This is a genomic window from Streptomyces sp. NPDC104096 (assembly GCF_055584385.1).
Genome location: NZ_JBVJMD010000048.1, coordinates 1 through 57,671 on the forward strand (window position 1 = coordinate 1; position 57,671 = coordinate 57,671).

The following is a 57,671-nucleotide window of genomic DNA, read 5'->3' on the forward strand; positions in this document are numbered from 1 at the left end:
GGGGTGACGGTGGCGGGGCGGTTCCCGGGCCGCCCGCGCCCGGGGACTGCGGATTCGGATACGGATACGCGGTCGGCTGTGCCGGTGCCCCTGAGTCGTGCGGGGGCTGCTGCGAAGGCTCCCGTGGCGTGGACATGATGTGAAGATAATGCAGGAGTGACCGGTCAAGTCCCTTGAAGGCAGGGAGCGTTACGGTATGGGGACACCCGGCGTCGACCGCCGGTCCCCGATCCCGGCGCGATCGCCGAGCGGAGGACTCGCGCCGGGACGTGGTCAATTCCAGCCGAACTCCCGATGCGTCCATGACAACTCTGTGGGTTTGCTGTCACGCTCATAGGGGCCTTCACCGACCGTTCACGCCCCTCACACCCCCACACCCACCCTCATTCCACGCGCCGCCCGCTCTCGTGCCGGGCGCCCTCGCGCGTCCCCGTGCCGCGCCCCGCACCCCCCGGCGCGGCGCGTTCCGGGCGGACCGCAAGCCGCGGCCCGCTCCCCCTCGGCCCTCACCGCGGGCCGACCGTCGCACAAGGAGTCGACCTTGTCACGACCTCACCCCGCAGGTCACCGCTCCCGCCCCCTCCGCGGAGGAAACGCGGCCCTCGTCGCGCTCGCGGCCGGGGCCCTGCTCGCCGGCGCGGTCCAGGCCGGACCCGCGTCCGCCGCGCCCCGCGACCCCCGTCCCGTGAAGATCGTCGCCACCCCCCGCGCGGGGGCCGCCCCGGCCGCCCTGTCGCCCGCGCGACACGCGGCACTGGTCGGCCGTGCGCGGGCGGCGGCCGCGGACACGGCGCGAACGCTCGACCTCGGGCCCCGGGAACGGCTCGTCGTGAAGGACGTCGCCCAGGACGCCGACGGCACCACGCACACGCGCTACGAGCGCACCTACGCCGGCCTTCCGGTGCTCGGCGGCGACCTCGTCGCCCATGTCCGCAACGGCCGTACCACCGTCTCCGAGGCGACCGGAGCCGCGCTCGCGGTGCCGACGACCACGCCGGGGGTGCCCGCGTCCGACGCCGCGGCGACGGCCCTCGCGGCCGCGCGGAAGGCCGCCGCGGCCGGGTCGGGGACGCGGGCCGACCGCGCCCGCGGGACCGCCGCCCGCGCCCCGCGGCTCGTCGTCCTGGCCGGCGCGGCCGGGCGGCCGGTGCTGGCCTGGGAGTCGGTCGTCGAGGGCGTCCGCCGGGACGGCACCCCCAGCGAACTGCACGTCGTCTCCGACGCGGCCTCGGGCAAGGTCCTCCAGGAGTACGACGGTGTGGAGACCGGCACGGGAGTCGGCCAGTACAGCGGGGCCGTGCCGCTCGGCACCACGCCGTCCGGATCGACGTACCAGCTCGTGGACGGCGACCGCGCGGGACACCGTACGTACGACCTGAACCAGGGCACGTCCGGGACCGGCGCCCTCTTCACCGACGACAACGATGTCTGGGGCGACGGGACCCAGGGCAACCGGCAGACCGCCGGTGTGGACGTGGCCTTCGGGGCGGCGGCGACCTGGGACTTCTACAAGGACGTCTTCGGCCGCAACGGCATCCGCAACGACGGTGTCGCCGCCTACAGCCGGGCCCACTACGGCAACAGCTACGTCAACGCCTTCTGGTCCGACACCTGCTTCTGCATGACCTACGGCGACGGCTCGGGCAACGCCAAGCCGCTGACCGCGCTGGACGTCGCGGCCCACGAGATGAGCCACGGCGTCACCAGTGCCACCGCCAACCTGACCTACTCGGGCGAGTCCGGCGGCCTCAACGAGGCGACCTCGGACATCTTCGCCGCCGCGGTTGAGTTCCACTCGGATCTGACGGCCGACGTCCCCGACTACCTCGTCGGCGAGAAGATCGACATCCGGGGCAACGGCGCCCCGCTGCGCTACATGGACAAGCCCTCCCGGGACGGTTCCTCCCGCGACTACTGGGACTCCGGCCTGGGCGGCATCGACGTCCACTACTCCTCGGGACCCGCGAACCACTTCTTCTACCTCCTCTCCGAGGGCAGCGGGGCCAAGACCGTCAACGGCGTCGCGTACGACAGCCCGACCTACGACGGCCTGCCCGTGACGGGCATCGGCATCGAGAACGCCCAGCGGATCTGGTACCGGGCGCTGACCACCTACATGACCTCGACGACCGATTACGCCGGTGCCCGGGTCGCCACCCTCCAGGCCGCCGCCGACCTCTTCGGCGCCTACAGCGACACCTACCTCGCGGTCGCGAGCGCCTGGGCCGCGATCCATGTCGGCGACCGGGTGGCGCGGGGCGTCAACGTCGCGCCCGTCGGCGACCAGACCAGCGGTGTCGGCCAGCAGGTCTCGCTGCGGATCGGTGCCTACACCACCAACACGGACGCCACGCTCGGGTACGAGGCGACCGGGCTCCCGGACGGGCTGTCCCTCGGTGCCGACGGACTGATCTCCGGCGTTCCCACCACCACCGGCACCAGCGACGTCTCCGTCACCGTGACCGACAGCACCGGCGCGACCGCGACCGTCGCGTTCCACTGGCGGGTCGCTTACGTCTACGCCAACGGCACCCGGGTCGACATCCCGGACGCGGGCGCGGCGGTCGAATCGCCCGTCACCATCACGGGCCGCCCGGGCAACGCCTCGGCCGCCACGGAGGTCTACGTCAACATCGTCCACACCTACCGAGGTGACCTGACCGTCGACCTGGTGGGCCCCGACGGCACCGTCTACGCACTGCTGAACCGCTCCGGCGGCTCCGCGGACAACGTCGACCAGACCTTCACCGTGGACGCCTCGGCGCAGCCCCTCGAAGGCACCTGGAAGCTGCGGGTGCGTGATCTGGCCTCGATCGACGTGGGCTACATCAAGCAGTGGCAGCTCACCCCCTGACCTGGGGAGAACCACCCGCGCGCAGGCCCGGACCGGCACCCGGTCCGGGCCTGCGCGTCGGTCGGAGCGGGCCGGGGCCCTGTCCGACGTCTTGACGTGTACTTGGCATGATGGCTTTATGGGAGCGCTCCCATGAATCCCGACCACCCCTGCCCATGCCTGAGTTTCTTGGCGCTCACTCCCTGGAGTCGTAGTGAGATCAACAAGAAGCACGACACGAAAGAGGCCCCTGGCCGATCTGCTGACCGGGCTGACCGCGGTCCTCGGCCTCGTCCTGCTCGGCCTGTTCTGCCCGGCCGTCGCGCAGGCCCGGTCGCCCGGGGTCCTCGCCACCGGCCTCCACATCGCCGACGGCCGCCTGGTGGAGGGCAACGGCAACGACTTCGTCATGCGCGGCGTCAACCACGCCCACACCTGGTACCCGAGCCGCACGCAGTCGCTCGCGGACGTCAAGGCGCTGGGCGCCAACACCGTCCGGGTCGTCCTCGCCGACGGCCACCGCTGGAGCGCCAACAGCGCCACGGACGTGGCGAACGTCGTCGCCCAGTGCAAGGCCAACCGGCTCATCTGCGTCCTGGAGGTGCACGACACCACCGGCTACGGCGAGGACAGCGCGGCCGGCACGCTCGACGAGGCCGCCGACTACTGGATCGGCCTGAAGAGCGTGCTCGCCGGCCAGGAGAACTACATCGTCATCAACATCGGCAACGAACCGTGGGGCAACACCGACCCGGCCGGCTGGACCGCCCCGACGATCGCGGCCGTCCAGAAGCTGCGCAACGCCGGATTCCAGCACACGATCATGGTGGACGCGCCCAACTGGGGCCAGGACTGGCAGGGCGTCATGCGCGCCAACGCCCAGTCCGTCTACGCCGCGGACACCACCGGAAACCTGATCTTCTCGATCCACATGTACAGCGTGTTCGACACGGCCCAGGAGATCACCGACTACCTGAACGCCTTCGTCAACGCCAAGCTGCCCATCGTCATCGGTGAGTTCGGGGGGCCGGCCGACCAGTACGGCGACCCCGACGAGGACACCATGATGGCCACCGCCGTACAGCTCAAGCTCGGCTACCTCGCCTGGTCCTGGAGCGGAAACACCGACCCGATCCTCGACCTGGCACTCGACTTCGACCCCGCTCAGCTCAGTTCGTGGGGTCAGCGCATCTTCAACGGCGTCAACGGCATCGCCCGGACCTCCAAGGAGGCCACCGTCTACGGCGGCACCTCCGCCGACACCCAGGCGCCGACCGCCCCCGGCACCCCGGCCGCGTCCGCGGTGACGGCCACCTCGGTGAACCTGTCCTGGACCGCCGCCACCGACAACGTGGGCGTCACCGGCTACGACGTCGTACGGATCAGCGGCGGCGCCGAGACCGACGCCGCCGCCTCCACCACCAACTCCGTCACCGTCACCGGCCTCACCGCGAGCACCGCGTACACCTTCGCCGTCTACGCCCGAGACGCCGCCGGGAACCGCTCCGCGCGGTCCGCCACGGTGAACGTCACCACGAGCAGCGCCCCCACCGGGATCTGTTCCGTGGCCTACCGGATCGTGGGGGAGTGGCCGGGCGGCTTCCAGGGCGGTATCACCCTGCGCAACACCGGTACCGCCGCCGTCAACGGCTGGAAGCTCGTCTTCGCCTTCGCCGACGGTCAGACGGTGAGCAACATGTGGGGCGGGACCGCCGCCCAGAGCGGCGGCACGGTGAGCGTGACCCCGGCCTCCTACACCTCCACCATTCCCGCGGGCGGCTCGGTGGACGTGGGGTTCATCGGCGCCAAGGGCACCACCAACACCGCGCCGACGGCGTTCACCCTCAACGGCAGCGCCTGCACGGTCATCTGATTCGCCCGGCGCACCGACCGGCGGGGACCGGCTGTCCCCTCGCCGGTCGGTGCGCCGCAGCCCATGGGGAGTGCCCCGCGCCTGCCTCCACGGCCGACGCCCAGGTCCGGCACAGGCTCCGCTCAGCGCGCCGGGACAGGGTGTCCGGCATGTATGGCGCTTCCGGTGCCCGCAAGGGCAGGGTCCGTGTGCTGATCGTCGACGACGAACCCGAGCTCACCGAGTTGTTGTCCGTGGCCGTCACCGAGGCGGGATGGCAACCCCTCCGCGCCGCGGACGGGCACAGCGCGCTGCGGATCGCGCGGGTCTGCGCACCGCACGCCGTCGTCCTGGACTGGATGCTGCCGGACGTGGACGGTCTCCAGGTGCTGCGCGGGCTGCGCCGGAAGAACGCCGTACTGCCCGTGCTCATGCTCACCGCCCGCGACACCGTGGAGCACCGGATCGACGACCTCTTCACGGTCCACTCCACGGGGGTGGACACCGCGCCGGTCGTCGCGGCGGCGAACGCCTTCCTCGCCGGGCTCACCGACACCCAGCGGACCGCGACCCGGTTCACCGTCCACTCCACCGAGTGGCGGCTGTGGAGCAACGTCGACTCCTACGACCGTCAGGGCGTCTCGCTCGCGGACCTGAGTGACGATCAGAAAACTCTAGGCACAGCCCTGTTGAAGGCGGCACTGAGCGCCGACGGACTGGAGACCACCGAGAAGATCCGGAGGATCAACCAGGCCGCGGGCGAGGCGATCGGCAACACCGGCTCCTTCAACGAGGACGCCTACTACTGGACCTTGATGGGCACCCCGTCCGCGACCGAGCCCTGGGTCTTCCAGTTCGACGGCCACCACACGGGCGACGACGACGCCTTCTACGTGCGGGTGCACAGCCCCGTCGTATGGGTCGAGGTCGACTGCCTGGCCCCCGGCCCGCTGGCCGGCGCCTACGGCGCCACCCAGGGCGGCGGTCCGACGCAGAAGCACGTCCACTCCGTCATCCGCACCCCCAACGGCAACGACTACGGGAAGGAGCTCCTCAGGCAGCACTATCTGACGTCGCCGCACCACCGCTGAGCCGGCGGAGGCGACCGCCTGTCGACCTGATGTCCTGTCATCGCCCCGGGGGTCGCGCCTTTTCCAGGTGCGGCCCCCGGGGCGTTCGTGGCGCCGCGGGACGCGGGACCGACGCGGAGAACGCCCGGTGCCACCGCTCGAAGGGGGCGGGCAGGACCGGCCCTCCATCGGGGGAAACGCAAGGTGGGTGGCCCGGGTCACATGGCACAACGGCCCCGACGCCGACACCATGGTCCTCGTCACCGGCAGGCTGAAGGGATCCAGGATGTTCCGCAAGGTACTGGTCGCCAACCGTGGTGAGATCGCGATCCGGGCGTTCCGCGCGGGTTATGAACTCGGCGCGCGGACCGTCGCCGTCTTCCCGCACGAGGACCGCAACTCGCTGCACCGGCTGAAGGCGGACGAGGCCTACGAGATCGGCGAGCCCGGTCATCCCGTGCGGGCCTACCTCTCCGTCGACGAGATCGTCCGGGCCGCGCGCCGCGCCGGGGCGGACGCGGTCTACCCGGGCTACGGATTCCTCTCCGAGAACCCCGACCTGGCGCGCGCCTGCGAGGAGGCGGGCATCACCTTCGTCGGACCGAGCGCCCGCACCCTGGAGCTGACGGGCAACAAGGCCAGCGCGGTGGCCGCGGCCCGCGAGGCAGGCGTGCCGGTGCTCGGCTCCAGCGCGCCCTCCACCGACGTGGACGAACTCGTGCGTGCCGCCGAGGAGGTCGGCTTCCCCGTGTTCGTCAAGGCGGTCGCGGGCGGCGGCGGCCGCGGCATGCGCCGCGTCGAGGACCCCGCGCTGCTGCGGGAGTCCATCGAGGCGGCGTCGCGCGAGGCGGCCTCGGCGTTCGGCGACCCCACCGTCTTCCTGGAGAAGGCCGTCGTCGACCCCCGCCACATCGAGGTGCAGATCCTCGCCGACGGCCAGGGCAACGTCATCCATCTCTTCGAGCGCGACTGCTCGTTGCAGCGGCGCCACCAGAAGGTGATCGAGATGGCGCCCGCGCCCAACCTCGACCCGGAGCTGCGCGACCGCATGTGCGCCGACGCGGTGCGCTTCGCCCGGCAGATCGGCTACCGCAACGCGGGCACCGTCGAGTTCCTGCTCGACCCCGAGGGCAACCACGTCTTCATCGAGATGAACCCGCGCATCCAGGTCGAGCACACGGTGACCGAGGAGGTCACCGACGTCGACCTGGTGCAGGCGCAGCTGCGCATCGCGGCCGGTGAGAGCCTGGCCGACCTCGGCCTGTCCCAGGAGACCGTCGCCCTGCACGGGGCCGCCCTCCAGTGCCGTATCACCACCGAGGACCCGGCCAACGGCTTCCGCCCCGACACCGGGCGGATCACCGCCTACCGCTCGCCGGGCGGCTCCGGCATCCGCCTGGACGGCGGAACCACCCACGCGGGCACCGAGATCAGCGCGCACTTCGACTCCATGCTCGTCAAACTGAGCTGCCGGGGAAGGGACTTCAAGTCCGCGATCGGCCGGGCCCGGCGTGCCGTCGCCGAGTTCCGCATCCGCGGTGTGGCCACCAACATCCCCTTCCTCCAGGCCGTGCTGGACGACCCGGACTTCCAGGCCGGGCGGGTGACGACCTCGTTCATCGAACAGCGGCCGCAGCTGCTCACCGCCCGGCACTCCGCCGACCGCGGCACCAAGCTGCTGACGTACCTCGCCGACGTCACGGTGAACAAGCCGCACGGCGAACGGCCCGTGCTGATCGACCCGGTGACCAAGCTGGCGCCGCCGTCCGCCGCCGAGCCGCCCGCGGGCTCCCGGCAGCGGCTCGTCGACCTCGGCCCGGAGGGATTCGCCCGCGCGCTGCGCGAGTCGCCGACCATCGGCGTCACCGACACCACCTTCCGCGACGCCCACCAGTCGCTGCTGGCCACCCGGGTGCGCACCAAGGACCTCCTCGCCGTCGCCCCCACCGTCGCGCGCACCCTGCCCCAGCTGCTGTCCCTGGAGTGCTGGGGCGGCGCCACCTACGACGTCGCCCTGCGCTTCCTCGCCGAGGACCCCTGGGAGCGGCTGGCGGCCCTGCGCGAGGCGGTGCCCAACATCTGCCTCCAGATGCTGCTGCGCGGCCGCAACACCGTGGGCTACACGCCCTATCCGACGGAGGTGACCGACGCCTTCGTGCAGGAGGCCGCGGCCACCGGCATCGACGTCTTCCGCATCTTCGACGCCCTCAACGACGTCTCCCAGATGCGGCCCGCGATCGACGCCGTACGGGAGACGGGCACGGCCGTCGCCGAAGTGGCGCTGTGCTACACCTCCGACCTGTCGAACCCGGCGGAGCGGCTGTACACCCTGGACTACTACCTGCGGCTGGCCGAGCAGATCGTGGCCGCGGGCGCCCACGTCCTGGCGGTCAAGGACATGGCCGGACTGCTGCGCGCGCCGGCCGCCGCGAAGCTGGTGTCGGCGCTGCGCCGGGAGTTCGACCTGCCGGTGCACCTGCACACCCACGACACCGCGGGCGGCCAGCTCGCCACCTACCTGGCCGCGATCCAGGCCGGCGCCGACGCGGTCGACGGAGCGGTGGCCTCGATGGCGGGCACCACCTCGCAGCCGTCGCTGTCGGCGATCGTGGCCGCGACCGACCACTCCGAGCGGCCCACCGGCCTCGACCTCCAGGCCGTCGGCGACCTGGAGCCGTACTGGGAGAGCGTGCGCCGCATCTACGCGCCGTTCGAGGCCGGTCTGGCCTCGCCGACCGGGCGCGTGTACCACCACGAGATCCCCGGCGGGCAGTTGTCCAACCTGCGCACCCAGGCGGTCGCGTTGGGCCTCGGCGACCGTTTCGAGGACATCGAGGCGATGTACGCGGCCGCCGACCGCATCCTGGGCCACCTGGTCAAGGTCACCCCGTCGTCCAAGGTGGTCGGGGACCTCGCCCTGCACCTGGTGGGCGCCGGAGTGTCGCCGGCGGAGTTCGAGGAGACCCCGGACCGGTTCGACATCCCCGACTCCGTGATCGGCTTCCTGCGCGGCGAACTGGGCACCCCGCCCGGCGGCTGGCCGGAGCCGTTCCGCAGCAAGGCGCTGCGCGGCCGCGGCGAGGCCAAGCCCGTGCAGGAGCTGACCGAGGAGGACCGTACGGGCCTGGAGAAGGCTCCGCGCGCGACGCTCAACCGGCTGCTGTTCCCCGGGCCGACGCGCGACTTCGAGACGCACCGCCAGACCTTCGGCGACACGAGCGTGCTGGACAGCAAGGACTTCTTCTACGGTCTGCGGCCGGGGACGGAGTACGTCGTCGACCTGGAGCCCGGCGTCCGTCTCCTGATCGAGCTGGAGGCCGTCGGCGAGGCCGACGAGCGCGGCATGCGCACCGTGATGTCGACGCTCAACGGTCAACTGCGCCCGATCCAGGTGCGCGACACCGCGGCGGCCGCCGACGTGCCGGTGACCGAGAAGGCGGACCGGGCCAAGCCGGGCCATGTGGCGGCACCGTTCGCGGGTGTGGTGACGCTCGTCGTCGACGAGGACGACGAGGTCGAGGCGGGTGCCACGGTGGCCACCATCGAGGCGATGAAGATGGAGGCCACGATCACCGCCCCGAAGGCCGGGAAGGTGACCAGGCTGGCGATCAACCGGATCCAGCAGGTGGAGGGCGGCGACCTGCTCGTCGAGATCGGCTGACCCGGGTCCGGCGCACCGGCCCATCGGTGCACCGGGCACGGCGGACCCAGGGGCGGGCGACGGGAGTTGCCCGCCCCCTGGCACGCACCGGGTGCCGACGGCCGACAGCGGTCGCAGCGCCCCCTCCGACGACGATCCGGGGGGCCGGGGAGTGCGCTGTGAGCCGAGAGGCCACAGGGGCGGCAGTGCGGGCTGGGACCCGTCCCACCAGGGAATTCACCCTCTTTGCCCGATGGCATGTTCCGGTCAAATCTGTCAGGCTTTCGGGAGCCGTCCCCCGACCCCAGGGGGCACGGCGGGAATCTCACGTCAGCGATCGCGCGAGCGACGCTCATCCCCGGCCGCCCCGGCGCACCCCAGCCGGTCCGGCGGCCACCGCGCACGCCGGAAACCCGGCCGCCGAAAAGGAGTCACGTGTGAGACCGACCCCCCACAAGGCCCTCGCCGCGAGTGTGCTCGTCCTCGCCGCGTCGGCCGCAGCCCTGTTCCCCGCCACCCCGGCCGCGGCCGCCGCCCCGCCGGACGCCGTGCCCGCGGCAGCCCCGGCCGCCGCCTGCACCCCGGCCCAGGTGGTGGGCAACGGCGGCTTCGAGAGCGGCACTTCGTCCTGGACCCAGTCCTCGACCACCGTGATCACCAGCCGCACCGGCCAGAGCGCCCACGGCGGCACCACCTTCGCCTGGCTGGACGGCACCGGCGGCACCCGCACCGACACGCTCTCGCAGAGCGTCACCATCCCGTCCGGGTGCAGCAGCGCCAGCCTCACGTTCTGGCTGCACATCGACACGGCGGAGACGACCTCGTCGACGGCCTACGACAAGCTGACGGCGAAGATCGGCAGCACGACCCTGGCCACGTACTCGAACCTCAACAAGGCGTCCGGGTACGCCCAGAAGACGTTCGACGTCTCGGCGTTCGCGGGCCAGACCGTCACGCTCGCCTTCACCGGCACGGAGGACTCCAGCCTCCAGACCAGCTTCGTCCTCGACGACATCGCCCTCGACACCTCCGGTGACACGAGTCCACCGGCCGACTCCACCCGCACCCCCGCCGCCCCCGCCTACACGGTCAGCCTGACCAGCAACACCAGCGGCACCAACTGGACCGGCCACGAGAGCGTGACCTTCACCAACGCCTCCTCCACCGCGCTCGGCGAGGTGTACCTGAGGCTGTGGGACAACTACCACGGCACCTGCTCCGCGATGCCCATCGTCGTGAGCAACGTCAGCGGTGGCACCGCCGGTTCGCTCTCGGTCGCCTGCACGGCCCTCCGGATCAGCCTGTCGTCGCCCGTGGCGCAGGGCCAGAGCGCGACGATCGGCTTCGACCTGGCCATCACCGTGCCCAGCGGCGCCGACCGCTTCGGCTACGACGGCGCCTTCGTCAACATCGGCAACGCGCTGCCCGTACTGGCGGTCAAGGACGGGGCCGGCTGGCACCTGGACCCGTACACCAACAACGGCGAGTCGTTCTACTCGCTGGCCGCCGACTTCAAGGTGACCCTGGACCACCCGACGAGCCTCCTCGTCCCGGCCACCGGCACCTCGGTCGACGCCGCCGGGTCGAGCGGCCGTACGGTCACCACCGCCACGGCCTCCAAGGTCCGCGACTTCGCCTGGGCCGCCGGGCCGTTCACCAAGATCTCCGGCACCTCCACGGCCGGCACCGCGATCAACATCTACTCCGTGACGGGCATCAGCTCCTCCAGCGCGCAGTCGATGCTCACCACCGCCAAGTCCGCCGTGGACGCCCACGCGGCGCGCTTCGGCGCGTACCCGTACGGCGAGCTGGACGCGGTGATCGACAACAACTACTGGTTCGGCGGCATGGAGTACCCCGGGTTCGTCCTCGACCTGGTCAGCACCACCGCGCTCACCCACGAGATCGGTCACCAGTGGTTCTACGGGATCGTCGGCGACGACGAGTACAACAGCCCCTGGCTCGACGAGGCGTTCACCGACTACGCCACCGACCTGGCGCAGGGCAAGACCGGTACCGGCTGCTGGAGCAGCGTCTCCTGGGCCTCCTCGGCCGAGAAGATCACCAACTCGATGGCCTACTGGGACGCCCACTCCTCCCGGTACTCCACCGTCGTCTACGGCTACGGCAAGTGCGCCCTGCACGACCTGCGCCGTCAGCTCGGTGACACCGTGATGGCCAACCTGCTCAAGAGCTACGCCACTTCGCACTGGTACGGCGTCTCGACCACGGCCGAGTTCAAGGCGGCCGCGCAGGCGGTCACCACCACGGACCTGACCTCCTTCTGGAGCACGCACCGCATCGACGGCTGACCGGTCGCCGGCCGCCGGGCATCGACCCGGCGGCCATCGACCCCATCGACCCCATCGGCCCATCGGCCGTCGGGATCAGGCCGCCGCCCCGGGCGCCCCGGGCGCGGCGGCCGTACGGGTCGACCCGCCGGTGCCCGTGCCCGCGTCGAAGGCGCTGATGACGAAGGTGACGCTGATCAGCAGCGCCCAGGACGCCCACTTGGACACCGAGACGGGCTCCCAGCCGTGCGCCTGGTACGGGTACGTCCAGGCCCCGAGATAGGTGGCGATGTTCTCGGCGAGCCACAGGAAGAACCCGATCAGGGTGAAGGCCAGCCCCAGCGGCATCCGGTACCCGCGCTCGCCGATCGCGAAGTGCACCCACACCCCCGCGGTCACGGCGAGCAGCAGGCCGCCGAGCGGCCAGCGCAGGTCCGGCAGCCAGTGATGGCTGAGGAAGTTGCCGTACAGGCCGACGGCGAGCACGGCCGTGGCGCGGGCCCGGTAACCGGTCATCCTCAGGCGCATCAACCGCCAGGAGCGACAGACGTAGCTGCCGACGGCCGCGTACATGAACCCGCCGTACAGCGGCACCCCGGCCACCTTGGTCAGGGCCGGTTCGGGATAACTCCAGGCCCCCACATGCACCTTGACCAGTTCGAAGGCCAGCCCCAGCAGATGGCAGACCGCCACGACCGCCAACTCCCGCCTGGTCTCCCACCCCAGCAGCAGGCCCGCCCCGGTCAGCAGCACCCCGTACACCAGGAGCAGGTCGTAGCGTGCCACCGGCAGCGGCGGCAGGAGGGTCGAGGCCGCCATCCCGCCCAGCAGCGCGGCGGCGAACACGCAGCAGCGTGTCTGCAACCAGGCGAACCGCAGCAACTGCCCCACGACCACCCCGGCACTCTCCATGAACCCGCGCATGTTCCTCTAGACAGCCGCGGCGGCACGGGAGTTGCCGCAGAGGCGGCAATAAGTTCGGGTGTCACCCGGCGGGCCGAGGACCGTTGTTCGACATACCACCCGATCCATTGAAAAATCCGGCTTCATCGCACGCCGTCCCCGAGCGGGGCATTTCCTTGATCGGATATGCCTCAACTGAGAACGGAGACGTCCGGTGCGAATGACCGACATCCAGCGCTGCGAGGTCCGGCCCGGACGGCTCGTCGAGTGGACGCTCAGCCCCGCCACCGTCGAGGCGGCGGCGGACCTGCCGTACGACACCCGGCCCCCGGCGTACATCCAGGAGTCGCACATCAGGACGGCCCGGACCGTACGGGAGGACGGCCTGTTCGTGCCGACCTGGCTGGGCACGGTCTTCGACGTCCCGGGGCAGGTCGACCTCGACGTGCTCCAGGAGGCACTGCGCACCTGGACGGTGCGGCACGAGACGCTGCGCAGCGGATTCCGCTGGGACGGCGACGAGATGCGCCGGTTCACGCTGGACGCCGACGCCGTGTCCCTGCGGCGCGCGGTCGTCGGCGACTTCCCCGACGCGGCGGAACTCGTCCAGCACCTCCAGGACCGCTTCGACGTCGCCGCCGACGCCCTCGGCTGGCCCAACTTCCTGTACACGGCGATCGTCCGGGACGACGGCGCGACCGTGCACATGGTCTTCGACCACAGCAACGTCGACGGCTACTCCCTGCAACGCATCCCCGCCGAGATCCACGAGCTGTACGCGGCGGGGGCGCAGGGTCGTGCCGTCGAGGAGACGCCGGTCAGCAGCTACGTCGACTTCTGCGAGATCGAGCGGGCGGACGCCGACCGGATCGACGACACCCACGCCATCGTCGTGCGCTGGCGGGAGTTCATCGACCGCTGCGACGGGAAGCTGCCGGACTTCCCCGTCGACCTCGGTCTCGAACCCGGCGGCGCACTGCCCACCCAGAAGCTGATGCGCGAGAAGCTCGTGGACGCGGACGCCGCCGCCGCGTTCGAGGCGTACTGCCGCCCCTACGGCGGAAGCCTGGTCGGCGTCCTGGCCGCCACCAGCCTTCTTGTGCGCGAGATCGGCGGACAGTCCGTCTACCGCACCGTCGTGCCCTTCCACACCCGGGTGAAGTCCCAGTGGTCCGACTCCGTCGGCTGGTACGTCGGCGGCGCGCCCATCGAGGTCTCCCTCGCGCAGGCCCCGGACTTCGCGGGCGCGCTGCGGACCGTGCGCGCCGAACTCCAGGCCAACAGGTCACTGGCGCGCATCCCGCTCGCCCGCGTACTGCGTCTGCTCGGAGCCGACTTCCGCCCGACGTCGCCCGACCTGTACTCGATCGTCTCCTACCTCGACGCCCGCGGTATCCCCGGAGCCGCCCGCTGGGCCGAACTGAACGCGTACGCGCTGCTGCGGGTGTCCTACGGCGACCAGGTGTGCGTCTGGGTCAACCGGATGCACGAGGGACTGTGGCTCGCGAGCCGCTACCCGGACACCGACATCGCGTCGAAGAACATGCGGCTGTACGTCGAGCGGCTGCGGGACGTGATCCTGTCGGTCGCCCGCGGCATCCCCGTGCCCCGGGCCGGAGGGAGCGCCGAGGGGCCGACGGTCCGGTCCGGCGCTCCCGTCCGCCCGAGGGAAAAGGAGCTGACGGGCGGCGGCGAGGGACGCTAGGGTCCACGTGATGATGACCGACACTCCGCACAGATCGGGGGTCCCGTCCGCGCAAGGTGAGTGCTGATGCTCACTCGAAGCGTGTACGGGGACACCCGCCTCTCCCTCTGGCAGCGCGTGCGCGAGTTCGCCGTGCCGCCGTCGATGATCGAGACCGCCACCGCCCGCCGTCGTACCGGCGACTGGGCGGGCGCCTGCGCCGCCGCGCGTGTCGACGTCGACCTCGACCTGCGCCGTGCCGCACGGACGTACGGCCGGGAGCCGGCGGCCCGGCTCCGGGCCGACCTGCGTCGGCTGGCTCCCGACCTGCTGCGCTGGCACATGCCGAGGATCGCCCCCGACGGACTGCTGCGACCGGGCCTGACCATCGCCCTGGCCAGGTACGCCACCGACGGACACGACGGCGAACGCCCGGTGTTCCTGGTGGCCAGGACACCACCCGCCTGGGCGGACGCCGGCCAGCGGATCGGCCTCGCCCTGTGGGACGGCTCCCCGGACGACGCAGACGCCCGCCGCCATCCGCACCCCCGCCCCGACCGGCGGTTCCGGCTCGACCTGCACCGCCATCTGTGGGACGCGCGCCGGGCCGACGAACTGCGCACCCGCTCGGGAGCGGACCGGCCCCCTCACGACGGCGGCCCCGGGGTGGAACCGGATCCATGGGAGTACGTGCCGCCGGGGTACGGCTGCGCCGTCGACCGATGGGCGGCCGAGGCGCGTGTGCTGCTCGCCGCCGAGGGACGGGACGGTGGTGACGTCACCGTCCGGCTGGGCGCCCGGCACCGGCTGGACCTGCACCTCCCGGCGGACCAGGACGGCCCCGGACCGCGGGCCGTGCGGATCACGGCGGCCACCCCGGGCGGCGGCGCCCGGGCCCTGCCGGTGCTTCCCGACGCGGCGACCTGGGTCCTGCCCGACCTGGAACTGCTGCGCACCGGCCGCATCACGGCCGACCGGCTGCACCCGCTGGTCGCCTCGGCGCTGACGGCCGGTCACCCGACGGCCCCGGCCCGCGTCCCCGACCGGACGGGGCGGTCCCGCCTGGTGGAATGCCGGGGAGCCCGGCACCGTATCGGCCTGGTCGACGGCGTGCTGACCGCGCTCGACCACGACCCCGCCGAGGTCCGCCGGGAGGAGCTCCTGGCCGAGCTCACCGGCACCCCGCTGCCCTGTCTCCGGGCTATCGACGAGGCGCACCGCCGTCCGGAGTGCCTCGCCGACGTCCGCGAACGCATCGACCACGGCGACATCGCGGGTGCGCTGGCCGTCGTCGAGGGGCTGCTCGGCCCGGCCGCACTGCTGCGCGACGGGGCACTGCGGGACGAACTCGAGGCGGCCGCGCGGCGGCGGATCGTCCACGGCCTGTTCCGGACGGGCCTGATCGGCCCCGGCCCCGACCGCCTCCGCCCGGGCCCACGCCGCCCCGCCACCCACCGTTCCCACCCACGGCACACGACCGGCCGCTGACCCGTACGCCGACGCGCCTGTACGGGCGTTCGTCCGTGCGTCGGCACGTCCGTGCGTCCGCACCTCCGTGCGGGCAAGCGGTTGCCCACCGACCCGCGGGACCTCCCGCGCCCTCGCACCCATCCCGTGCCTCACGAACCCGAAGGTGACCCGCCATGCCCCTGTACGACGAGACCCAAGACATCCACGAGACCCAAGGCATCCACGAGACCCAGGAGACCGGCGAGACCGGGGCCCTGCGCGACCTCGACCGCGCCTCCCCGCTCGACGTCGCGGGCGAGCTGCTGGCCCTGCTGCGTGACACCGCCACCGAACCGCGCCCCGACGACCAACTGGAGGCCCTCGCCCTGGCGGTGGCCGCCGACCTGCCCGTGCTGCTGTGGGGAGAGCCGGGGATCGGCAAGACCGCCGCCCTCACCCAGCTCGCCGAGTCCCTGGACCTGCCGCTGACCACGGTGATCGCCAGCGTGCACGAGCCGTCCGACTTCTCCGGGCTGCCCGTGGTCGGAGACGACCCCGCCCGGCACGGTGTCCCGATGGCTCCACCGGACTGGGCGGTGCGACTGGTACGGGCCGGACGCGGGCTGCTGTTCCTGGACGAGCTGTCCACCGCGCCGCCGGCCGTCCAGGCCGCCCTGCTGCGCCTGGTGCTCGAACGACGGATCGGCGCCCTGCAACTCCCGCCCGGAGTGCGGATCGTGGCCGCCGCCAACCCGCGGTCCTCGGCGGCCGACGGCTGGGAGCTGAGCCCGCCGCTGGCCAACCGGTTCGTCCATCTCCAGTGGACCCACGACCACGAGGTCGTCGTGCGCGGCCTCGGCGGGACCTGGCCCCGGGCCACCCTGCCGCGGCTCGACCCGCGGCGGCTGCCGCAGGCCGTCGACCACGCCCGCCGCGCGGTGTGCGGGCTGCTCGCCGCCCGGCCCGGACTCGTGCACCGGCTGCCCGCCGACGAGGCCCGCCGCGGCGGCCCCTGGCCATCCCCGCGGAGCTGGGACGCGACCCTGCGCCTGATCGCCTTCGCGACCGCGGCGGACTCCTCCCGGGACGTGCTCTCCCTGCTGGTCAGGGGCACCGTGGGGGACGGGCCGGGGCTGGAGCTGCTGGCGAGCCTGGACCGGATGGACCTGCCGGACCCCGAGGACCTGCTCGCCGACCCCGCGGCCGCCGCCCTGCCCGAGCGGGGCGACCTTCGCCAGGCCGTACTGGACGGGGTGGTGGCGGCGGTCCGAGGGCGCCCGGAGAAGTCCCGCTGGGACGCTGCCTGGGCGCTGCTGGTCCGCGCCCTGGAGACCGGGGCGCCGGACCTGGTGGTCGTGCCCGCGACCACCCTCGCCACCCTGCGCCGAGCGGACTGGGACGTACCGGAGGCGATCGAGCGGCTCGCCGGAGCGGTGGCCCTGTCCCGGCGGGCGGACCGCACGGCGGCCCGCGTCGCCGCGCAGGCGGGCCGATGACCACGCACCCGCCCCTGGAACTGGACCGCGACAAACTCTTCGCCGCGCGGCTGAACGCGGCACGCGCCCGGCCCTACCTGGCGACGGCGCTCTTCGCCCTGCACCCCGTCGCGTCGCGGTCCGTCCCGACCATGGCCGTCGACCGGCACTGGCGGTGTTACGTCTCCCCGGCGTTCGTCGCGCGCACCCCGGTGGAGGACCTGGCCGCGGTGTGGGTGCACGAGGTGTCGCACCTGCTGCGCGACCACCACGGGCGCAGCGACCGGTTCGCGCGCGAGAAGGGACTGACCGGCCCCGCGGAACGGCTGCGGATGAACATCGCCGCGGACTGCGAGATCAACGACGACGCCTTCGGCGACGGCCTGGTCCAGCCCGAAGGCGCGGTCACGCCCGAGTTCCTGAAGCTGCCCGCGGGGCAGCTCATGGAGGAGTACTTGAGCCGATTCCGGCTCGGGCCGCACACCCAGAGCCTGGTCTGGCTGGACTGCGGCAGTGGCGCCGACGGGCTGGAACGGGAGTGGGACCTCGGCCCGGACGGCGCCCACGGCCTCAGCGACCAGGAACGGGACGCGGTCCGCTTCAGGGTGGCGCAGGGCATCAACGGCCGGCCGGGGGACACCCCGAAGGGCTGGCGGCGGTGGGCGGAGGAGGTGTTCCATCCGCCGCAGCCCTGGCGGGAGTTGCTGGGAGCGGCCGTCCGTTCGGCGGTCTCCGGCTCCGGCGCGGGCGACGACTACAGCCACGGCCGTCCGGCACGGCGTTCGGCCGGGGTGCCCGGGGTCGTGCTGCCGAGCCTGAGGCGCAGACCGCCCCGGGTCTGCGTGGTCATCGACACGTCCGGGTCGGTCAGCGACAGCGAACTGGGCAGCGCGCTGCTGGAGGTCGCCGCGATCGTCCGCGCGGTGGGCGGCCGCCGGGACCTGGTCACCGTCCTGCCGTGCGACGCGGCCGCACAGGCGGTGCTCCCGCTGTGCCGGGCCGAGGGCATCGCGCTGACCGGCGGCGGCGGCACGGACCTGCGCACCGGGTTCGCCACGGCGCTGCGGCGCGGACCCCGGCCGGACGTGATCGTGGTCCTGACCGACGGTCGGACGCCCTGGCCGGCCGAACGGCCCCCGTGCCGGACGGTGGTGGGTCTCTTCCCGCGGCACGGGGGATCGTCGTGGAACGAGGACGGCTCCGGCCGCAGGCACGACTCGCCGCCCGCTTGGGCACGGACCGTGGTCATCGGTCCGGCTTCCGGCGCCCGGTGAGTCCGGCCGGACGGGCACGGAAGGGGGGAAGGGGGCCGTTCCGGCGTGGAGCGGCCGAGCGGCCCCCTGCCCGCGTCACGGGCGGATGCCGTCGCAGGTGATCCGCAGATGACGAGGGCCGCGCAGGACCGCGTTCTGCCGGTACGGCGGCGGGTCCTCGAGCAGCCTCGGGTTCTCCAGCCGGCGGGCCAGTTCGCTCAGGGCGAGCTGTGCCTCCAGCCGGGCCAGGGGCGCGCCGAAGCAACTGTGGATGCCGCTGCCGAAGCCCAGGTGCTGGATGTCCCCGCGGTCCGGGTCGAACCGGTCCGGACGGTCGAAGCGCTCCGGGTCCCGGTTGCCCGCCGCCAGCACCAGCCACACCGACGCGCCCTTGGGGATGGTGACGCCACGGACCTCGATGTCGGCGAGCGTGGTGCGCTGCGGCACCAGCTGCACCGGCGGCTCGAAGCGCAGCAGTTCCTCGACGATGTCGACCGACAGCTTCGGGTCCTCGCGCAGCCGCCCGAGGATCTCGGGGTTGCGCAGCAGGGTCAGCATCCCGTTGGTGATCAGGTTGACCGTGGTCTCATGACCGGCGATCAGCAGCAGCGCCGCGGTGCTCAGCAGCTCCATCGTCGTCATGGCGCCGTCGGGCCCCTGCGAGGTCGCCAGCTCCGAGAGCATGTCGTTGCCGGGGTTCTTGCGGCGCTCCTCCACCAGCCCGGCCAGGTACATGCCCAGCTCGGTACGGGCGTTGTGCGTGACCTTCAGCCGCTCGGCGGGGTCGGGGGCGTCCGGATCGGGGTCCAGACCGGCGGCGATGGTGTCCGCCCAGCCGTGGAAGCGCGCCTCGTCCTCGCGCGGCACGCCCAGCAGCCGGCAGATCACGGTCACCGGGAAGGGGTACGAGAACTGGTCGACCAGGTCGATGCGTTCCGGGTCCCCGATGCCGTCGACGAGACCGGAGACGATCTCCACCAGCTGGCCGTGCATGTCGTTGACCCGGGTCGGGCAGTGCGGCGGCCCGAACGACCGGTTCGTCATCCGTCGCAGCCGGTCGTGCTCGGGCGGGTCGAGCCGCAGGAAGCTCGGCGGCAGGGCCGACTCCTCCTGCGCGTCGGCGGCGAGCGGGTCACCGGCCGTCCCCTTCAGGTTGCGCGCGTCGGAGCTGATCCGCGGATCGTGCAGCAGGCTGCGGATGTCGTAGTACGAGCTGAGCACGAAGGGGCCGTCGCCCTGCTGGTACACGGGCGTCTTGCGCAGTTCCTCGTACAGCGGGTACGGGTCGGCACGATGGGAGTAGTCGATGATCTGGCGCAGGATGTCTTGCGTCATGAGGTGTCCTCGGGGGCGTCGGATCAGTGCCGGGCGGGGGTGAACGTCATCCGCCGGTCCGCGGGCGAGTAACCGCTCAGGGTGACGGTGGGACCGTGCGAGGGCACCGACGGGTCGGGGAAGTCCGCGGGCAGCGGGCGATCGCCCTCCGGGCGGCGGTCCACCGTGGGGAACGGCGGCGGGAACTGTGCCGTGGTCTCGATGAGCTGCTCGTAGAACGGCAGCCACCGCGACTGGTCGAAGGTGACGGCGCCGATGACGCGCCCCTGGTAGCCGTACACACCGGTGAACCTGCGCTCTTCCCGGGAACCCTGGGCGATGAGGATCTCCGTGCCCATCGACGGCACGCCGACGGACTTGATGTTGACCCCGAACTGCGAGGACCAGAAGGCCGGCACCCACATGTGCGGGCGGCGGTCCACGCTCTCGCTCAGCATGTTGTGCGCCGCGGTCTCGGCCTGGGCCACCGCGTTGCCCCAGTGCTCCAGGGACAGGAACTGGTAGCCGAACAGCGCGTGCGGGGACCGGGCGACATCGCCGGCCACATAGATGTCGTCGGTGACGATGCCCCGGATGTCGAAGGCCCGGCAGCCGGCGTCACAGGCGATGCCCCGGGGGCCCGCGCCGAGTCCGGAGCCGAGGAGCCACTCGGTGTTGCGGGTGGCGCCGAGCGACACGACCACCACGTCGGCCTCGACGCTGCTTCCGTCGGACAGCCGGGCGGAACGCACGTGCCCGGAGGAGTCGCCCTCCAGCGCGGTCACCATGACGCCGGTGCGCAGATCGACGCCGGCCTCGCGCTGCATCTTGGCCGCGACCTCGCCGACGACCCCGCCGAGCGCGCCGACCAGCGGTGCGGCGCCCCGTTCGGCCACCGTGACCGACAGTCCGCGCTCCCGGCAGGCGGAGGCGATCTCGGAGCCGGTGAACCCCGCGCCGATCACGAGCACCCGGCGCGGCCCCTGCGCGAGCGTGCGCTCCAGCGCGACGGCGTCGTCGCGGGTGCGCAGGACGAACACCCCGTCGAGCTCGGCCTCGCTCTCCTGGGGCCAGGGCCTGGCCCGCACCCCGGTGGCGATGAGCAGCCGGTCGTACTCCACCTCGTCGCCGTCGGCCAGCCGTACCCGCCGGGCCGCCATGTCGAGGCCGGCGGCCGCGACCCCGAGGCGCCACTCGGCGTCGATCGCGCGGCGCCGGGGGAGCGCGGTGTGGTCCGCGGTGGCCCGGCCCAGCAGGACCTGCTTGGACAACGGGGGCCGGTCGTAAGGCTCGTAGGGCTCGTCCCCGATCATCGTGAGGGAGCCGGTGAAGCCCTCCGCGCGCAGCGTCTCCGCGCCCCGCAGCCCCGCGAGCGAGGCGCCGACCACGACGATGCGCCCTTCGCGCTTGAGCCGGTCGAGATACATGTCACCGCTCACAGGTCGCCTCCCGAGGAGGACGCGGGAGTGCCGTCCAGCCCCTCCACGAAGATGGCCTGTACCGGGCAGGCAGCCACCGCGCGCGCGATCTCGTCGCGCCGCGAGTCGTCGGCGTGCGGGTCGTAGAGCAGCGACTCCTCGCCGTGCATGGCGAAAACGTCGGGTGCGAGGAACGCGCACTGTGCGTATCCCTGGCAGCGGTTGAGATCGACGACAAGCCTCACCGAGGTCAGCCCTTCCATGGCCCCCTGCCCGCCCCCACGCCCTCAGCATGGACCGGCGCACGCGGTGCCGCGCGCCGAGGTGTGCCGTGGGGATGACGGGTTCAGCGCGCGGGTCCGGAGCGCGGCGGCCGGCGCAGACCGACGCGCAGGAGATGGATGCTGACGATCAGCGCCCAGAACGGGAAGAGCAGTTCGGACCAGGGCACTCCGGCACCCACGATGAGCAGGATCAGTCCTACCGCGTAGCCGAAGAGGGCGAGCGGGCGCGGAAAGACCTGGAGGCGGTGCCCGATGGTCGAGGTGGTGAGGACGAACACGGACGCCATCCGCAGCGCGTACGTCGTCATCAACGTGTACGCGAAATCGCGGCCGAACGTCGAAGGCCCCTCGTTGAGCACGGTTCCTGCCGCCGCACCGGCGCCGAACATGGTGGCGACGAACACCAGGCCGCTGCCCAGGAACACGGTGGCGACGAACCGGTCCTCGGCCGCGCCCACCTGGGCGCGCAGCGCGCCCATGAACCACAGGAAGAAGATGCCCGCGAACGGAACGATCTCCAGCGCGGCCTGCACCGCCCAGCGCATGTTCTGGGCGACGGCGACATCGGCGGCACCCCCCGCCGGTACGGCGATCCGCACCAGGACGATCGCGGCCGCGAGCAGCACCGCGAACACGGTCCCGGCCATACCGGCCGCGCGCGGTGTCCGCAGCCGCTCGTCCTCCGGGGCCATGGACGCTCGCTCTCTCTGCGGCTCGCTTCGACTCTCCCCCTCCCGGTCCAGCAAGCAGGCACGGGTACGCCCGCGCCACCGGGGCACACCCGCGAGGGTGATGTCACGCCGCACGGCGGGGCGGGGCGCCGGGCGGCGTGGACAATGGATGTCCGGCAGGTGATCTTCAGGTGTCCTGGAGGTGCCTCGGGAGTGTCCGGGACGGCGCCCGGCGGGGCGTCCGGGCGGGCGCCGGGGAGGCCATTCGACCGGATGTGCGGCAGGTGTCGAGGGGTCCCCGCGCAACGCCGTTGGACCCGAAGGGCCTTACCCACTGGTGACGGGCGCTTTCGCCGTGTAGCGTCGTCGTCAGATGTCGTGGTTCGCCGTACGCGCCCGCACTGTCGTGCGGGCGCTTTGCTGTGCAGTGCCCGAGGACCAGGACGACCACCTCCGGGTTCGCGCGGTGCGGACCCGTCACCGATTGAGAGGCACCGGCATGGCCAGCGGAACCGTCAAGTGGTTCAACTCTGAAAAGGGCTTCGGCTTCATCGCGCAGGACGGCGGCGGTCCCGACGTCTTCGCGCACTACTCCAACATCAACGCCTCCGGCTTCCGCGAGCTCCAGGAAGGCCAGGCGGTGACCTTCGACATCACCCAGGGCCAGAAGGGCCCGCAGGCGGAGAACATCACCCCCGCCTGATCCGGTGAGACGCACCCGCCCGTCGGCCACCCGGCCGACGGGCGGGTACCCCCGCCGCCGTCCGGTCAGCCGATGAAGTCGGCGACCATGACGGCGAACTCGTCCGGCGTGGACAGCCGGACGCCCAGGTCCTCGGCCTTGGCCCGCTTGGAGCCGGCGCCCTCGCCGGCGACCACCAGCGTGGTCTTCTTCGAGACGCTGGACGAGGAGCGGCCGCCCGCACGTTCGATCAGCTCGTTCATCTGGTTGCGGCTCAGTTTCTCCAGCGGGCCCGTCATCGCGCCCGTGACCACCACGGTCATCCCCGACAGCGGCCCGCCCTGCGGTGCCTGCGCGGTGTCGTCATCGCCGCCGCCTTCGGTACCGGCGGCGGGCGCGGGGGTGGCGCCGGGCTCGGTCATGTTCACCCCGGCCGCCACGAGTCTGTCGATCAGCGGGCCGAGTTCGGCCAGTTCCGCGACGATGGACGGGGCCTTCTCGGTACCGATGCCCTCGACCTGCTGCATCCTCGCCGCGTCGGCGGCCCGTATCTCGTCCATCGTGGCGAAGTACCTGGCGATCCGGCGCGACATGGAACGGCCCGTGCCGCGCACGCCGAGCGCGCACAGCACCCGGGACAACGGCCGGCCCTTCGCGGTCTCGATCGCGGCGAGCAGGTTGTCGCTGCTGGTGGCACCCATCCGGTCCAGCCCGAGCAGTTGCTCGCGGGTGAGCGCGAACAGGTCGGCGAGATCGCCGATCAGGCCCGCTTCGACGAGCTGTACGACCCGGGTGCCGCCGAGCCCCTCGATGTCGAGCTGGTCGCGCCCCGCGGCGTAGGCGAGGGAGGCGACCAGGTGGCAGTTGCGGCCCTGTTCGCAGCGCCAGCGTTCCTGGCTGGTGTCGATGGCGGAGCCGCAGCGCGGGCACACCGCGGGGAACTCGATCGTCCGCTCCTCCCCGGTGCGCAGATGGGCCACCGGGGCTTCGATGCGGGGGATGACGTCACCGGCCCGGTGGACCATGACGTGGTCGCCCAGCCGCAGGTCGCGGCGGGTGATGTCGGCCGGGTTGTGCAGGGTGGCGTAGGTGATGGTGGCCCCCTCGATCTCCACCGGCTCCAGCACCCCGCGCGGGGCGATGATGCCGGTCCGCCCGACGTTCCACTCCACCGCCAGCAGCCGGGTGATCTTCTCCACGGCGGGCAGCTTGTACGCGATCGCCCAGCGCGGTGCCCGCGAACCCGATCCCGCGGCCTGCTGATCGGCCGCCAGGTCGGCCTTGACGACGATGCCGTCGATCCCGAACGGCAGTTCGGCGCGAAGGGCCGCGATCTCCGCCACCCGGGCCAGCACCTGTTCGGCGGTGTCGGCGACCACCCCGGGCACCTCGGTCGCGGCGGTCGTGTGCACTCCCAGTTCGGCGGCCAGGGCCATCAGCTCGCTGTGGGCGAGTTCGCCCAGCCGCACGGCGAGGGCGGTGTCCGTGTCGGGCCGGGGCAGCAGGCCGTAGCCGAAGAACGTCATCGGAACGGTGTAGGCGCGCTCCTTGGCCCGCAGGGTGCCCGCCGCCGCGTTGCGGGGGTTGGCGAACGGCTGCTCGCCGTGCGCGGTGCGCACCTCGTTGGCGTGCTCGAACTGGGCGACCGTCATCAGCACTTCGCCGCGCACCTCGACCGTGACCGGTTCGGCCAGCGTCCGCGGCAGGCCCTCGACGGTGCCGATCGCGTGCGAGACGTCCTCCCCGGCGGTCCCGTCCCCGCGGGTGATCAGTCTGGTCAGCCGGCCCTCGGTGTAGCGGGCGGCGACGGCGAGTCCGTCCAGCTTCGGCTCGACACCGAACCGGGTGACCTCGCGCCCGAGGCGCCGGCCCAGGGAGGCGGTCCAGGCGGTGAACTCCTCGGCGGAGAACACGTTGTCCAGGCTGAGCATCGCGACCGTGTGCGGGACGTCGCCCTCGGCCGCGCCGCCCGCCACCTTGCCCGTCGGCGAGTCGGGCCGGACCTCGTCCGGGTGCGCGGCCTCCCAGGCGGCGATCCCGCGGACCAGTCGGTCGTAGGCGTCGTCGTCGAGTGAAGAGGTGCCGCTCGCGTAGTAGGCGGCCGCGGCTTCCACGGCGTCCTCGACCGCCCGCGCGTAGGCGGCGGCATCCATGATCACTGCAACTGGTGTCGTCATGACCTGCATCTTGCCCGCCCCCACTGACAACGGGCCCCGTGCGGACCCGGACCGGCGGGCGAGGTCCGGAACAGGCGGGTGACCGGCCGGGGCCGTGCGCAAGCGGAACCCGGACGGACCGAGGCGCGGGAGGCCCCGGCCTGGTCACCGGCACCGGCGCGTCAGGTGCGGTACCCGAGGACGGTCATCATCCCGGACTCGGAGTGGTACTGGTTGTGGCAGTGCAGCATCCACAGACCCGGATTGTCGGCGTCGAACTCCACCACCAGCTTGCGGTGCGGCAGTACGTACGCGGTGTCCTTGCGGGCCCCGGCCGCGTCGAGGCCGGCCATGGCGAAGGTGTGGCCGTGCAGATGCAGCGGATGCCACATGTCGGTGGCGTTGATGAGACTCAGCCGAATCCTTTCGCCTTGGCGGATCGGGTGACGCTGCTCCAGGGAGTAGGGCCGGTGGTCGAAACTCCAGTCGAAGGTCCTCATGTTGCCGGACAGTCGGATACGGATCTCGCGGTCCGTGTCGCGCTCCGGCAGCGCCACCGACTCCTGCGGCCTGAGGCGTCCGGCCGGTACCAGCCGCCCGTCCAACTCGTCGGGGAACACCGAGGGCGACGGCAGCGTCCCGCTCCTGTCGGTACGCAGCACCGCCAGCGCCCGCCCCTGCTTGCCCTCGGCCAGCGCGATCAGCGGGAACACCCCGTCCTTGGCGGTGACGAGCACGTCGTAGCGTTCGGCCATGCCCAGCAGCAGCGTGTCGGTCCTGTGGTGCTCGACCGGGTAGCCGTCGGTGTGCGTCACCGTCATCTCGTGGCCGCCCAGCGCCACCCGGAAGGCCGTGTCACCGCTGGCGTTGATGATGCGCAGCCGGATGCGGTCCTTGGCGCGGGCCTTGAAGACCGTGGGCGCCTGCGGACGGCGGCCGTTGATCAGGTAGTACGGGTAGGCGACGTTGCCGCCCTCGCTGCGCAGCAGATGGCTGCGGGAGCCGTGCAGCACCCGGGAGGGCCCCATGGGCCTGCCGCCGTGACTGCCGCGACCGCCGTGGTCGTGCGACGCGCCTGCGCCCTTGCCGGTGCCCATGTCCATGTCCATCGCCGGGCCCTTGCCGTGGCGCAGCTCTGTCAGCACGTCGTCCGGAGTGGAGCCGTCCACCCCGTCCAGCCAGTCGTCCAGGACGACGACCCATTCCTTGTCGTAGGCCAGCGGCTCCCTGGGGTCCTCCACGATGAACGGGGCGTACAGGCCGCGGTCGAGCTGCATCCCCGAGTGCGAGTGGATCCAGTACGTACCGGGGTGCTTGGCCATGAAACGGTAGGTGAAGTCCGCGCCGGGGGCGATGGCGTTCTGGGTCAGATCGGGCACGCCGTCCATGTCGCAGCGCATGCGCACACCGTGCGAGTGCAGCGTCGTCGCCACGGGCAGGTGGTTGGCGAGCGTGAGGTCGAGGATGTCGCCCGCGGTGATCCGGACCTCCTTCCCGGGCAGCGAATCGCCGTACGCCCAGGACCTGACGGTCCGCCCGCCCAGATCCAGGGAGGTCTGGGCGGCGGTGAGCTTGAACCTGCGGACGGGCCCGGACCCGCGCCTCCGCTCGACGGCGACGACCTCGGGCCCCGACGGGTCGACGTACCCCTTGGGTCCCTTGGGGGCGAACCGGGTGCCGCCGGGGCCGGAACCGGCGCCCCCGGGGCCGGGACCCTGGCCGGGACCGGTACCCGGGCCGGAGGCCGGGGGTGAGTCCGACCCGGAGCATCCGGTCAGGAGTCCCGAGCCGGCCGCAACGACCGAGGCACCGAGCAAGGCGCGCCGCGTAAATGTGTTCATGAACGTATAACACACGTCTTGGGGCGATTTGTGTGAGAACTGGAGCGGCGCGTCGGGTGGATCGCCTGCCCGATGCTCTGATCGTCGCCCGCGACGGGCCCGGCCGAGGCGCGCGGAGGGGGCCGCTCCGGTGCGGAGCGGCCCCCTCGGGCCGGTGGCGGGACGGGTCAGACGCGGCCCGCCTTGGCCGGGTCGCGCTCCACGACGGGGCCGAGGACGCCGTCGACGGCCTCCATGAGATCGGCGTCCAGCTTGATGCCCGCCGCCTTCACGTTCTCCGTGACCTGCTCGGGCCGCGAGGCGCCGATGATGGCGGCGGAGACGTTGGGGTTCTGCAGGACCCAGGCCACGGCCAGCTGGGCCAGTGACAGCCCGGCCTGATCGGCGAGCGGCCGGAGCCGCTGGACGCGCTCCAGCACCTCGTCCTGGAGGAACCGGCCGACGAACGTCGCGCCGCCCTTCTCGTCCGTGGCCCGGCTGCCCGCCGGCAGCGGGGCGCCGGGCGCGTACTTGCCGGTGAGGACACCCTGCGCGATGGGCGACCAGACGATCTGGCCCAGGCCCAGCTCCTCGCAGGTCGGCACGACCTCGTCCTCGATCACCCGCCACAGCATCGAGTACTGCGGCTGGCTGGAGACCAGCGGGAAGTGCAGCTCCCGGGCGAGCGCGTGGCCCTCGCGGATCTGGTCGGCCGTCCACTCGGAGACACCGATGTACAGGGCCCTGCCGGAGTGGACCACGTCGGCGAACGCCTCCATGGTCTCCTCCAGCGGGACGGAGGCGTCGTAGCGGTGCGCCTGGTACAGATCGACGTAGTCGGTCTGGAGCCGGCGCAGCGAGTTGTCGATGGACTCCATGATGTGCTTGCGGCCCAGGCCGCGGTCGTTGGGGCCGGGACCGGTCGGGAAGTAGACCTTGGTGAAGATCTCCAGCCCCTCCCGCCGCTCGTCCTTCAACGCCCTGCCGAGGACGGCTTCGGCGCGGGTCTGGGCGTAGACGTCGGCGGTGTCGAAGGTGGTGATCCCCGCGTCGAGGGCGGCGCGCACACAGGCGAGCGCCGCGTCCTCCTCGACCTGGGAACCGTGGGTGAGCCAGTTGCCGTAGGCGATCTCACTGATCATCAGGCCGCTGCGGCCGAGGTGACGGAACTCCATGCCGCGACCCTACTTCCGGACCACGGCAGGTGACCGGACCGTCGTGCGGGTGCCTACCGCTTCCGCGCCCGACAGAGCTTCATCAGCGCGGTGATCCGCGCCGGGTCCGCCCGCCCGTTGAGTTCGGCCACGAGGTCGTCGGGACAGAGGTCGTAGAGATCGCCCCACCATCTGCGCCCACGGTTGTCCCAGATCCGGTAACCGCCCGGCACGCCCCGGGCGACGTAACGTCTTCTGCTCACAGTCCCCTTGTCCCGGCGCCGATCGTGGTGTCGTCGAGTGGGCCGTCCCCGACGCGTGACCCTACGCGGACCGCGGCCGGACGGCTAGGCGACAAGCGGCCCCGTGCCTGGCGTTCGCCGCTGCGGCCGTTCCCGGGCGTCAGGATAGGGTGCGCAGGTGGAACGGGTTCTGGTGGTGGGGGTGACGGGGGCGGGCAAGTCCACGCTCGCCCGTGTCCTGGGCGGCCGACTGGGCCTGGCCTACCACGAGATGGACGCGTTGTACTACGACGGACCGGACTGGGCGGTGAACGGCCGGCTGGTCGAGGACGTGTCGCGGCTGACCGCGCAGCCTCGCTGGATCGTCGACTCGATCGGTGCCGCCGAGGTCCGCGACCTGCTGTGGGAGCGGGCCGACACCGTGATCTGGCTGGACTATCCCAGACGGGTCGTCATGCCCCGCGTACTGCGCCGCTCGCTCCGCCGGAGCGTCACCCGCGAATCCCTCTTCGGCGGCAACCGGGAGAGCTGGCGGGGCTGGCTCAGCAGGGAACACCCGGTCCGGTGGTCGTGGTCCCAACATGCCGCCCGGCACCGGGAGATCGGCCTGCGCACCCGCGACCCCCGCTTCGCCCCGCTGCGCACGGTCCGCCTGGGCCACCCCGACGAGACCACCGCCTGGGTCGAAACGCTCGGCCGTTGAAAACCGGCGCGCGACAGCGCACGCTGCTGCCCGAGGCCGGCTCGTCCCGGTGAGCGCAGAGGGGGACTTCCGTGGCGGACCATGACGACGCGCCGGCCGACTGGGACGCCGGCGAGCGCCGTATGTGGCAGGCGTACCGGCGGGGGGAGTGGTGCGTCGGCGTACCGGAGGTGCGCGGCGCCGTCGTGCGGATGCTGCTGCTGTCCCCGCCGCCCCCCGTGCCCGGACACCTGGCCCGGCTGCGCCTGCGCGGCGTACACGTACGAGGGCGGCTGGACCTGTCGGAGGCCGCCCTGCGCGGGACCGTCCGGATGCGCCGCTGCCGGTTCGACGAAGCGCCACGACTGGAGGGCGCGCAACTCGAGGCGTTCGAGCTCGGCGAGTGCCGGCTGCCCGGCCTGCGGGCCCACAGCGCCCGTGTCGCCCAGGAGTTCAAGGTCGACAAGTGCACCGTGGACGGCACCCTGGACCTGCGCTCCCTCACCGTCGGCACCGTGCTCTCGCTCCAGGACACGACGATCCGCCCCGCGCCGGGCGAGGCCGCCGTCACCGCTCAGAGCGTCGCCGTGGACGAGTACATGTGGGCCCCGGGCCTGGACTGCACCGGCCCGGTGCATCTGAACAACGCGCGGGTCCAGGACACGCTCGTCTTCCGTGGGGCGGCCATAGGCGGCCCCGACGGCTGTCTCCAGATGTCCGAGATCACCGTCGGCGGCGGCCTGTACCTCGGGCGCGGCTTTTCCTGCGCCGGTATGGTCAACCTGTGCGGGGCCTCGGTCGGTGCGACGGTGGAGCTGTCCGACGCCACCCTCGCCGGTCCCGGCGCCGGCCCGGGGCGCTACGCACTCCATCTGGGCTGCGCGCAGATCGGCGGCGACATCCAGGCGGACGGCGGACTGGTCGTCGACGGCCCGGTCACCCTCGCCGACACCTCGATACGCGGCAGCGTCGTCCTGGAGGGCGCCCGGCTGAACTTCCCCGAGGGCACGGTGCTCACTGCGGAGCGCACCCACATCGGCGGCGACCTCGACTGCCGCGGCGGGACGACCGCGCACGGCACCGTCGACCTGTGCGACGCGCGGATCGGCGGTTCGATCCGGCTGGAGGCCGCCGAACTGACCGCCCCGGACAGCGGCAGGACCGCGCTGCGGGCCAACGGGGTAGACGTCGGCGGCGTGGTGAACCTCTGCGACGGCTTCACCGCCCACGGCGGCATCCGCCTCAACAGCGCCACGATCCGCAGCACCCTGTGCCTCGCCGACGCGCTGCTGGACACCGCGCCCGGGGAAGAGGCACTCACCTGCCGCGGAGCCACCGCGGCCGTGCTGCGGCTGGAGCCGCGGGCCACCCCCTCGGGCATCGTCGACCTCAGCCGCCTCAGGACGGTGCTGCTCAAGGACGAGCCCGCCACCTGGCCGGCCTCCCTCGTCGTGGACGGCGCGGTCTACGACGACATCAGCCCCGCCCTGCCGGCCGCGCGCCGCCTGCCCCTGCTGCGCCGGGACCCGAACGCCTTCACACCCCAGCCGTACGAGCAACTCGCCGCCGTCTACCAGCGCCACGGCCAGGACGCCGACGCGCGGACCGTACTGGTCGCCAAGCAGCGCGCCCTGCGCGCCACCCTCGGGGTGCCCGCCCGGCTGTGGAGTCTCCTCCAGGACGCGACCGTGGGCTTCGGATACCGCCCGCTGCGCGCCGTGTGGCTGCTGGCCGGTCTCCTGGCGGCCGGCTCGGCACTGTTCGCGACCTGGCCGCCGCGGGCGGTGGCCGACGGCCCGCATCCGGCCTTCCAGCCGGTGATCTACACCCTCGATCTGCTGCTCCCGCTCGTCGACCTCGGCCAGGAACGCGTGTTCAGCCCGTCCGGCGCCATGCAGTGGACGGCGCTCGTCCTCGTCGGCAGCGGCTGGCTGCTGGCGACCACCGTCGCCGCCGGAGCGAGCCGCGTGCTGCGCAGGACCTGAGTCCGGGAGGGACCTGAGTCCGCGTCGGGCCGGTCTTCGCGTCGGGCGGGGCTCCGCGTCGGGCGGGCTCCGACCGGCCCGGACGCCCGCGGGTACGTCAGAGCCGTACGGCCGCCAGCCAGGCAGCGGCCACGGCGGCCACCAGCAGCGCGATGTTGAGCCCGATCAACCGGGCCTCGCCGCGCGAGACATGGAGCACGATGCCGCCGCACTGGACCAGGACGAGCCCGATCGCCGCGGCGACGGCGAGCCAGGGCGTGATCCCGGTCAGCGGCGGCAGTATCAGACCCGCGGCGCCGAGGACCTCCAGTGTCCCGATCAGCCTGACGGCCGGCATCGGGACCCGGTCGACCCAGCCCATCATCGGCCGCAGCCGCTCCTGGCTCTGGAGGACCTTCTTGCCTCCGGCGTAGAGGTAGAACACCGCCAGCAGCGCGGCGACGATCCAGTACGCGATGTCCATCATGATTCCTTGCGTGGTAAGTACCTGCTCCGAGGCGCCTCATCATGGGTGACCGCCGAGAGGCTTACAAAAGGCACACGGATGTGCGTCACGCACAGGGAGTCGTCATGTCGGAGTACGAGCACACGTGCATGATCCGCGGAGACGGCGGGCGGACGATCCGTGCCGTGCTCGACCGGATCTGCGACAAGTGGACGCTGCTGATCGTGGTGACCCTGGAGCAGGGGCGCCTGCGCTTCACCGACCTCCAGCGGCAGATCCCGGGGATCTCGCAGCGGATGCTGACGCTGACCCTGCGCAACCTGGTGCGGGACGGCCTGGTGTCGCGCACGGCGTACGCGGAGGTCCCGCCACGCGTCGAGTACGCGCTGACCCCCACCGGGGAGAGTCTCATCCCGCCGGCGCTCGCGCTGGCAGGCTGGGCGATCGAGCACATCTCGGAGATCGAGGCCAGCCGGGCCGCCCACGGTGACCGGGCCGGGTGAGCGCGGACCGGCGTGATCAGGCCGGATCGCGGGCAGTCGACGCCCTGCTGCGCATAGCGCCGTACGACCGCGTCACGCCAGTCCTGCCAGGTGTCGGATCGCCCAGGTGCGGCTCCTGGTCCTCCAGGACGCGTTCGGCCTCGCGGGCGGCCACCGCGAGCAGCAGTTCCTCACGGGCGCACCTCCAGAGTGGACCTATGGGTCCATTTCACGCGGGCGGCCTCTCCTGCGCGACGCGCGTGCCCCGCGCGTCCTGCCCCTGCCCCTGCCCCTGCCCCTGCTTCGCGTTCGGTGCCTCCTGCACGTCCTGCGGGTACCAGCGCAGCTCGACGGTGTTGCCGTCCGGGTCCCGGACGTACACCGACTGCGCCTCGCCCCGGGCGCCGTACCGGCCGACGGGACCTTCCAGCACGGTGAAGGTGCCCGAGGCGATGACCTCCCGCCAGTCCAGCGGCTCGACGACCAGACAGATGTGGTCCACGTTGGACTCGGCGCGCGGCCGCCCGAGCAGGTCGATGATCGTGGTCGCGTTGACCCGCACCGAGGGGAACGGGACGTCACCGGCCCGCCACTCGGCCACCCGCACCGGCGTCAGGCCCAGGGGCCCGCAGTAGAACTCCAGGGAGCGCTCGACGTCCTCCACGTTGAGCACCAGATGATCGAAATCCTTGACGCGTACGTGCCCTTGACCTCGCATGTACCCATCCTGCCCCCGGCCCGGGGACGGTTCACCACGGCCGGTCCCGGGGTCGGGCACGTTCGTCGCCGCCTCCAGGCAGGCCCGCCTCCAGAGGGAACGGCGGGGCGATGCCGCGCGACGGCGTAGCCTCCCGGCATGAAGTCCGTCATCACAGACATCGACGACCAGGTACCTCCGGACAACGGCCTGAAGTGCAGCATGCACGACGGCAACAGCCCGAACTGCACCGGTCAGGTCGTCGCCATCGTGACGTTCGACGACGCCGGGGCCTCGGACAACCACTGGAAGGTGTGCTGGTGGTGGTTGGAGAACAACCCTGACGCACGCGCCTTCCGGGAAGGCCGGTGAATCACGAGGCCCCGGAGGACACGACGGTCCTCAGGGGCCTCCGCGTTCACGACGTCCCGGGCGCGGGGCGGAACAGTTGCCGGATCACCTCGACCGTTCGCAGGAGGTGCGGCTCGGTCCGGTCGGCGCGGTGGGCGACGGCCAGCTCGACCGTGCCGGCCGGCTGGACGAGCGGCCGGTAGACCACCCCGGGCAGGGTCAGCGCCGTCACCGGCTCGGGCGCGACGGCCGCCCCGAGTCCGCCCGCCACCAGGGTGATCAGCGTCGACGTCTCGCCGACCTCGTGCCGGATCCTGGGCTCGACCCCGGCCTCCCGCAGCATCCGCAGGACGACGTCGTACATCACGGACCGGCGGTCCGCCGAGTGCACGATCAGGTCGGTGCCGGCGAGGTCGGCGGCCCGCACCCGCGACCGCCCCGCGAGGGCGTGGTCGGCCGGCAGCGCCACCACCAGCCGGTCGCGGCGCAGCAGCCGTACGGCGAGGGAGGGGTCCGCCGCCGGCGGGCGCAGCAGCGCGACGTCGATCGCGCCCGTGCGCAGGCCCTCCGCCTGGTCGGGGGCGAGCATCTCGCCGCGGAAGGAGAAGTCGACCCCCGGCAGCTCCGCCGACAGGTGCCGGGACAGCGTGGGCAGCAGGCTGTACGTCGCCGACCCCACACAGCCGATCGCGACCCGGCCGACGACACCGGCCGCGACCCGGCGCGCCAGGTCGGCCGCCTCGTCGACCTCGGCCAGGATCGCCCGCGCCCGCTCCAGATAGGCGCGACCGGCCTCGGTGAGGTCCACCCGGCGCGTGGTGCGGTGCAGGAGCTGCACTCCCAGCTCGGTCTCCAACTGGCGGACGGCCTGCGACAGCGGAGGCTGCGCCATGTGCAGCCGTTCGGCGGCCCGGCCGAAGTGGCGCTCCTCGGCGACCGCGACGTAGTAGCGCAGGTGGCGCAGATCCATATCGCACACCTCTCAATCACTCGCCATATGGATACTTCACCCTATCGGCGGCCGCGCCTACGGTGGCAGGGTGAGTGCATACCTCTACGCCGCGACCCGCACGCCGTTCGGAAAGTTCAACGGCGCCCTGGCCGGCATACGCCCCGATGACCTGGCCGCCACCGCGATCACCGGACTTCTCGCCCGGACCCCAGACCTCGACCCGTCGGCCGTCGACGAGGTCGTCTGGGGCAGCGCCAACGGCGCGGGGGAGGAGAACCGCAACGTCGGCAGGATGGCCGCGCTGCTGGCGGGCCTGCCCACGAGCGTGCCGGGCACGACCGTCAACCGGCTGTGCGGCTCGTCCCTCGACGCTGCCATGGCCGGCTCGCGCACCATCGAGACCGGCGACGCCGACGTCGTCCTGGTCGGCGGTGTGGAGTCGATGACCCGGGCGCCCTGGGTGCTTCCCAAGCCGTCCCGCGGGTTTCCCGCGGGGGACGTGACGGCGGTGTCGACCACGCTCGGCTGGCGGCTGGTGAACCCGCGGATGCCGAAGGAGTGGACCGTCTCGCTGGGTGAGTGCAACGAGCAGCTCCGGCAGCGGTACGGCGTGAGCCGCGAGCGCCAGGACGACTTCGCCGCCCGCTCGCACCGGCTCGCCCACCAGGCCTGGGAGAGCGGCTTCTACGACGGTCTCGTCACGCCGGTGGAGACGCTGACCCGGGACGAGGGCATCCGTCCCGGGTCGACGCCGGAGGTGCTCGCCGGGCTCAAGCCGTCGTTCCGCCCCGACGGCACGATCACCGCGGGGAACTCGTCACCGCTGTCGGACGGGGCCTCGGCCCTGCTGATCGGCAGCGAGCGCGCCGCCACCGCGATCGGCCGCGAGCCGCTCGCCCGGATCGCCGGGCGCGGCGCGAGCGCCCTCGACCCGCAGGACTTCGGCTACGCCCCGGTGGCCGCGGCCGACCAGGCGCTGAAGAGGGCGGGCATCGGCTGGGAGCAGGTCGGCGCGGTCGAGCTGAACGAGGCGTTCGCCGTGCAGTCGCTGGTCTGTGTCGACACCTGGCTCGGGAACGGACTGCGCGATCCCGAGCTGGTCAACCAGAAGGGCGGCGCGATCGCGCTCGGGCACCCGCTGGGCGCCTCGGGCGGCCGCGTCCTCGGCACGCTGGCCGCCGTGCTGCGCGAGCGCGGGGAGCGGTACGGCGTCGCGGCGATCTGCATCGGCGTGGGCCAGGGCCTGGCCGTCGTCCTGGAGAACCCGGAGGCCGGGGCATGAGCCGCGCACGAGTGCTGGAGAGCTGCGACGAGGCGGTCGCGGGCATCGAGGACGGCTCCACCGTCCTGGTCGGCGGCTTCGGCTTCGCGGGCATGCCGTTCGACCTTCTCGACGCCCTCATCCGGCAGGGCGCGAAGGACCTCACCGTGGTGTCCAACAACGCGGGCAACGGCGAGGTCGGTCTGGCCGCGCTGCTGAAGGCGGGCCGGGTGCGCAAGGTCGTCTGTTCGTTCCCGCGACAGTCCGACTCCCAGGTCTTCGACGGGCTCTACCGGGCCGGGAAGATCGAGCTCGAGGTCGTGCCGCAGGGCAACCTGGCGGAGCGGATGCGCGCGGCCGGGGCGGGCATCGGCGCGTTCTTCTGCCCGACCGGGGTCGGGACCCCGCTGGCCGAGGGCAAGGAGACCCGCACCATCGACGGCCGCGACTACGTGCTCGAGTACCCGATCAAGGGCGACTACGCGCTCATCGCCGCGCACCGCGCCGACCCGATGGGCAACCTCGTCTACCGCAAGACCGCCCGCAACTTCGGGCCCGTCATGGCCACCGCCGCCGCCACCACGATCGTGCAGGTCGGCGAGGTCGTCGGGCTCGGCGGGATCGACCCGGAGACGGTCGTCACGCCGTCCATCCACGTCGACCGGATCGTCCAGGTCGAGACCCGCCACCACATCGTCCAGGGGGCACGATGAGCACCTCACCCCGTCCGACGCCCACGACGGCCGGTGTGGTCGAGCATCTCGACCGCGGGCCGCTGTCCACGGACGAGCTCGCCGCCGTCATCGCCCGTGACATCCCCGAGGGCTCCTACGTCAACCTCGGCATCGGGCAGCCCACCAGGATCGCCGACCATCTGCCGCCCGACCGCGGGGTCGTCCTCCACACCGAGAACGGCATGCTCAACATGGGGCCGGCCGCGGTCGGCGACGGGATCGACCCGGACCTCACCAACGCGGGCAAGGTGCCCGTCACCGAACTGCCGGGCGCGGCGTACTTCCACCACGCCGACTCCTTCGCGATGATGCGCGGCGGCCACCTCGACGTCTGCGTGCTCGGCGCGTTCCAGGTCAGCACCACCGGCGACCTCGCCAACTGGCACACCGGAAAGCCCGACGACATCCCCGCCGTGGGCGGCGCCATGGATCTCGCCATCGGCGCGAAGGACGTCCTCGTGATGATGACGCTCTTCACCAAGACCGGCGCGCCCAAGCTGGTCCCGTCCTGCACCTACCCGCTCACCGGTCTGCGCTGCGTCAGCCGGGTCTACACCGACCACGCGACCTTCGACATCACGCCGGACGGCGCGCTCGTCCGCGAAACGTGGGGGAGCACGGCCGCCGACCTGGCGGCGCGCCTCGACGGCGTCGTCGTTCCCCGCGGCTGACGACGGTCCGGTCCGGCGGCCGCCTCGGGCGGCAGCGCCGGACCGGACCACCGGAAGTCTCCTTCGGGTACCACCGGAAGCCTCCGGCCGACGCGTGCGGCACGCGCTGCGCACGACGTGCTCACGGGTGGCGGCGAGACTCCCGGGCCCGTCACCGATCCTGGCCGGCGCCCGCCCCCGAGCCTGGCCGCGGCCCGTACCCGAGGGCCTGGCCGGCGCCCGCCGCCGAACCCCTCGCTGAGCCTGGCCGCCGTCTCGAGCCCGTCACCGATCCTGGCCGCCGCCCGCCGTCACGGCCTTGAGCGCGTCCAGCGACTCCCGCAGCAGCGGCGCCATCTCGCGCTGCTCGCCCGGCGCGACCCAGCGTTCGAAACCGACCTTGAAGACGGCGAGGCCCGCCTCCGCGGTCAGGCTCGCGGCCGGCTCCGGGACGCCGCGCCCGCGCAGGGTGTCGGCGAGCGCGGCCGACAGCGAGGCGAGTTTGATCAGTTCGCGCTCCTGGAGTTCCGCGTTCGCGGCGATCAGGGCCTGACGCTCGCGCGCGAAGTCGCGGCGGTCGACGAACATCTCGGCGGCCGCGTCCAGCCCCGCCGCCAGCGCGTCGATCGGCGGCGCGGACGGCGGAGCCTCGGCGACCGCCCGCACGAACAGGTCCTGCAAGGACGGAGTGCCGCCGAACAGCACCTCGCGCTTGTCGGCGTAGTGCCGGAAGAAGGTGCGTTCCGTGAGCCCGGCGCGTCTGGCGATCTCCGCCACCGTCGTCTGCTCGAACCCGCGCTCGCCGTAGAGCTCCAACGCTGCCTTGGCCAAGCGCCCGCGAGCGTCCGGCTCCCATCTACCCATGGCCGGATTCTACGTGACGACAGTCGCTGACATCAGTGCTAGGTTTGATGACAGCAACTGACATCAAGAGTCTGGGGTACTTCCCATGCGTTTCTTCGTGACCGGCGCGTCCGGCTGGATCGGCTCGGCCCTCGTTCCCGAACTCCTCGGCGAGGGGCACCAGGTCGTCGGCCTCGCCCGTTCCGAGGCCTCCGCGGCCGCGCTCGCCGCGGCCGGGGCGGAGGCCGTCCGCGGCACCCTCGACGACCTCGACGTCCTGCGGGACGCGGCCGCCGCCTCGGACGGGGTGATCCACCTCGCCTTCAAGCACGACATCGCCTTCAGTGGCGGTTTCGACAAGGCCGCCGAGGCCGATCGCCGGGCCGCCGACACCTTCGGTGACGTGCTCGCCGGCACCGACCGCCCCTTCGTCCTGGCCTCCGGGGTGGGAGGCGTCGCGCCGGGGCGCGTGGCGACCGAGCGGGACATGCCCACGGCCGAGGAGGGTCCGGTCGCGCTGCGGGCGGCCACCGCGGCCGCGACGCTCGCGCTGGCCTCGCGCGGAGTGCGCTCGTCCGTGGTGCGGCTCTCGCCGACCTGCCACGGTGACGGGGACAACGGCTTCATGGCGACCCTGGTCGCCACCGCCCGCGCCAAGGGTGTCTCCGGCTACCTCGGCGACGGCGCCAACCGCTGGCCGGCCGTCCACCGCGTCGACGCCGCACGGCTGTTCCGCCTCGCGGCCGAGCGGGCCCCGGCCGGGTCGGTGCTGCACGGTGTCGCCGAGGAGGGCGTCGCGATCCGTGACATCGCCGAGGTGATCGGCCGGCACCTCGACGTGCCGACCGTCTCCGTGGCCCCCGAGGACGCCGCCGGGCACTTCACCTGGCTCGCCGGCTTCCTCGGCGCCGACTTCCCGGCGTCGAGCACCCTGACCCGGGAACTCCTCGACTGGCGGCCGAGCCGGCCCGGCCTCCTCGAGGACCTCGACAAGGGCCACTACTTCGACACCGCCACGGCCGCGGGGCCCACGGACTGAGCTGCTGCCGCGGCACCGGACGGAGGCGGTCCGGCCGCGCGCCGACCGCCTCCGCCGTCCCGGCCTCCTCGCCGCGCCCCCGGCCGGTCTCTCGACCCTTCACCCCCGCACCCGTCCGCACCCGTCCGCGCTCGGCCCACCGCGCGCTCAACAGGTCGACCGTCCCGGACTCTTGACTCGGTATGCGCCGCTGGTCATGCTCGTCGCAAGTTTTGCGCCGGTCATGACAATCCAGGCCGGGGTCCGGGGAGACCTCGCACGGCCTGACCCGTCGACCGTGCCATCCCCCCGACCAAGGGATGTGGGCAGTGAGCAGGACTGGACGCACCTACCGCGGACGCCGTCACGTCACCGTTGTCTCCTTGTTCTTCCTCGTGCTCGTCATGGCCCTCGGCCCCACGCCGAGCTCGGCGGCCGGCACCGACTGGTGGATCCCATCGGCACGGCCCGCGCCGGACTCGCAGATCGGCGTCACGGGCGAGCCGTTCAAGGGCGTCGACGCCCAGGGAGAGGTACGGGGCTTCGTCGACGCGCACGACCACCTGATGGCGAACGAGGGCTTCGGCGGGCGGCTCATCTGCGGCAGGCCGTTCTCCGAAGCCGGGATCGCCGACGCGCTCAAGGACTGTCCCGAGCACTACCCCGACGGCTCGCTCGCGATCTTCGACTACATCACCCGCGGCGGCGACGGCAAGCACGACCCGGTCGGCTGGCCCACCTTCAAGGACTGGCCCGCCCACGACTCGCTGACCCACCAGCAGAACTACTACGCCTGGGTCGAGCGGGCCTGGCGCGGCGGCCAGCGGGTGCTCGTCAACGACCTCGTCACCAACGGCGTGATCTGCTCGGTGTACTTCTTCAAGGACCGCGGCTGCGACGAGATGACGTCGATCCGGCTCCAGGCGAAGCTCACCTACGACCTCCAGGCGTACATCGACCGGATGTACGGCGGCACCGGCAAGGGCTGGTTCCGGATCGTCACCGACAGCGCCCAGGCCCGCGCGGTCATCGAGCAGGGCAAGCTCGCGGTGGTCCTGGGGGTGGAGACGTCCGAACCGTTCGGCTGCAAGCAGATCCTGGACGTCCCGCAGTGCAGCAGGGCGGACATCGACGCCGGACTCGACGAACTGTACGGGCTGGGCGTGCGCAGCATGTTCCTGTGCCACAAGTTCGACAACGCGCTGTGCGGGGTCCGCTTCGACGAGGGCGGTCTCGGAACGGCCATCAACGTCGGGCAGTTCCTGTCGACCGGCACCTTCTGGAAGACCGAGAAGTGCACCGGCCCCCAGCACGACAACCCCATCGGCACCGCCGCCTCCGCCGCGGAGAAGGACCTGCCCGCGGGCGTGGCCGTCCCCGCGTACGCCACGGACGCGCAGTGCAACAGCCGTGGCCTGACCGACCTCGGCGAGTACGCCGTACGCGGCATGATGAAGCGCAAGATGATGCTGGAGATCGACCACATGAGCGTCAAGGCGGTCGGCCGGGCGCTCGACATCCTGGAGGCCGAGTCGTATCCCGGCGTGATCTCCTCGCACAGCTGGATGGACCTGAACTGGACCGAACGGGTCTACGGCGTCGGCGGATTCATCGCCCAGTACATGCACGGCTCCGAGGGGTTCAGCGCGGAGGCGAAGCGCACGGAGGCACTGCGTGACAAGTACGACGTGGGCTACGGCTACGGAACGGACATGAACGGCGTAGGCGGCTGGCCGGCACCGCGCGGCGCCGACGCCGCGAACAAGGTCACGTACCCCTTCAGGAGCGTCGACGGCGGTTCCCTCATCGACCGGCAGACGACCGGACAGCGGACCTGGGACCTGAACACCGACGGAGCCGCGCACTACGGCCTCGTCCCGGACTGGATCGAGGACATCCGGCTGGTCGGCGGCCAGGACGTGGTGGACGATCTCTTCCGGGGCGCCGAGTCCTATCTCGACACCTGGGGAGCGGCGGAACGGCACCGGGCGGGCGTCGACCTGGCCAGGGGCGCCGCGGCCACGGCCAGTTCGGCGGAGTGGAACCCGTTCACCAGTTACGCGCCGGGCCGGGCGGTGGACGGCACCCGCGACACCCGCTGGGCCAGCGACTGGAGCGACGACCAGTGGCTGCGCGTCGACCTGGGCGACACGTACCTGGTCAGGCGCGTCACCCTCGACTGGGAGCGCGCGTACGGCAAGTCGTACCGTATCGAGCTCTCCACCGACGGGACGACCTGGCGGACCGCGTGGTCCACCGACTCCGGTGACGGCGGCCTGGACACCGCCCGGTTCACCGGCGGCCCGGCCCGCTACGTCCGGATCCACGGCCTGGACCGCGGCACCGACTGGGGGTACTCGCTCTACGAGGTTGGCGTGTACGGAAGTTGACCACGGCCGTCGGTCCACGGCTGATCCCGGTGGGCCACGGGCGGCGACAAGTGCGAAGGGCTCACGAATGGCACGGATGCCGTCGGCCGAACGACGACGACAGCTGACGGAAGCGGCGATCAGGGCGATGACCCGGGACGGCGTCGACAGGACGACGACCCGGTCCATCGCCGCCGAGGCGGGCGTGTCGCTGAGCGTCTTCCACTACTGCTTCGACTCCAAGCAGGCCCTGGTGGAGTCCGTCATCACGACCATCACCGACCACTCCGTGAGCGTCGTCAAGGAGGCCCTGCGGCCCCGCGACACCCTGGAGGAGACCGTGCGGGCGGGGTTCCAGGCGTACTGGGACCACGTCCGCGCCCACCCCGCCGAGCACATGCTCACCTACGAGCTGACGCAGTACGCCCTGCGCCGACCGGAGTTCGCGCACCTGGCCCGTCGGCAGCACGAACTGTACGGCGAGGTCTACGCCGAACTCATCGGCAGCCTCTGCCGCGACATGGGCCTCCGGCTCCGCGTGCCCCTCCCGGTCCTGGCCCGCTACCTGGCCGCCACGACCGACGGACTGACGCTCCACTACCTCGTGCTCGGTGCGCAGAGCGACTGGAACGGCATCCTGGACACGGTCACCGCCCATGTCGTCGGCCTGGTGCAGGACGAGGTCCGGCCGGCCCCCTGACCGGCCGGCGACGTCGTGGCGCCGTCCTACGCGCCGAACCGTACGGGCAGGCTGCGCGGACCGCGGATCAGCATCCCCGACCGCCAGGTGATCGCCGCGGGGTGGATGTCCAGCGTCAGGTCGGGACAGCGTTCCAGCAGGCTCCTGATGGCGATACGCGCCTCCAGGCGGGCCAGCGGCGCGCCCAGGCAGTAGTGGATGCCATGGCCGAACGCCACATGGCCGCGGGCGTCACGCGAGATGTCGAAGCGGTCGGGGGAGGCGAAGCGGGCGGGATCGCGGTTGGCGTCCGCGATGGCGACGAGGACGAGTTCTCCGCCGGACGGGATCACCGTGCCGCCGATCGTCACCGGCTCGGTGGTGAAACGGAACGTGGGGGTCTCCACGGGACCGTCGTAGCGCAGCATCTCCTCGACGGCGGTGTCGATGAGCGAGAAGTCCGCGCGTAGGGCGGCCAGTTGATCGGGATGGGTGAGCAGGGCGAGCACGCCGTTGGAGATGAGGTTCACGGTCGTCTCGTGCCCGGCGACGAGCAACAGCCAGGCCATGCCGACGAGTTCCTCATGGGTCAGCCGGTCGCCGGTGTCGTCCGAACCGTGGATCAGCGCGCTCAGCAGATCCTGACCGCCGGCCTGTTCACGCTTGCCGTCGACCAACTCTCCGATGAATCGCGCCATCGAGGTCGCGGCGGCCTTGCGCCGCTCGGCGTCGGTGGCGCCGAGCGCGTCGTTCGACCAGGTCCGGAAGGACTCCCGGTCCAGGTCCGGGACGCCGAGGAGTTCACAGATCACCGAGATGGGCAGCGGGAAGGACAGCGCCTCGACGAGGTCGGCGCGCCCGTCCGGTGCGGCGAGCATCCGGTCCAGCAGCGCGTCGGTGGTCTCCTGGACGCGCGGGGCGAGTCCGTCCACCCGGCGTGGCGTGAACTCCCGGGCGACCAGCCTGCGCAGCCGGGTGTGGTCGGGCGGGTCGGCCCTGAGCATGTGCGGGCCGGAGGACACGGCGCCCAGCGGAAGGGCTGGGGACGCCTTGCCCCAGTCCTTCGAGAGCCGGGGATCGGCCAGCGCGGCACGCCCCTCCTCGTGTCCGACGACGAGCCAGGCCTGCGCACCCCCTTCCGGCATCCGGATCCGGTGCACCGGACCCCGGGCCCGTAACCTCGCGTAGACGGGATACGGGTCTCGGGTGAAGGACTCACCGAGCGCGGCGAGATCGACGATGCTCAAGCGGTACCACCTCACTGGGCTGGCTGGGCCGATGGGACGCGCTCCGGCCGGAGCGGCCGGAGCGGCGCGGTGAGCGGACGGTGACGGCGGTCGGGGCGAAACCCGTCGACTCTAGCGCGTCCGGTGTCGTCCGAGGGCCCCCGTCATCTCGCGGACGGGCGTGATGATCTCGTCGACGAGACGGCGTGCCGCCCGTGGCGGGTAGGGGCCGCGCAGACCGAGGACGATGTGGGTGAAGCCCGCCGCGACGAGCCCCGCGACGGCCTCGCGGTCCGTGGCCGGCCCGTCGTGGGAGACGAGGTACTGCACCGAGCGGACGAGCGTGCGCGGATCACGGCCGACGGCCGCGCAGTGGCCGTCCAGCACCCGCATGCGTTCGGTGATGTGCTCCGGTGAGTGGTGCGGCGGCCCGGGAATGTTCCAGATGTCGGCCTCCTCGGCGACCAGGCGGAGCGTCCTGGTTCCCCAGCCGCCGATCAGCAGCGGCGGGCCGGGCCGCTGTACGGGCTTCGGGTGGTTGCGGTTGCCGGTCAGGGTGTAGTGCTCGCCCCGGAAGTCGAAGACGTCCTGCGTCCACATGCCCTTGAGGACGGCTATGGTCTCCGCCAGGCGGGCGATGCCCTCCGCGGGCGGCACCAGGTCGAGGCCGTAGGCCGCGTACTCCGCCACCGCGGGGTTCGCTCCCGCGACACCGGCCGTCCCGGGCGGCTGCACGGTGCCGCCCACACCGAGGCCCATGACCAGACGGCCGCCGGAGATCACGTCGACCGTCGTGGCGATCTTGCCGAGCACGGCGGGCGGCCGGATCCGGTTGCTCGTCACCAGCAGACCCAGGCGCAGCCGACGGGTCCGGGCCGCCAGGGCGGCGAGCAGGGTCCACCCTTCGAGCACGGGTCCGTCCGCGGGTCCCGCGACCGGCATCAGGTGGTCCCACAGCCAGGCGTCCGCGATCTCGGGGAGGTCGTCGGCCTCCTGCCAGACCCGCTCGATCGCTTCGTAGGGCACGTGCTGGGGAGTGGTCTTGATCCCGAACGTCACCGGGCCGTACTGCTGCGGCATGGCTGTCACCCGCTTCTTCTCGGTGTGCCGTCACCCTGACGGCATATCGTCAGCATAGCTAATCATCAGCAACACTGACTATCAGTCTGTGGATACACTGGTGCCGTGACCCACGACGACGGCTCGGACGACGGCTCGGCGGTTCTCGCCGGCCGCCTCGGATACCTGCTCAAGCACGCGCAGCTGCGGCTGGCCGAGGAGTCCGCCCGTGTGCTGGCGCCGTTCGGCGTCGACGGCCGCGAACTGGCGGTCCTCGCCGTGCTCGCGGGGGACCGTCCGCTGTCCCAGGCGGAGGCGGCGGCCGTGCTGGGCGTCGACCGGACGACCATGGTGGCGCTCGTCGACACGCTGGAGGGGAAACGGTTCGTCCGGCGTCGCCGCAGCGACCGGGACCGGCGCAGGAACATCGTGGAGCTGACGCCGGAGGGCCGGGAGCGCTTCCGTGCCGCCGAACGCGCCCGTCTGGAGGGGGAGCGCCGCTTCCTCGCCCCGCTGTCCGGCCCGGACGCCGACCACCTGATGAGTACCTTGCGGGCCCTCGTCGAGCGCGGTGAGCGGGGCGGTGCGGAGCAGGGCGCGTCGGCGGACCGGAGCGAGTGAGCGGACCGGTCCCGGCACCCGGGGAGGCCGGGCGGTCGGATCTTCCGGCGTGACCGGCGGCCGGTCCGCGTGGTGCCCGGGTGGCCGGTCCGCGCGGCGCCCGAGTGGTCGGGTCGCCGCCGGTTTCCGAAACTGGGGCGGGGGCCGTCTCGCGGACAGGTGACCGAAGGTGATCGAGCTGGCTGCGGTGTTCGCGGTGGCGGGCGCCCTGAGCAATGCCACCGGGACCGCGTTCCAGCGCAAGGCCGCGTCGGTCAGTGACCGGAGCGGGCTGCGGCTGTTGCTCGAACTGGTGCACAAGCCCGCATGGCTGATCGGCATCGCGGGCGTGGCCGGGGCCGCGCTCTTCCAGGCTCTCGCGCTGGTGAACGGACCGCTCGCACTGGTCCAGCCGCTGTTCATCCTGGAACTGCCGTTCGCCCTGCTCATCGGGGCGCGCCTGATGCGCCGCCGACTGCCGGGCACGGGCTGGCGCGGGGTGTTCGCCGTGGTCGTGGGCCTCGGTCTCGCCCTCGCCGCGGCCGCACCGCACGGGGCCGGCAACCAGGCCGCCGTCGTCCGCTGGGTGCCCGCCCTCGTGCTGTGTCTGGGCGCGATGGGCGTGGCCGTGGTCGTGACCCGGCCGGGGCGTCCGGCGGCCTTCCGGGCCGCGGTGCTGGCGGCGGGCGCCGCGATCGGCAACGCCCTGACGGCCGCGCTGCTCAAGTCCGCGGCGGGCACCTTCGCGGACGACGGCCTCCCGGCGTTTCTCCGCTCCTGGCAGACGTACGGGTTCGCGCTCACCGGGATCGCCGCCGTCCTGCTGCTGGAGAACTCGCTCCAGGCCGGCCCGCTGGCCGCCGCCCAGCCGGCGCTGACCATCGGGGACGCGGCGGTGAGTCTCGCGCTGGGGATGTTCCTGTTCGGCGAGGAGATCCGGACCGGCTGGTGGCTGGTCCCCGAAGCGCTGGGCGCCGCGCTGATCGTGCTGGGCGTGGTGGCCCTGAGCCGCGCGGTGCCACGGGTCGGGCCCGCCACGCGCGAGGGCTGACCCGTACCGCGCCGTGGTTCGGGCCCACCACGCGGCCCGGCTGACCCGTGCCGAGCCATGGTTCGGGCCCACCGCGCGGGACGGCTGACCCGTACCGCGCCGCACGGGGATCCGGGGTGGGCGCCGGTCACCCCCTCGGGTGCGGACATGGCCCCTCGGGATCACCAGTGCTACAAAGGTCACATGGCGAATCGTTTCGCCGATTTTCGCGGCCGCTGGCTCAGACGCCTGGCCGGCAAGAGCCCCCGCAGTGTGGCGGGGCAGGTGCTGGTGCTCCAAGCGGCCCTGGTCGTCCTGCTCGTGGCCTGCGGTGTGCTGGCCGTCTTCCTCCAGTCGGACCGGGACACCAAGGCCGAGGCCCAACGCCGTTCCGTGGCGGTGGCCCAGGCCTACGCGCACTCGCCCGGCGTCCTGGCGGCCGTGCAGAGCCCGGACCCGACCAAGATCCTTCAGCCACTCACCGAGGCGGGGCGCAAGGCGGCCGGGGTCGATTTCATCGTCGTCATGGACACCAACGGCATCCGTTACACCCACCCGCTGCCGAGCCGGATCGGCAAGCGGTTCGTCGGCGACATCGGACCCTCGCTGAACGGACAGGTGTACACGGAGAGCGTCCGCGGTCCGCTGGGCCACGAGGTGCAGGCCATCGTCCCGGTCGAGAACTCCGAGGGCCACGTGGTCGCCCTGGTGGCCGCCGGACTGAAGGTCAAGAACGTCACCCACGCGGTGGACCGGCAACTCCCGATCATCCTGGGCACCGGGATCGCGGCACTGGTGCTGGCCACCGGCGGCACGATCCTGGTGGCCAGGCGGCTGCGCCGGCAGACCCACAGCCTGGCCCCGGACGAGATGTCCCGCATGTACGACCATCACGACGCGGTGCTGCACTCCGTACGCGAAGGCGTGCTCATCGTCGGCGGCGACGGACGGCTGCTGCTGGCGAACGACGAGGCCGGCCGACTCCTGGAACTGCCGCCGGACGCCGACGGCCGGTTCGTGAGGGAGCTGCCGCGCCTCACCCCCGAGCTGCGGTCGCTGCTCGCGTCCGGCCGCGAGGCCACCGACGAGGTGTACTTCGCGGGGGAGCGCCTGCTCGCGGTCAACCAGCGGCCCACGGACCGCGACGGCGGCCCCAAGGGGACGGTGGTGACCCTGCGCGACTCCACCGAACTCCAGGCGGTGACCGGCAGGGCCGAGATCGCGCGCGAGCGACTCAAACTGCTGTACGACGCGGGTCTCGGCATCGGCACCACCCTGGACGTGCTGCGCACCGCTGACGAGCTGGCGCACGTGGCGGTTCCGCGGTTCGCCGAGTACGTCACCGTGGACCTGGCCGACGCCGTGCTGCACGGCGAGGAGCCGGGCGCCACGGCGACCGGCATGCGCCGCACGGCCGTGTACGGGGTCCGGGACGACCATCCGCTCTACGAGAAGGGGCGGCTGATCGACTTCGTGCCGTCCACCCCGCAGGCCCGCGGCTACGGCCGGGGCCGTGCCGAACTGGTGGCCGACCTGACGACCGCCACCGGCTGGCACGCCCAGGACCCCGAACGGACCCGGCAGATCCTCGACTACGGCATCCGGTCGCTCATCGCCGCCCCGATCCGGGCCCGCGGTGTGGTGCTGGGCATGGCCAACTTCTGGCGCTCCACGCAGCACGAGCCCTTCGACGAGGAGGAGCTGTCACTGGCGGAGGAGCTCGTGGCCCGTGCCGCGGTCAGCCTCGACAACGCCCGCCGCTACACCCGCGAGCACGCGCTGGCGGTCACCCTCCAGCGCAGTCTGCTGCCCAGGGCCCTGCCCGAGCAGAGCGCGCTGGAGGTCGCGTACCGCTACCTGCCCGCCCAGTCGGGGGTCAGCGGCGACTGGTTCGACGTGATCCCGCTGCCGGGCGGCCGGGTCGCGCTGGCCGTCGGCGACGTGGTCGGCCACGGCCTGCACGCCGCCGCCACGATGGGGCGGCTGCGCACCGCGGTGCACAACTTCTCCGCACTCGACCTGCCGCCCGACGAACTGCTCAGCCATGTCGACGACCTGGTCGGCCGCATGGACCAGGAAGAGGCGGACACCGAGAGCGCCGCGGGCGTCATGGGCGCCACCTGTCTGTACGCGATCTACGACCCCGTGACCCGCCGCTGTGTCATGGCACGGGCGGGGCACCTGGCCCCGGCGCTCGTGCGCCCGGACGGCACCGTCACCTTCCCCGACCTGCCGGCCGGGCCTCCGCTGGGCCTGGGCGGCCTGCCGTTCCAGACCGCCGAGCTGGAACTCGCCGAGGGCACCCAGCTCGTCCTGTACACCGACGGACTCATCGAGGACCGCAGACGCGATCTGGACGTGGGCATGCAGATGCTCGCCGACGCGCTGGCGGGTCACCCCGAGCGGACCCCCGAGGAGAGCTGCCGGGCCGTACTGGACGCGCTGCTGCCCGGCCGCCCCAAGGACGACGTCGCCCTGCTCGTCGCCCGTACCAGCGCCCTGGCGCCCGAACGGATCGCCGACTGGGACGTGCCCGGCGAGCCCGCCGCCGTCGGGGTGATGCGCGAGGCCGTGTCCCGCAAGCTCGAGGAGTGGGGCCTGTTCGAGCTCGGCTTCGCGCTGGAACTGATCCTGAGCGAACTCGTCACCAACGCCATCCGCTACGGCTCCGAGCCGATCCATGTGCGTCTGATCCACGACCGCGCGCTGATCTGCGAGGTGGCCGACGGCAGCAGTACCTCGCCGCATCTGCGGTACGCCGCGACGACGGACGAGGGCGGCCGGGGCCTGTTCCTGGTGTCGCAGATGTCCGAACGCTGGGGCACCCGGTACACCCCCCAGGGCAAGGTGATCTGGGCCGAGCTGGCACTGCCGGCGACCGTCGAGGAGTCCGGCCGGGAACCGGGTTAGCCCGGGCCGCGGCTCCCCTCGTGGCTGCCGTGCGTGCCGTGCACCCCCTGCACCCCCTGCACCCCCTGCGTCCCCTGCACCTCCTGTGCCCCCTGTACTCTCCGGGCCTCGTGGTTGTCATGGGGCTTCCGGGGCTCCTGGGTGCGGTACGCGGCGAGGGCGGCGGTGTCGTCGTCCAGGGTCCCGCCACTGTGGGCGAGCAGGTCCTCGTGGAGCCGGTCGAGCAGCGCGCGGGGTTCGAGGAAGCCCCACGACCGGACCCGTTCGAGGAGGGGATAGAAGTTCCCGCCGTCGTCGCGGGCCTCGGTCACACCGTCGGTGTACAGCAGGAGTTGATCGCCGGGGCGGAAACGCCGCACGTCCACCCGGTGGTGGTCGTCGACCAGCACACCGAGGTTCACAGGCGGCGAGGGGTCGTCCGGGTCCAGCTCGACGACGCCGTCGTGGCTGATGAGCAGGGGCGACGGGTGACCGCAGTTGACCATCCGGACCACGGGCTCGTGATCGGGGATCTCGGCGAACACCGCCGTGACGAAGCGTTCGGCGACCTCGCTGCCGGGCGGGAGCAGGGCCGCCCTGCGGTTCATGCTGTCCTCGACCCGGCGAGCCACCGCGGCGAGGTCGGGTTCGTCGTGGGCGGCCTCACGGAAGGCGCCGACCATCGTCGCCGCCGTCTCCACCGCGACCAGGCCCTTGCCCCGGACGTCGCCGATGAGCAGGCGCACTCCGTACGGGCTGGGCACCGCCTCGTACAGGTCGCCACCGATACGCGCCTCCGCGGCGGCGGACAGGTACAGGGTCTCCACGCTGATCGGCCCGAGGCGGTGGGGCACCGGGCTCAGCAGCACCTGCTGCGCGGTCTCGGCCACGGAACGCACGGACGCCAGGGTCCGTTCCCGACGGATCCGGTGGGCGGCGAGGGTCGCGCCGAGCACCCCGAGCAGGGCGGTACAGATGTAGGCGGTCACATAGTGGCGGTCCCACAGGTACCCCACCTCGCGGCCCGCGCAGCACGGCGTACCGGCCAGGACGGCCTCGAACCCGACGGCGAACACCGTGACGGCGGCGACGGCGACGGGACCGTAGGCGAAGGCGGTGATCACGGGGAGGGCGGTGAGCAGGAAGCTCACCGGCCACTGCACCGGGGTGAGGGGTTCGAGAGCCAGGATCACGACGACGTAGCCGGCCGGGAGCCAGCGCACCCACCGAGGCTCCGTCCCCCGTCGCTGCCTCGCGTCGTCGTCCCCGGGCCGCCCACCGCGGTCCCGGCGGAGGGCCCTGCGGATCCGGTCACGCGGCACGAGAACTCCCGGCGGGGCTTGATCACGACGACCGCGCTGAGGCGGCTCACCTGCTTCTCCCGACCGATGCGCAAATCATGCATATCGGGATCTTTCGGGCAATCCTACGATGTCCGATGGTCGCGGTGAGGGAGGCTGCCGACACCGCACGGAGAGCGGCCCGCCCGGTCGGGACGGGGTGCCGCGCAGGTCGTGGGCGGGTCGGTGCGCAGGCGGTCGGCGGCCCGGAGCACGACAATGGACGCAGACCGGACGCCGGACGGGAGGCACGGATGACGGACCGCGACACCACCACGTACCGTCCGCCCGGCCTCGCCGGCCAGACCGTCGTGGTGATCGGAGCCAGTTCGGGGATCGGTCTGGAGACCGCCCGCAGGGTGCGTGCCGAGGGCGGGCGGCTGGTTCTGGTCGGCCGCAACCCCGAGCGGCTGCGGCAGGCCGAACTCGAACTCGAACCGCAGGACACGGCGGCGTTCGACGCCACCGACGACGTCCGCCTCGGGCAGTTCTTCGACGGTCTGTCCGAGCCGGTCGACCATGTCATGGTCACCGCGGGCGCACCCGGCTACCTGCCCCTGGCCGACATGGACCTCGACGCCGTCCGCCGGGACATCGCCGATCGCCTCGTCATGGCCCTCGGTGTCGCCCGGTACAGCCGGGACAGGGTCCGGGCCGGAGGCACGCTGCTGTTCATCGGCGGCACCGGCGGACGGCGGCCCGCCGTCGGCATGAGCGTCGTGTCCGCCATGACCGCCGCGCTGCCCGCCCTGGTCGCGAACCTCGCCCTGGAGATCGCGCCGATCCGGGTCAACCTCATCGCCGCCGGATTCGTCGACACGCCGTTGTCGGCGTCGCTGCTGGGCGATCAGCTGGAGTCCCGGCGCGAGGAGCTGCGCACCACGCTGCCCATCCGGCGGGTCGTCGGACCGGAGGACGTCGCCGCCCTGGCCGTACACCTCATGGTCAACGAGGCGCTCACCGGGGCGACGTACGACATCGACGGCGGCCAGCAGCTCCTGCCTCGCTGACCGCGAACCGGTGACCGCGGACTAGTGACCGCGTCACTCGTGCCGAACCGCCGATGCCCGCGTCACTCGTGCCGAAGGCCGCCGGTGATCCGGTCCGGCGCGGAACGGGTGGCTCCGAAGCCGGTCTCGTGCTCCCACACATGGGTGCACGACGGGCACTGGAGGTGGAGCACGCTGCCGGTGTGGGACAGGAGGTAGCGCCAGTGCGCCGAGCAGGTGCGGCCGTCCGCGCAGGTGTCGCACGCGCGATGGTCGGCGCACCTCGGGCAGGGCACCCAGGCCCTGCGTCCACGATCCGCCTGCGGATCAAGGGGCAGCACGGCCGTCTCCTCTGCGGGGAAGGACACCGGCCGAGACCAGGTCGTCGTACACGCGCCGCTGTTCTTCGTCGAGCCCGGAGTACAGCAGCGCGTACGCGGCCTCCTCGCCCTCCAGTGCCGCCACGGGGTCCCAGTCGGAGCCGAGGGCGTCCAGCACATGGGCGCGGCGCAGCATCTCGTGCGAGGTCAGGTCCACGGAGAAGTCGGCCAGGGCGGCGCTGTCCGGCGGACCCGCCTCGGGCCCGCGCGGCTCGGTGCCGTCCGGATCGTCGGGGATGTGAGGAACATGCGGGGACATGCCGCCGAACTTAGGTAGACCTTCATGGATTGGGCAAGGGCAGGTGGGGGACCTCACATCGAACCCGGCCGCGGCCGGGCGATCGCCCTGGCCTTCGCGGCCGAGGGGGCGCAGGTGGCGGTGACCGGCCGCAACCGCGAGCGCGGCGAGGAGACCTTCGACCGGATCCACGCGGTCAACGTGAAGGCCCCGTTCTTCCTGACCGCCGCGATCGCCCCCGCGATGATCGGGGCGGCCGGCGGCACGGTGATCGACCTGGGGTCGTGGATCGCCCGGCTCGCCATCCCGATCGGCTCCGTCCGCGCGTCCTCCAAGGGGGCGACGGAGACCCTCACCCGGACCTGGGCGGCCGAGTCCGGTCCCCACGGCGTCCGCGGCAACGCCATCTCGCCGGGTCGGAGTGGCGGACGCGCCGATCGACCGCGCTCGCCGGACCGCGCTGCCAGGATCGTGGCATGAAGTACATGGTGCTGATGTACGCCGATCCCGTCGCCACCGAGGCGATGACCCGGGCGGAGCGGGCCGATGTGTTCCGCAGACACGAAGCGCTCCACCAGGACCTCGCGGAAACCGGGGAGTTGCTCAACGGAGCCGGTCTCGCCTATCCGAGGGACACGACGACGATAAGGTGGCGGGGCGATGGATCCACCGTCGCGGACGGGCCGTTCGGCGCGACGGCCGAACAGCTGACGGCCTATTACGTGATCGACTGCGCGAGTCCGGAACGGGCCCGCGAGATCGCCGGACGTGTCCTCGACTTCCATGTCGTGGCGGTCGAGGTGCGGCCGGCCCACGACGCGTTCGGCATGGACGGGAGCTGATTCGTCCGGAAGGGCGGCAGCCTGTCCGTCCTTCGCGGCCGATGAGGGGCGCGACCGTGACTCGGACTTCCGAACGGATGGACATGAGGGCAACCAGGCGGGCCGCGCGCAGCCGCAGGCGCAGGGTCGGACTGACGGGTGGCGCGGTGCTGGCGCTGGTCGCCGTGGGCGTCCTCGTCCATCTGGTGACGGCGTCCCCGTCCGGCCCCGGCACGGACACCGGCCGGGCCGCGGCCACGCCCGCCGCCGACGCCCGTACGACCGTACCGGCCGCGACACCGTCGCCGACGGCATCGGCGACGGCGCGAACGTCCCCGAGCGCGACGGCTGCCGCGACCACCGAGGCCGCGGCCGCGGCACGGCCGTCGGCCACCGGCACCGGGCGGCCGGCGCCCGCCGAGGCCGTCCTCGCCGGACGGATCCGGCCCGGGACCCCCTACCGGGGCGTCGCCACGTCCTACGACGCCGGAGACGGTGACGGCGCCTGCCTCTTCGGGCCGGCCGACGACCTCATGGTCGCGGCGATGAACCACACCGACTACGAGTCGGCCCAGGCGTGCGGGGCGTATGTACGCGTCCGCACCAGCGGCGGCGCGTCCGTCACGGTCCGGATCGTCAACGAGTGCCCGCTGCCCTGCGCGCCCGGTCAACTCGACCTCAGCACACAGGCGTTCGCGAAACTCGCCGACCTCTCGGCCGGACGGATCCCGATCACCTGGGAGCTGGTGAGTCCCCGTGCGACCGGCACCCTCTCGCTCCGGTACAAGACCGGGTCCAGCCGCTATTGGTGCGCGATCCAGGTCATCGGCCACCGCAATCCCGTGGCCCGCCTGGAAACCCGTACGGCCGACGGCTGGCGGCGGTTGCCCCGGGCCGAGTACGACTACTTCCTCGCCGAGGACGGCGGCGGGTGCGGCGGCGCGATCCGGATCACCGACATCTACGGGGAGCAACTGACCGTCGAAGGGATCGCGTTGCGGCCGGACGCCGTACAGGCGACCCGGGTGCAGTTCGCCGCGCACTGACCGCCCCCGTTCCGCGACGCGGGCACCGGCCGGGCCGCCCGGTCGTCCCGTGCGGCCCGAGGGCGTGGTGTCAGTCCTGGTACTCGGTGAGGTCGATGCCGTACAGCCTCAGGTCGTGGCCGTGCACGGGGTCCTCGGTGACGCCCTCCGGTTGCATGCCGAGCTTGTCGAGCACGTTCGCGGACGCGGTGTCGCCGGTCCGGCAGACGGCGACGACCCGGTCGATGCCCCGGTCCTGAAGCGCGAACTCCAGTGCCGCGTGGGCGGCTTCGGAGGCGTACCCCTGCCCCCAGAACACCCGTCCGAGCCGCCAGCAGATCGCCACCTGGCCGGCCACCTCGGCCGGTGCGTCCGGTACGTACAGACCGACCGCACCGGCCAGTTCACCGGACCCGAGGAGCTCGACCGCGAAGATCCCGAAGCCTTCCTCGTCCCACTCCTCCTCCCAGTCCTCGATGTCCTGGGCGGTGCGGTCCAGGGAGCGCGGCACGCCGTCGTCGATCCAGCGCATCACCGCCGGATCGGCCTGGATCTCGGACAGGGGGACAAGGTCGTCGTCCAGCCATCGGCGCAGGACGAGACGGGGGGTACGGATCTCGCTCATGGCCCCATCCTGCCGACACCGGGACGCGAGTGCGAAACCGCGGTGCCCGTGGACCGGCGGCACAAGGAAGGCAGTGGTCACCGGGCCCGACGAGCCGGAGCAGGGCCCCCGGCCTACGCTGGTCGAGGCGGCGCGGCCGGGTGAGTCACACGGAAAGGGGCGCCCGATGGACGACTACCCGCTGATCGAGAATCACGGGCTCATCGGTGACCTGCAGACCGCGGCGCTGGTGACCACGGAGGGGGCGGTCGACTGGTTCTGTTCCCCACGGTTCGACTCGCCGAGCGTGTTCGGGGCGCTACTGGACAAGCGCAACGGCGGGCACTGCACGGTCCGGCCGGCGCACCCGACCCATTCGACCAAACAGTTGTACCTGCCCGACACCGCGATCCTGGTGACCCGGTTCATGACCGAGGCGGGCGCCGGTGAGGTGATCGACTTCATGCCGGTGACCGGCACGACGGCCACGCGCCATCACCGGCTGGTCCGCCTGGTCCGGTGCGTCCGCGGCACGATGACGTTCGACGTCGAGATCGCCCCACGGTTCGACTACGGGCGCAGCAGGCACGAGGCGCATCTCACCCAGCACGGAGCGGTCTTCGTCGCGGAGGACGGCGCGGAACTCACCGTGCACCCCATCCGGGAGCCGGACGACGAGCGGCTCTCGGACGTGCTGACGCACCGGGAAGGCGACCTTCAGGTCTCGTTCACCCTGGAGGCCGGACAGCAGCGCGGGCTGATCCTGGAGACGGGTGCCGAGGGGCCGCCGAGGGAGATCCGGCGCGCGGAACACGAACGGCTCTTCGAGGAGACGGCCGGGTTCTGGCGCTCCTGGCTGGCCCAGTCGCGCTACACCGGGCGCTGGCGCGAGGTGGTGGAACGCTCCGCGATCACGCTGAAGCTCATGACCTTCGCGCCCAGCGGCGGCCTGGTGGCCGCCCCGACGGCGGCGCTCCCCGAGCAACTGGGCGGCGAACGCAACTGGGACTACCGCTTCACCTGGATCCGGGACGCCTCCTTCTCCGTGTACGCCCTGCTGGGGCTCGGCTTCACGGAGGAGGCCAGGGCGTTCGTCCTCTGGCTGGGCGACCGGGTCAAGGAGCGCGCCGGCAGCGACGGGAGCACGGGTCCGCTCAACATCATGTACAAGGTCGACGGCTCCTCCGACCTGGACGAGCAGATCCTCGACCACTGGGAGGGCTACGGACGTTCCGCCCCGGTGCGGATCGGCAACGGCGCCGCCACCCAGCTCCAACTGGACATCTATGGCGAGGCGTTGGACAGCATCTACTTCGGGCACCAGCATGGCCTTGAGCTGGGGCACGGGGGATGGACCTCGCTGCGGACGGACCTGGAATGGCTGGCCGACCACTGGGACCAGGCGGAGGAGGGCATCTGGGAGACGCGCGGCGGCCGTCAGGACTTCACGTACGGCCGGGTGATGTCGTGGGTGGCCTTCGACCGCGCGGTGCGACTCGCCGACGCGAAAGGATGGCCGTCCGCGGCCGACCGCTGGAAGGCCGAGCGGGACGCCGTCTACGAGCAGGTCATGGCCAAGGGGTGGAGCGACGACCGGCGGGCCTTCGTCCAGCACTACGGCAGCGAGGTCCTGGACTCCTCGCTGCTGCGCATGGCGACGGTCGGATTCCTCACCCCCGTGGATCCGATGTGGGCGGCGACCCTGGACGCCATGGAGCAGGAACTGGTCAGCGACAGCCTGGTCTACCGGTACAACCCCGAGGCCTCGCCGGACGGTCTGCGCGGCTCGGAGGGCACCTTCTCGCTGTGCACGTTCATGTACGTCGACGCCCTGGCGCGCGCGGGACGCACGAACCGGGCGAGGCTGACGTTCGAGAAGATGATGGGGTACGCCAACCACCTGGGCCTGTACTCCGAGGAGATCGACCCGACGGGGCGTCAGCTCGGCAACTTCCCGCAGGCGTTCACCCATCTCGCCCTCATCGACTCGGCCCTCACCCTGGACGCGGCCCTCGACAAGAAGTAGTCCGGCGGTGGTTCAGGTCTCTTCGCCCGCGCCGTCGCGCCGCAGATCGGCGTCGGTCAGGCCCTCCAGCTCGCCGTGGGTGTCCAGCCAGTACAGCAGGGCGACCGCGGGGAAGACCAGCAGGACGGCGACGAGGGTGATCAGGCCCAGCCAGCGCAGCGTGGTGGGGGCGCCCGCGCCGTCGGCGACGGTCAGCGAGGTCGGGATCAGATAGGGGCGTTGCGCCATGCCCCAGGCGACGACGGCCGAGGCGACCACGCCGACCGCCGCGACCCGGGACCACGCTCCGGAGGGACGGACCAGCAGCCCTGCGGTGGCGAGCGTGGCCAGCACCGCCACGACGACGAAGAACAGCCCCGCACCGTGGGTGAGCCCGTGCCACACATGGGGCGCGTCCCCGTGGGTGACGAACAGGGTGACGACGGCGAGCACGGCGACCGCGGCGAGGGCGCCCAGGGCGCGTCGGCGGAAGTAGCGGTCCAGGTCCGGCGCGGCGAAGCGGCGGGCGTCCGCGGCGAGGAAGACGGCGCCGAGCGTCGCCGTGGCCGCGACGGCCATCAGACCGAACAGCAGGGAGGTGGGGTTGGCCCAGACGTCCGTGGACGCCGTCGTCGTCGCGGTCACCCGGCCCGAGGCCACCCCGCCGGCCGCGGCACCGAGGAAGAACGGCGTCAGCAGCGAGGAGACGGCGAACACCGCCCCGTACAGGCGCCGCCCGGCCAGCCGCCGGGCGGGCTTGCGCAGGGCGAAGCCGGCGCCGCGCAGCACGATGCCCACGGCGGCCAGCGCCAGCGGCAGCCACATCGTGGTGAAGACCTGCTGGAAGAAGACGGGGAAACCCGTCCACATGACGACCAGCACGAAGATCAGCCAGACGTTGTTGACCTCCCAGACCGGCTCCATCGCATGGTCGATCAGCCGGCGCGGGCGCTTGCCGCGCTCCGCGCCGCCCGCCGTCAGGTCCCAGAAGCCGGCGCCGTAGTCGGTGCCTCCGCCGCAGGCGTAGGCGGCGATCGCGAGCAGCAGGACGACGGCGATGACCCCCGCGATCACAGCCGGCTCCCGGCGGAGCGCGGCCCGTACGGCGTGTCCGTCTCCGGCACATCCCCCTCCGGTGTCTCCCGCGGCGGCCGCGGGCCGCCCCGCTCGTCGGCGAGCCGCCAGCGTGAGCGCATCCTGAGCAGCACCGCGAGCAGCGATCCGAAGATGAAGACGTACACGACGACGACCAGCCCGAACATGATCCACAGGCTGGTGGAGCGGGTGGCCGTCACCGCCTCGGCGACCCTCATGTTCTGGTAGACGATCCAGGGCTGGCGGCCCACCTCGGTGGTGATCCAGCCGCACTCGACGGCGACCACGGAGGCCACGCCCGCGCACGCCGCGCCACGGTAGAACCAGGGGGAGGCGGGCAGCCTTCGGCGCCGGAGCCACAGGACGCCGTACCACAGGGCGAGCAGGAGCAGCAGGGAGCCGATGCCGACCATGATGTCGAAGGTCCAGTGGACGATGGTGGCCTGGGTGGGCGTCGGCCGGTCGCTCGCGGGGACCGCCGTCAGTCCGGTGACCCGGGTGTCCGGGCGGAAGCCGGCCAGGACGGAGTCGAGCTGCGGGATCTTGATGCCGCCGGAGACCGTCCCGTCCGGGTGCAGTCGGCCGAACAGGTACTCCGGGACGTGGGTGTCGGTCTTCCAGACGATCTCCATGGCCGCGAACTTCACCGGCTGCTTGTGGAACACCTGCCGGGCGATGGAGTCTCCGAGCACGAACTGCACGGGCGTGCACACCGCGGCGAGCGTGAAGGGGACCGTGAAGCCGAGCCGGTGGTAGCGGTCCCGGCGGCCGCGCAGCCAGCCCGTGGCGTAGACGCCCGCCGTGACATAGCCCGCCGTGACGAACATCGCGAAGACGAAGTGCCAGTACTCCGGGCCGAACATGGGGGTGAAGATCGCCTTCCAGATCCGCACGTCCACCGGGTTGCCCGCGGAGTCGAGGGTGAAGCCCCGGGGGGTGTTCATCCAGGAGTTGGCGGCCAGGATGCCGAAGGCGCCGAGCAGGGCCACCAGCGGCAGGGGCAGCGCGAGCAGGAAGTGGGTCCGGGAGGG

The 57,671-nt window shown here is 72.4% G+C and carries 47 protein-coding genes and 2 pseudogenes (1 of these 49 running past the window's edge); 28 read left to right on the plus strand and 21 right to left on the minus strand.

Annotated features, from left to right (window positions below):
- The first annotated feature begins 541 nt into the window (after positions 1-541).
- The 5 genes from ACZ60B_RS33325 (at position 542) to ACZ60B_RS33345 (ending at position 11,707) form a co-directional block, all read left to right on the plus strand.
- Entirely contained in the window at positions 542-2,854 is a 2,313-nt protein-coding gene (locus tag ACZ60B_RS33325; RefSeq protein ID WP_469393692.1) for a M4 family metallopeptidase, read from the plus strand.
- A 193-nt stretch (positions 2,855-3,047) separates the two neighbouring features.
- Complete coding sequence (locus ACZ60B_RS33330; protein WP_469393694.1) at positions 3,048-4,706, plus strand: cellulase family glycosylhydrolase; 1,659 nt, start codon at positions 3,048-3,050, stop codon at positions 4,704-4,706.
- A gap of 149 nt (positions 4,707-4,855) precedes the next feature.
- Positions 4,856-5,776 carry a DUF3500 domain-containing protein gene (locus ACZ60B_RS33335; protein ID WP_469393696.1) on the plus strand — a complete coding sequence of 307 codons (921 nt, stop codon included), beginning with the start codon at positions 4,856-4,858 and terminating at the stop codon, positions 5,774-5,776.
- A 265-nt stretch (positions 5,777-6,041) separates the two neighbouring features.
- A complete protein-coding gene (locus ACZ60B_RS33340; protein ID WP_469393797.1) occupies positions 6,042-9,416 on the plus strand; it encodes a pyruvate carboxylase in 3,375 nt (1,124 codons plus the stop codon).
- Between the two features lie 416 nt (positions 9,417-9,832).
- Positions 9,833-11,707, plus strand: coding sequence for a M1 family metallopeptidase (locus ACZ60B_RS33345; protein ID WP_469393698.1), 1,875 nt, complete (start codon positions 9,833-9,835; stop codon positions 11,705-11,707).
- A 75-nt stretch (positions 11,708-11,782) separates the two neighbouring features.
- On the opposite strand, the gene ACZ60B_RS33350 is transcribed toward ACZ60B_RS33345, so the two are convergent.
- Positions 11,783-12,598, minus strand: a complete 816-nt coding sequence (locus ACZ60B_RS33350; protein WP_469393700.1) for a DUF817 domain-containing protein — start codon at positions 12,596-12,598, stop codon at positions 11,783-11,785.
- Between the two features lie 205 nt (positions 12,599-12,803).
- Between ACZ60B_RS33350 and ACZ60B_RS33355 the strand changes: the two genes are divergently transcribed.
- The 4 genes from ACZ60B_RS33355 to ACZ60B_RS33370 all read left to right on the plus strand — a co-directional run bounded on the left by ACZ60B_RS33355 (position 12,804) and on the right by ACZ60B_RS33370 (position 18,471).
- A complete protein-coding gene (locus ACZ60B_RS33355; RefSeq protein ID WP_469393702.1) occupies positions 12,804-14,294 on the plus strand; it encodes a condensation domain-containing protein in 1,491 nt (496 codons plus the stop codon).
- Between the two features lie 66 nt (positions 14,295-14,360).
- Entirely contained in the window at positions 14,361-15,761 is a 1,401-nt protein-coding gene (locus tag ACZ60B_RS33360) for a hypothetical protein (RefSeq protein WP_469393704.1), read from the plus strand.
- Positions 15,762-15,916: 155 nt separating this feature from the next.
- Positions 15,917-17,218 (plus strand): AAA family ATPase, encoded by a 1,302-nt coding sequence (locus ACZ60B_RS33365; RefSeq protein WP_469393706.1) that lies wholly within the window; start codon positions 15,917-15,919, stop codon positions 17,216-17,218.
- Entirely contained in the window at positions 17,215-18,471 is a 1,257-nt protein-coding gene (locus ACZ60B_RS33370; RefSeq protein ID WP_469393708.1) for a vWA domain-containing protein, read from the plus strand. The genes ACZ60B_RS33365 and ACZ60B_RS33370 overlap by 4 nt, the downstream gene beginning before the upstream one ends.
- A 75-nt stretch (positions 18,472-18,546) precedes the next feature.
- Here ACZ60B_RS33370 and ACZ60B_RS33375 read toward each other — a convergent pair whose 3' ends face one another.
- The 4 genes from ACZ60B_RS33375 to ACZ60B_RS33390 all read right to left on the minus strand — a co-directional run bounded on the left by ACZ60B_RS33375 (position 18,547) and on the right by ACZ60B_RS33390 (position 22,158).
- On the minus strand, positions 18,547-19,785 hold the full coding sequence (locus tag ACZ60B_RS33375; RefSeq protein ID WP_469393710.1) for a cytochrome P450: 1,239 nt from the start codon (positions 19,783-19,785) through the stop codon (positions 18,547-18,549).
- 23 nt (positions 19,786-19,808) lie between these two features.
- Positions 19,809-21,191, minus strand: coding sequence for an NAD(P)/FAD-dependent oxidoreductase (locus ACZ60B_RS33380; protein ID WP_469393799.1), 1,383 nt, complete (start codon positions 21,189-21,191; stop codon positions 19,809-19,811).
- A gap of 8 nt (positions 21,192-21,199) precedes the next feature.
- Entirely contained in the window at positions 21,200-21,427 is a 228-nt protein-coding gene (locus ACZ60B_RS33385) for a ferredoxin (RefSeq protein WP_469393801.1), read from the minus strand.
- A 101-nt stretch (positions 21,428-21,528) separates the two neighbouring features.
- A complete protein-coding gene (locus ACZ60B_RS33390) occupies positions 21,529-22,158 on the minus strand; it encodes a hypothetical protein (RefSeq protein ID WP_469393712.1) in 630 nt (209 codons plus the stop codon).
- Positions 22,159-22,636: 478 nt separating this feature from the next.
- On the opposite strand from ACZ60B_RS33390, the gene ACZ60B_RS33395 reads away from it, so the two are divergent.
- A complete protein-coding gene (locus ACZ60B_RS33395; protein WP_059190954.1) occupies positions 22,637-22,840 on the plus strand; it encodes a cold-shock protein in 204 nt (67 codons plus the stop codon).
- A gap of 65 nt (positions 22,841-22,905) precedes the next feature.
- On the opposite strand, the gene ligA is transcribed toward ACZ60B_RS33395, so the two are convergent.
- The 4 genes from ligA to ACZ60B_RS33415 form a co-directional block, all read right to left on the minus strand.
- Complete coding sequence (gene ligA / locus ACZ60B_RS33400; protein ID WP_469393715.1) at positions 22,906-24,996, minus strand: NAD-dependent DNA ligase LigA; 2,091 nt, start codon at positions 24,994-24,996, stop codon at positions 22,906-22,908.
- 161 nt (positions 24,997-25,157) lie between these two features.
- Entirely contained in the window at positions 25,158-26,816 is a 1,659-nt protein-coding gene (locus ACZ60B_RS33405; RefSeq protein ID WP_469393717.1) for a multicopper oxidase family protein, read from the minus strand.
- Positions 26,817-26,983: 167 nt separating this feature from the next.
- On the minus strand, positions 26,984-27,970 hold the full coding sequence (locus tag ACZ60B_RS33410) for an aldo/keto reductase family protein (RefSeq protein WP_469393719.1): 987 nt from the start codon (positions 27,968-27,970) through the stop codon (positions 26,984-26,986).
- Between the two features lie 53 nt (positions 27,971-28,023).
- Positions 28,024-28,212: a hypothetical protein gene (locus ACZ60B_RS33415; protein WP_469393721.1), complete on the minus strand. Its 189-nt coding sequence runs from the start codon at positions 28,210-28,212 to the stop codon at positions 28,024-28,026.
- A 157-nt stretch (positions 28,213-28,369) separates the two neighbouring features.
- Here ACZ60B_RS33415 and ACZ60B_RS33420 point away from each other — a divergent pair, with 157 nt between their 5' ends.
- Positions 28,370-28,894: a P-loop NTPase family protein gene (locus ACZ60B_RS33420; protein ID WP_469393723.1), complete on the plus strand. Its 525-nt coding sequence runs from the start codon at positions 28,370-28,372 to the stop codon at positions 28,892-28,894.
- 71 nt (positions 28,895-28,965) lie between these two features.
- On the plus strand, positions 28,966-30,858 hold the full coding sequence (locus tag ACZ60B_RS33425; RefSeq protein WP_469393725.1) for a hypothetical protein: 1,893 nt from the start codon (positions 28,966-28,968) through the stop codon (positions 30,856-30,858).
- A gap of 97 nt (positions 30,859-30,955) precedes the next feature.
- Here ACZ60B_RS33425 and ACZ60B_RS33430 read toward each other — a convergent pair whose 3' ends face one another.
- Positions 30,956-31,321, minus strand: a complete 366-nt coding sequence (locus ACZ60B_RS33430) for a DoxX family protein (RefSeq protein WP_469393803.1) — start codon at positions 31,319-31,321, stop codon at positions 30,956-30,958.
- Positions 31,322-31,428: 107 nt separating this feature from the next.
- Here ACZ60B_RS33430 and ACZ60B_RS33435 point away from each other — a divergent pair, with 107 nt between their 5' ends.
- The gene (locus ACZ60B_RS33435) at positions 31,429-31,806 is read left to right on the plus strand and encodes a winged helix-turn-helix transcriptional regulator (RefSeq protein ID WP_469393727.1); all 378 of its coding nucleotides are present in this window, start codon (positions 31,429-31,431) and stop codon (positions 31,804-31,806) included.
- Positions 31,807-32,110: 304 nt separating this feature from the next.
- Here ACZ60B_RS33435 and ACZ60B_RS33440 read toward each other — a convergent pair.
- Positions 32,111-32,503, minus strand: a pseudogene (locus ACZ60B_RS33440) (VOC family protein); the annotation flags it as partial.
- A 138-nt stretch (positions 32,504-32,641) separates the two neighbouring features.
- Here ACZ60B_RS33440 and ACZ60B_RS33445 point away from each other — a divergent pair.
- Entirely contained in the window at positions 32,642-32,854 is a 213-nt protein-coding gene (locus tag ACZ60B_RS33445; protein WP_469393729.1) for a hypothetical protein, read from the plus strand.
- A 46-nt stretch (positions 32,855-32,900) separates the two neighbouring features.
- On the opposite strand, the gene ACZ60B_RS33450 is transcribed toward ACZ60B_RS33445, so the two are convergent.
- Positions 32,901-33,803 carry a LysR substrate-binding domain-containing protein gene (locus ACZ60B_RS33450; protein ID WP_469393732.1) on the minus strand — a complete coding sequence of 301 codons (903 nt, stop codon included), beginning with the start codon at positions 33,801-33,803 and terminating at the stop codon, positions 32,901-32,903.
- Positions 33,804-33,873: 70 nt separating this feature from the next.
- Between ACZ60B_RS33450 and ACZ60B_RS33455 the strand changes: the two genes are divergently transcribed.
- Genes ACZ60B_RS33455 through ACZ60B_RS33465 form a run of 3 tightly spaced genes read left to right on the plus strand, consistent with a single transcriptional unit; the run spans position 33,874 to position 36,451 of the window.
- Positions 33,874-35,067 (plus strand): thiolase family protein, encoded by a 1,194-nt coding sequence (locus tag ACZ60B_RS33455; protein WP_469393734.1) that lies wholly within the window; start codon positions 33,874-33,876, stop codon positions 35,065-35,067.
- Complete coding sequence (locus ACZ60B_RS33460) at positions 35,064-35,759, plus strand: 3-oxoacid CoA-transferase subunit A (protein ID WP_469393736.1); 696 nt, start codon at positions 35,064-35,066, stop codon at positions 35,757-35,759. Before ACZ60B_RS33455 ends, ACZ60B_RS33460 begins: the two co-directional genes overlap by 4 nt.
- Positions 35,756-36,451: a 3-oxoacid CoA-transferase subunit B gene (locus tag ACZ60B_RS33465; RefSeq protein ID WP_469393738.1), complete on the plus strand. Its 696-nt coding sequence runs from the start codon at positions 35,756-35,758 to the stop codon at positions 36,449-36,451. The genes ACZ60B_RS33460 and ACZ60B_RS33465 overlap by 4 nt, the downstream gene beginning before the upstream one ends.
- Positions 36,452-36,715: 264 nt before the next feature.
- Here the strand turns inward: ACZ60B_RS33465 and ACZ60B_RS33470 are convergent, their stop codons facing one another.
- A complete protein-coding gene (locus ACZ60B_RS33470; protein ID WP_469393740.1) occupies positions 36,716-37,294 on the minus strand; it encodes a TetR family transcriptional regulator in 579 nt (192 codons plus the stop codon).
- Between the two features lie 85 nt (positions 37,295-37,379).
- On the opposite strand from ACZ60B_RS33470, the gene ACZ60B_RS33475 reads away from it, so the two are divergent.
- From ACZ60B_RS33475 to ACZ60B_RS33485, 3 genes are all read left to right on the plus strand, one after another.
- Positions 37,380-38,312 carry an SDR family oxidoreductase gene (locus tag ACZ60B_RS33475; protein WP_469393742.1) on the plus strand — a complete coding sequence of 311 codons (933 nt, stop codon included), beginning with the start codon at positions 37,380-37,382 and terminating at the stop codon, positions 38,310-38,312.
- Between the two features lie 299 nt (positions 38,313-38,611).
- Positions 38,612-40,681 carry a galactose-binding domain-containing protein gene (locus ACZ60B_RS33480; protein WP_469393744.1) on the plus strand — a complete coding sequence of 690 codons (2,070 nt, stop codon included), beginning with the start codon at positions 38,612-38,614 and terminating at the stop codon, positions 40,679-40,681.
- A gap of 67 nt (positions 40,682-40,748) precedes the next feature.
- Positions 40,749-41,360: a TetR/AcrR family transcriptional regulator gene (locus ACZ60B_RS33485; protein ID WP_469393747.1), complete on the plus strand. Its 612-nt coding sequence runs from the start codon at positions 40,749-40,751 to the stop codon at positions 41,358-41,360.
- A 26-nt stretch (positions 41,361-41,386) separates the two neighbouring features.
- Here the strand turns inward: ACZ60B_RS33485 and ACZ60B_RS33490 are convergent, their stop codons facing one another.
- Positions 41,387-42,586: a cytochrome P450 family protein gene (locus ACZ60B_RS33490; protein WP_469393749.1), complete on the minus strand. Its 1,200-nt coding sequence runs from the start codon at positions 42,584-42,586 to the stop codon at positions 41,387-41,389.
- A gap of 111 nt (positions 42,587-42,697) precedes the next feature.
- The gene (locus tag ACZ60B_RS33495; protein WP_469393806.1) at positions 42,698-43,645 is read right to left on the minus strand and encodes an LLM class flavin-dependent oxidoreductase; all 948 of its coding nucleotides are present in this window, start codon (positions 43,643-43,645) and stop codon (positions 42,698-42,700) included.
- Positions 43,646-43,750: 105 nt separating this feature from the next.
- Between ACZ60B_RS33495 and ACZ60B_RS33500 the strand changes: the two genes are divergently transcribed.
- The 3 genes from ACZ60B_RS33500 to ACZ60B_RS33510 all read left to right on the plus strand — a co-directional run bounded on the left by ACZ60B_RS33500 (position 43,751) and on the right by ACZ60B_RS33510 (position 48,164).
- A complete protein-coding gene (locus ACZ60B_RS33500) occupies positions 43,751-44,245 on the plus strand; it encodes a MarR family winged helix-turn-helix transcriptional regulator (protein WP_469393751.1) in 495 nt (164 codons plus the stop codon).
- Positions 44,246-44,414: 169 nt separating this feature from the next.
- Complete coding sequence (locus ACZ60B_RS33505) at positions 44,415-45,275, plus strand: DMT family transporter (protein WP_469393753.1); 861 nt, start codon at positions 44,415-44,417, stop codon at positions 45,273-45,275.
- Positions 45,276-45,458: 183 nt separating this feature from the next.
- On the plus strand, positions 45,459-48,164 hold the full coding sequence (locus tag ACZ60B_RS33510; RefSeq protein ID WP_469393755.1) for a SpoIIE family protein phosphatase: 2,706 nt from the start codon (positions 45,459-45,461) through the stop codon (positions 48,162-48,164).
- Here ACZ60B_RS33510 and ACZ60B_RS33515 read toward each other — a convergent pair.
- Entirely contained in the window at positions 48,161-49,366 is a 1,206-nt protein-coding gene (locus tag ACZ60B_RS33515) for a PP2C family protein-serine/threonine phosphatase (protein ID WP_469393757.1), read from the minus strand. The genes ACZ60B_RS33510 and ACZ60B_RS33515 overlap by 4 nt on opposite strands.
- Before the next feature lie 371 nt (positions 49,367-49,737).
- Between ACZ60B_RS33515 and ACZ60B_RS33520 the strand changes: the two genes are divergently transcribed.
- Positions 49,738-50,493, plus strand: coding sequence for an SDR family oxidoreductase (locus tag ACZ60B_RS33520; RefSeq protein ID WP_469393759.1), 756 nt, complete (start codon positions 49,738-49,740; stop codon positions 50,491-50,493).
- Between the two features lie 62 nt (positions 50,494-50,555).
- On the opposite strand, the gene ACZ60B_RS33525 is transcribed toward ACZ60B_RS33520, so the two are convergent.
- Together ACZ60B_RS33525 and ACZ60B_RS33530 are read right to left on the minus strand one after the other, a co-directional pair.
- Entirely contained in the window at positions 50,556-50,813 is a 258-nt protein-coding gene (locus ACZ60B_RS33525) for a hypothetical protein (RefSeq protein WP_469393761.1), read from the minus strand.
- On the minus strand, positions 50,800-51,111 hold the full coding sequence (locus tag ACZ60B_RS33530) for a DUF6400 family protein (protein ID WP_469393763.1): 312 nt from the start codon (positions 51,109-51,111) through the stop codon (positions 50,800-50,802). The genes ACZ60B_RS33525 and ACZ60B_RS33530 overlap by 14 nt, the downstream gene beginning before the upstream one ends.
- A 24-nt stretch (positions 51,112-51,135) precedes the next feature.
- Between ACZ60B_RS33530 and ACZ60B_RS33535 the strand changes: the two are divergent.
- The 3 genes and pseudogenes from ACZ60B_RS33535 to ACZ60B_RS33545 form a co-directional block, all read left to right on the plus strand.
- Positions 51,136-51,507 (plus strand): annotated as a pseudogene (locus ACZ60B_RS33535) (SDR family NAD(P)-dependent oxidoreductase); the annotation flags it as partial.
- Positions 51,508-51,566: 59 nt separating this feature from the next.
- Positions 51,567-51,932 carry a YciI family protein gene (locus ACZ60B_RS33540; RefSeq protein ID WP_469393765.1) on the plus strand — a complete coding sequence of 122 codons (366 nt, stop codon included), beginning with the start codon at positions 51,567-51,569 and terminating at the stop codon, positions 51,930-51,932.
- Between the two features lie 77 nt (positions 51,933-52,009).
- Entirely contained in the window at positions 52,010-52,957 is a 948-nt protein-coding gene (locus ACZ60B_RS33545; protein WP_469393767.1) for an expansin EXLX1 family cellulose-binding protein, read from the plus strand.
- A gap of 70 nt (positions 52,958-53,027) precedes the next feature.
- Here the strand turns inward: ACZ60B_RS33545 and ACZ60B_RS33550 are convergent, their stop codons facing one another.
- Positions 53,028-53,561 (minus strand): GNAT family N-acetyltransferase, encoded by a 534-nt coding sequence (locus ACZ60B_RS33550; protein WP_469393769.1) that lies wholly within the window; start codon positions 53,559-53,561, stop codon positions 53,028-53,030.
- Positions 53,562-53,727: 166 nt separating this feature from the next.
- Here ACZ60B_RS33550 and ACZ60B_RS33555 point away from each other — a divergent pair, with 166 nt between their 5' ends.
- Positions 53,728-55,566 carry a glycoside hydrolase family 15 protein gene (locus ACZ60B_RS33555; RefSeq protein WP_469393771.1) on the plus strand — a complete coding sequence of 613 codons (1,839 nt, stop codon included), beginning with the start codon at positions 53,728-53,730 and terminating at the stop codon, positions 55,564-55,566.
- 12 nt (positions 55,567-55,578) lie between these two features.
- Here ACZ60B_RS33555 and ACZ60B_RS33560 read toward each other — a convergent pair whose 3' ends face one another.
- Both ACZ60B_RS33560 and ACZ60B_RS33565 read right to left on the minus strand, forming a co-directional pair.
- On the minus strand, positions 55,579-56,619 hold the full coding sequence (locus tag ACZ60B_RS33560) for a cytochrome d ubiquinol oxidase subunit II (protein ID WP_469393773.1): 1,041 nt from the start codon (positions 56,617-56,619) through the stop codon (positions 55,579-55,581).
- Positions 56,616-57,671: the 3' portion of a cytochrome ubiquinol oxidase subunit I gene (locus ACZ60B_RS33565; protein ID WP_469393775.1), read on the minus strand. It continues 390 nt past the right edge of the window; the window shows 1,056 of its 1,446 coding nt (coding positions 391-1,446); the start codon falls outside the window, past its right edge; its stop codon occupies positions 56,616-56,618. The genes ACZ60B_RS33560 and ACZ60B_RS33565 overlap by 4 nt, the downstream gene beginning before the upstream one ends.

Coding starts and splice junctions, on each gene's coding strand:
- ACZ60B_RS33335 (WP_469393696.1), top strand. CDS start 4,856: ATGTATGGCGCTTCCGGTGCCCGCAAGGGCAGGGTCCGTGTGCTGATC.
- ACZ60B_RS33340 (WP_469393797.1), top strand. CDS start 6,042: ATGTTCCGCAAGGTACTGGTCGCCAACCGTGGTGAGATCGCGATCCGG.
- ACZ60B_RS33350 (WP_469393700.1), bottom strand. CDS start 12,598: ATGGAGAGTGCCGGGGTGGTCGTGGGGCAGTTGCTGCGGTTCGCCTGG.
- ACZ60B_RS33360 (WP_469393704.1), top strand. CDS start 14,361: ATGCTCACTCGAAGCGTGTACGGGGACACCCGCCTCTCCCTCTGGCAG.
- ACZ60B_RS33365 (WP_469393706.1), top strand. CDS start 15,917: ATGCCCCTGTACGACGAGACCCAAGACATCCACGAGACCCAAGGCATC.
- ACZ60B_RS33370 (WP_469393708.1), top strand. CDS start 17,215: ATGACCACGCACCCGCCCCTGGAACTGGACCGCGACAAACTCTTCGCC.
- ACZ60B_RS33375 (WP_469393710.1), bottom strand. CDS start 19,785: ATGACGCAAGACATCCTGCGCCAGATCATCGACTACTCCCATCGTGCC.
- ACZ60B_RS33380 (WP_469393799.1), bottom strand. CDS start 21,191: ATGTATCTCGACCGGCTCAAGCGCGAAGGGCGCATCGTCGTGGTCGGC.
- ACZ60B_RS33390 (WP_469393712.1), bottom strand. CDS start 22,158: ATGGCCCCGGAGGACGAGCGGCTGCGGACACCGCGCGCGGCCGGTATG.
- ACZ60B_RS33395 (WP_059190954.1), top strand. CDS start 22,637: ATGGCCAGCGGAACCGTCAAGTGGTTCAACTCTGAAAAGGGCTTCGGC.
- ligA (WP_469393715.1), bottom strand. CDS start 24,996: ATGACGACACCAGTTGCAGTGATCATGGATGCCGCCGCCTACGCGCGG.
- ACZ60B_RS33405 (WP_469393717.1), bottom strand. CDS start 26,816: ATGAACACATTTACGCGGCGCGCCTTGCTCGGTGCCTCGGTCGTTGCG.
- ACZ60B_RS33410 (WP_469393719.1), bottom strand. CDS start 27,970: ATGGAGTTCCGTCACCTCGGCCGCAGCGGCCTGATGATCAGTGAGATC.
- ACZ60B_RS33430 (WP_469393803.1), bottom strand. CDS start 31,321: ATGGACATCGCGTACTGGATCGTCGCCGCGCTGCTGGCGGTGTTCTAC.
- ACZ60B_RS33435 (WP_469393727.1), top strand. CDS start 31,429: ATGTCGGAGTACGAGCACACGTGCATGATCCGCGGAGACGGCGGGCGG.
- ACZ60B_RS33445 (WP_469393729.1), top strand. CDS start 32,642: ATGAAGTCCGTCATCACAGACATCGACGACCAGGTACCTCCGGACAAC.
- ACZ60B_RS33450 (WP_469393732.1), bottom strand. CDS start 33,803: ATGGATCTGCGCCACCTGCGCTACTACGTCGCGGTCGCCGAGGAGCGC.
- ACZ60B_RS33460 (WP_469393736.1), top strand. CDS start 35,064: ATGAGCCGCGCACGAGTGCTGGAGAGCTGCGACGAGGCGGTCGCGGGC.
- ACZ60B_RS33465 (WP_469393738.1), top strand. CDS start 35,756: ATGAGCACCTCACCCCGTCCGACGCCCACGACGGCCGGTGTGGTCGAG.
- ACZ60B_RS33470 (WP_469393740.1), bottom strand. CDS start 37,294: ATGGGTAGATGGGAGCCGGACGCTCGCGGGCGCTTGGCCAAGGCAGCG.
- ACZ60B_RS33475 (WP_469393742.1), top strand. CDS start 37,380: ATGCGTTTCTTCGTGACCGGCGCGTCCGGCTGGATCGGCTCGGCCCTC.
- ACZ60B_RS33480 (WP_469393744.1), top strand. CDS start 38,612: ATGTGGGCAGTGAGCAGGACTGGACGCACCTACCGCGGACGCCGTCAC.
- ACZ60B_RS33485 (WP_469393747.1), top strand. CDS start 40,749: ATGGCACGGATGCCGTCGGCCGAACGACGACGACAGCTGACGGAAGCG.
- ACZ60B_RS33495 (WP_469393806.1), bottom strand. CDS start 43,645: ATGCCGCAGCAGTACGGCCCGGTGACGTTCGGGATCAAGACCACTCCC.
- ACZ60B_RS33510 (WP_469393755.1), top strand. CDS start 45,459: ATGGCGAATCGTTTCGCCGATTTTCGCGGCCGCTGGCTCAGACGCCTG.
- ACZ60B_RS33520 (WP_469393759.1), top strand. CDS start 49,738: ATGACGGACCGCGACACCACCACGTACCGTCCGCCCGGCCTCGCCGGC.
- ACZ60B_RS33530 (WP_469393763.1), bottom strand. CDS start 51,111: ATGTCCCCGCATGTTCCTCACATCCCCGACGATCCGGACGGCACCGAG.
- ACZ60B_RS33540 (WP_469393765.1), top strand. CDS start 51,567: ATGAAGTACATGGTGCTGATGTACGCCGATCCCGTCGCCACCGAGGCG.
- ACZ60B_RS33545 (WP_469393767.1), top strand. CDS start 52,010: ATGGACATGAGGGCAACCAGGCGGGCCGCGCGCAGCCGCAGGCGCAGG.
- ACZ60B_RS33550 (WP_469393769.1), bottom strand. CDS start 53,561: ATGAGCGAGATCCGTACCCCCCGTCTCGTCCTGCGCCGATGGCTGGAC.
- ACZ60B_RS33555 (WP_469393771.1), top strand. CDS start 53,728: ATGGACGACTACCCGCTGATCGAGAATCACGGGCTCATCGGTGACCTG.